Source organism: Streptomyces sp. NBC_00080 (assembly GCF_045041255.1).
Taxonomy (GTDB): domain Bacteria; phylum Actinomycetota; class Actinomycetes; order Streptomycetales; family Streptomycetaceae; genus Streptomyces; species Streptomyces coriariae.
Genome location: NZ_CP108235.1, coordinates 6806330 through 6864000, shown reverse-complemented (window position 1 = coordinate 6864000; position 57671 = coordinate 6806330). Strand labels below are relative to the sequence as shown.

Here is a 57671-nt window from a genome sequence, read left to right as displayed (position 1 = left end):
GGGGGCGCAGGCGTCCAGGCCGAGGTCCTGGGCGGTGAGGCGACGGCCCAGACGCCGGGTGAAGACCTCGGCGATGAGCGCGGGAGTGGTCCCCCGAGGCTGCTGCCCACGCAGCCACCGGGTGACGGACGTCTTGTCGTATCTGAGATCCAGCCCGTGTTCGAGGCCGAGCTGATCGACGCGACGGGCCAGTCCCGCGTTGGAGAAGCCCGCTTCTGCGATGAGCGCGGCGAGCTGGCGGTTGGGAGTGCGCTGCGCGGGTCGTTCCGTCATCTGCGGTGCGGTCTCCTGCCTGCCGGGCCTTTGACGTGCCCGGATGAAGTGCTCTGCTGCTGTGAGCAGCCCTTTTGGCCTCGCGAACGGCGCGAATGTAGCGGAGCGTAAGCAGCCGGTCGCACATATCGACGTTCATTCATCCGATCGTGTGAGGATTGACCCCGGGGCTGACGCGGAACGCGCGGACGTACAGTGGCTTGGGCGCGTTACGTGCCTGACGACTTTCCAGGGAGGCGCTTGCCGTGAGCGAGCTGCGGTTCGTCCGGATGGGGTTCGGCGGCGACGCCGTCGTGTACCAGGAGGCGTGGGACGAGCAACGCCGCGTGCACGCGGCGCGGTTCACCGACGAGGTCCCGGACACCGTGCTGCTCCTGGAGCACCCGCCGGTGTACACCGCGGGCCGGCGCACCGCCGACGACGAGCGCCCCCTGGACGGCACCCCGGTGGTGGACGTGGACCGCGGCGGCAAGATCACCTGGCACGGGCCGGGGCAGCTGGTGGGCTACCCGATCCTCAAGCTGCCACGGCCGGTCGACGTCGTCGCCCACGTGCGGCGCCTGGAGGAGGCCCTGATCCGGGTGTGCGCGGAGTTCGGCCTCGAGACCTCCCGGGTCGAGGGCCGCAGCGGGGTGTGGGTGCTCGGCGACCCGGTGGAGCGGCGCCCCTCGCTCGGCGGGCTGTCGCTGGACTTCGACCCCCGGCTCACCGACGAGGAGTTCGATCCGCGGCTGAACGGCCCGGAGTACGCCCCGTCGAACGCGGGCCAGCGGCGCGAGGACCGCAAGATCGCGGCGATCGGGATCCGGGTCGCCAAGGGCGTCACGATGCACGGTTTCGCGCTCAACGTGAACCCGGACAACAAGTGGTTCGACCGGATCATCCCGTGCGGGATCCGGGACGCGGGGGTCGCCTCGCTGGCGAACGAGCTGGGCCGGGACGTCACGATCGACGAGGTGCTGCCGGTGGTGGAGCGACACCTGAAGGATGTGCTCGAGACCGCGGAACCGAAGCCGCGGGAGATCGAGAAGGCGACCGCCTGACCGGGAATGGCCCCCTCGTCCCTGAGGTTGGCCTCACAGCAGGACCCGGTAAACACGGGCGTACCCTGGTGTACGCCGAAGAATCGAAAGTCTACGCAGACAGGCAGGGAGCCGACGTGTCCGCAGTCGCACCCGACGGACGCAAGATGCTGCGCCTGGAGGTCCGCAACAGCCAGACCCCCATCGAGCGCAAGCCCGAGTGGATCAAGACCCGGGCGAAAATGGGTCCCGAGTACACCAAGATGCAGAACCTCGTGAAGAGCGAGGGCCTGCACACCGTGTGCCAGGAAGCCGGCTGTCCCAACATCTACGAGTGCTGGGAAGACCGTGAGGCCACCTTCCTGATCGGCGGCGACCAGTGCACCCGGCGCTGTGACTTCTGCCAGATCGACACCGGCAAGCCCGAGGCGCTGGACCGTGACGAGCCGCGGCGCGTCGGCGAGTCCGTCGTCACGATGGACCTGAACTACGCCACCATCACCGGCGTCGCCCGCGACGACCTGGAGGACGGCGGGGCCTGGCTGTACGCCGAGACGGTCCGGCAGATCCATGCGCAGACCGCCGAGCGCGAGTCCGGTCGCACGAAGGTGGAGCTGCTCGCCCCCGACTTCAACGCCGTGCCGGAGCAGCTGGCCGAGGTCTTCTCCTCGCGGCCCGAGGTCTTCGCGCACAACGTCGAGACCGTCCCGCGGATCTTCAAGCGGATCCGCCCCGGCTTCCGTTACGAGCGTTCGCTGAACGTCATCACGGCGGCCCGCGACTACGGGCTCGTCACCAAGTCGAACCTGATCCTCGGGATGGGCGAGACCCGTGAGGAGGTCGGCGAGGCGCTTCGGCAGCTGCACGACGCCGGCTGCGAGCTGGTCACCATCACGCAGTACCTGCGGCCCTCCGTGCGCCACCACCCGGTGGAGCGCTGGGTCAAGCCGCACGAGTTCGTGGAGCTGAAGGAGGAGGCCGAGCAGATCGGCTTCTCCGGCGTGATGTCGGGCCCGCTGGTACGGTCCTCCTACCGTGCCGGGCGCCTGTACCGGATGGCCATCGAGAAGCGCGGCGCGTTCATCGCCTCACAGGCCGTCTGACGCTACGTCAGCTCTCTTGCACCGTACGGTCGCAGGCCGACTGTGTGAATTCGCGCACAAGATACTACCGACCAGTAGTGACCGATATGACGCGGCCCCGGCCGTCCTCGCAGATGAGGGCGTACGCCGGGGTCGCGTCAGCGTTTCGGCCCTGCGCATCAAGGTTTCATTCGTGTTTGACCGGTCGGTCACGCCCTGGTAACACCAATCAGTGACGCTGGTATCACATCAGGTGCACCAGCCAGCCCCGTACCCGAAGCCGTCCGAGGGGGACACCCACCATGCAGGCCGCGCCCGTTCGCGCCACCGCGATCCCGACCTTCAGCACCGCACTGCGCGCCGTCGAGTCGCTGCTCATGAGCAGCGGCCAGCGCACCGCCCGTCGCAACGCCTGGACCTCCGTGCTGGAGGACCGCCGTCGCGCCAAGGACCGGGTCGAGGCGCAGCGCGTCCTCGAAGCGGTCACCACCGCCCGCCCCTGACCCACCCCCTCCCCACACCTCCCCACACCTCCCCTCCTGCCGTCGTAGGCGCTTCCGGGGCCACGTAGACTTCGTGGCATGGCGAGAAGTGACAGTGCGGCGGACGCCGCTAACCCCGGGCGACTGAAGCAGATCGCCCTGACGTTCAAGATGACCCACAAGGCCGACAAGACGATCGGTTTTGTCCTTGCGGGTGTCTTCCTCATCACCTTCGGCGTCTTTCTCGCGATCGGATTCCTGATCGGCCACCCGGTCTACCTGGGAATCCTGGGCTTCCTGCTCGCCTTCCTCGCGACGGCGATCGTGTTCGGACGCCGGGCCGAGCGGGCCGCCTTCGGTCAGATGGAGGGCCAGCCGGGCGCTGCCGCGGCCGTCCTCGACAACATCGGCCGCGGCTGGACGACGACCCCCGCGGTGGCGATGAACCGCAGCCAGGACGTGGTGCACCGGGCCGTCGGCAAGGCCGGCATCGTCCTGGTCGCCGAGGGCAACCCGAACCGGGTGAAGAGCCTGCTGGCCGCCGAGAAGAAGAAGATGAACCGCATCGTCGCGGACGTGCCGGTGCACGATGTGATCGTCGGTACGGGCGAGGGCCAGGTCGAGCTGAAGAAGCTGCGCACCACCCTGCTGAAGTACCCGCGGGTCCTGGCCGGTCCGCAGGTGACCGCGACCAACGACCGGCTGCGCGCCATGGGCGACCTGATGAGCAACATGCCGCTGCCGAAGGGTCCGATGCCGAAGGGCATGCGCCTGCCGAAGGGCGGCGGCAAGGCCCGCTGAGTCACCTTCCCCACGTCACGAAGGGGGCGCCCGGATCACTCCGGGCGCCCCCTTCGTCGTACCGGAACCCGCCGGCCGGACCGGGAACTCAGATCCGGACCTCCACGGTGCGGGCCAGGCGGTCGTGCAGGCCACGGCCGTCGCGGTCCCAGATCAGGGCCGGGACGGCCAGGCAGAGCAGGATCGTGCGCGCCACGGCGCGCACGGGGCTGACCGCGCCGGTGTCGACGGACACCACACGCAGGCCGAACAGGCGCTTGCCCGGGGTGCAGCCGACGGTGCCGACCGTCAGGACGCTCAGCACGAAGAAGACGAGCAAGGCCCAGTTGCTTGTCGCCGGGCGGTAGCCGTCCGTGATCAAGCTGTATGCGATCAAGACGCCGAAACCCCAGTCCACGGCCAGCGCACCGAGCCGCCGGCCGGGGCGGGCGATCGAGCCCGGCCCGTCCTCCGGCAGACCGAGCTGCTCACCCCTGTATCCGAAGTCGACACCGGCTTCCTCGGCGGCCGCGCGGGGGCCCGAGAGCCACGAGCCGATTGCATCCCTGTTGTCCACCCGACCACGGTACTGCGCCCGTTTCGCGATACGGACAGGTGGGGTACACCGGGCGGGCTCCGGTTAACTTGTGCGAAACAAATGGGTCACGCCCGAGAAATCACCCGTCCCTAGGGTCGATGACAGCGTGTGCCACCGCACTGGCCGCACGAACGAACTACCACCCCGGCTCGACGGCCGGGAGTAGGAGGAGCTGGATGTTCCAGAACGCCGACGAGGCCAAGAAGTTCATCGCGGACGAGGACGTCAAGTTCGTCGACGTCCGCTTCTGCGACCTGCCGGGCGTCATGCAGCACTTCACGCTGCCGGTCGAGGCGTTCGACCCGGACGAGGAGCTGGCCTTCGACGGCTCGTCGATCCGGGGCTTCCAGGCCATCCACGAGTCCGACATGGCGCTGCGCGCCGACCTGTCGACCTCGCGCGTGGACCCCTTCCGCCGCGACAAGACGCTGAACATCAACTTCTTCATCCACGACCCGATCACGGGCGAGCAGTACTCCCGTGACCCGCGCAACGTGGCGAAGAAGGCCGAGGCGTACCTGGCGTCGACCGGTATCGCCGACACCGCGTACTTCGGCCCCGAGGCCGAGTTCTACGTCTTCGACAGCGTGCGTTTCCAGACCTCGGCGAACGAGTCCTTCTACCACATCGACTCCGAGGCCGGCGCCTGGAACACCGGTGCGCTCGAGAACAACCGCGGCTACAAGGTCCGCTACAAGGGCGGCTACTTCCCGACCCCGCCGGTCGACCACTTCGCCGACCTGCGTGCGGAGATCTCCCTGGAGCTGGCCGCGTCCGGCCTCCAGGTCGAGCGCCAGCACCACGAGGTGGGCACCGCCGGCCAGGCCGAGATCAACTACAAGTTCAACACGCTGCTCGCCGCGGCCGACGACCTCCAGCTCTTCAAGTACATCGTGAAGAACGTCGCCTGGCGCAACGGCAAGACCGCGACCTTCATGCCGAAGCCGATCTTCGGCGACAACGGCTCGGGCATGCACGTCCACCAGTCGCTCTGGACCGGCGGCTCCCCGCTGTTCTACGACGAGGCCGGCTACGCGGGCCTGTCGGACATGGCCCGCTACTACATCGGCGGCATCCTCAAGCACGCCCCGTCGCTGCTGGCCTTCACCAACCCGACGGTGAACTCCTACCACCGTCTGGTCCCGGGCTTCGAGGCGCCGGTCAACCTGGTGTACTCGCAGCGCAACCGCTCCGCGGCCATGCGTATCCCGATCACGGGCTCCAACCCGAAGGCCAAGCGCGTCGAGTTCCGCGCGCCCGACTCCTCCGGCAACCCGTACCTGGCGTTCTCCGCCCTGCTGCTCGCGGGCCTGGACGGCATCAAGAACAAGATCGAGCCGGCCGAGCCGATCGACAAGGACCTCTACGAGCTGGCTCCCGAGGAGCACGCGGGCGTCGCGCAGGTCCCGACCTCGCTCCCGGCCGTCCTCGACCGCCTCGAGGCGGACCACGAGTTCCTGCTCGCCGGTGACGTCTTCACGTCCGACCTGATCGAGACGTGGATCGACTACAAGCGCACCAACGAGATCGCCCCGCTCCAGCTGCGCCCGCACCCGCACGAGTTCGAGCTGTACTACGACGTGTGATCGACCCCGGGCCGTCAGGTCCGTGAGCCTTCGGGTCCGCCCCCGTTCCTGTTTCTCAGGGACGGGGGCGTCGTCGTATGGTTTCTGGCACTGCTGTTCGACTGGAAGGCCTCGACAGAGGTGACGGGGGAGAGACGGGAATGCCCGAACAGGATGATGTGGAGCGGGAGTTCGACCTCAGGTGGGCGGACGACGCGGCGCACAAGGAACCCTCGGCGCGGGCCAGGATGCTGGCCGCCCGCTGGAAGGAGAACCCACCCGAGCCGGTCCCGTTCCGCTGCGACCCGGACCGGGTGGCATCGCCCCGCTCGTCCTGGCTGTCGACGGCGCTCGTCCTGGGCTGCGTGGCCGCGGTGATCCTCCTGCTGGGGTACACGCGGTTCCGGGCGCAGTACTGAGGTGCGGGAAGTACGGGAGGACATCAGGGGCGGGTCGGCGGCAGCGGTGCGGCTCGCCGGGGGCATGCCCCTGGCGAACGCGCTCGTCGTCGCGGATCCACGGGCCTGGATCGCGTGGGACGAGGCGGCGCGGGTGGTGCTCCCGTACCACCTCGAAGGTCTGCCGCAGTGGGAGCAAGCCGCCCAGCTGCCGGCCGATCCGTCGCTGCTCGACGAGCCCCGGCTGGCACTCGCCCTCTGCCATCGTGACGGTTGGACGCGTGAGGCGGCGCTGGGGCCGGCGGCTCGGTACCCCGACCTGCTGCCGCTGGTCGTCCTGCGGTGCGCCGACTGGGTGGCACCGGTGCGCGAGCGCGCCCGAAAGGTGCTCCGCGAGGTTCTCGACCCCGGTGCCGCCGTCACGCTCGCGCCGCTGATCCTGCTCCTCGGGCGCCGGCGCCAGGGCGCCTTCGCGACGGAGTTGCTCGCCGAGGTGTTCCGCGGGGCGCCCCGTGAACGGCTCGCGTGTCTGTATGCGCACCCCGATCGCGCCGTACGCCGCTTCGCGTACCGGCTCGCGGTCGCGCAACGGCTCCTCTCCCCCGGCGGGCTCGCCCGGGTCGCCGCCGGCGACGACGACACCGTCGTCCAGAACCTGTGCGCGGACGCCGCCCTGGCCGCCATGGTGGACGAGGACCCCGACGACGTACTCCAGCCGTTGCTCGCCGCGCGCAACCCGCGGGTCCGTTCCGCCGGGGTGACCGCGCTGCGGCGGGCGGGGCGGGCGGAGCAGGCCGTGGGGTTCCTGGCCGACCGGGCGGAGCTCGTGCGGGCCTGCGCGCGGTATGTCGTACGGCAGCACGGGGGCGATCCGTTGTCCTGGTACCGGGAGCGGTGCGCGGAGCCGGGCGATCCCGCCCTGCCGCCGGGTGCCGCCGCCGGGCTCGCGGAGTGCGGGGAGCGAAGCGACGCCGAGGTGCTGTGGTCGCTCGTCCGGCATCCGGTCCCGGGCGTGCGGGCGCGGGCCGTGGCGGGACTGCGCGTGCTGGACGCGGCCGACGCGCGGCGGCTGTTGCCGATGCTCGACGACCCGGCGCCCGGAGTGGTGCGGGAGGTGACCGCGGCGGTGCTGCCCTCGGCAGCGCTGTTGCCGCAGGAGTGGCTCGTCGAACGGCTCGGCACCGGGTGGCCACGGGCGGTGCGGATCGCCGCGTTCCGGCTGCTTGCGGAGCGGGGTGGGGCCGCGGGGCAGCGGGCCCTGACCGCGCTGCGGGCCGATCCCGACGAGGAGCTGCGGCTGCGGGCGACACGGGCCGCACGACGCTGAGACCGGAGCGGAACGGGAGTCGGCTCGGGGGTGGATCCGCGCCGGTGGTGGTGGCAGGCGGGCGGGCTCGGGGAGTCTTTGCTCCGCCTGGGTTCGTTCGGGGACCGTTCATGGGGGTGAGGCGGTGCACACTGGCAGTGGGGCGAGTGCCTGACTGCGGGGTGATGCAGATGCAGAGCCGTTTCCGGAGCGACCGACAGCTGACCGTGCGGATGACGGTCACGTTGTTCCTGCTCGGACTGTTGTACGTGGCGTTCGTCGCCGCGTTGATCGTGTTGCTGAAGTCGTGGGTGCTGGTCGCGGTCGTCGCGGTGGCGATGCTGGGCGCGCAGTACTGGTTCTCCGACCGGGTCGCGCTGTTCGCGATGCGTGGGCGGGTCGTGGAGCGCGAGGAGTATCCCGAGCTGCATGCCGTGATCGACCGGCTGTGCGCGATCGCGGACATGCCCAAGCCGGTGGTCGCCGTCTCGCAGATGGGCATGCCGAACGCGTTCGCCACGGGGCGCAATCCGGACCACGCGGTGGTCTGCGTGACGACCGGGCTGCTGGCCCGGCTGGAGCCGGCCGAGCTGGAGGGCGTGCTCGCGCACGAGCTGTCGCATGTGGCGCACAAGGACGTGGCGGTGATCACGGTCGCGTCGTTCCTGGGCGTGATCGCGGGGCTGATCGTGCGCTTCGCGTTCTACTCGCAGGTGTTCGGCGGCGCGCGCAGGGACCAGAACGCCGCGGTCGTCTTCGCCGCCGTGATGGGTGTCTCGGCGGCCGTGTACGCGATCAGTTTCCTGCTCATCCGGGCCCTGTCCCGCTACCGGGAGCTGGCGGCGGACCGGGCGGCGGCGCAGCTGACCGGCCGCCCCTCGGCGCTGGCCTCCGCGCTGACGAAGGTCTCCGGCGACCTGGCCCGCATCCCCACGAAGGACCTGCGGACGGTCCAGGCCTTCAACGCCTTCTACTTCACCCCGGCGCTGGGTTCCGAGCCCGGCCTGGCGGGGCTGTTCTCGACCCACCCGAGCCTGGAGCAGCGGCTCGAACAGCTGGGGCGGATCTCCACCGAGCTGGGTGAGGCGGCCGCGCCGGGGAAGGCGGGCTGATCATGGGGCTGCTGGACATCCTGCTCGGCCGGACCAAGCCGGTCGTGCCCGACCTGGACCAGCTGTTCGCGCTGCCTTCGGCGGCCGTCACGCTGGAGGCGGCGGCCGGGTTCACCCCGACCGGACAGGGTGCCGTGTGCTTCGCGACCGTGGAGGGGTCGGCCTTCGAGCAGACGCATCGCGAGGTACAGGCGCTGCTGGACGCGGACACCGAGCGCACCGGTCCCCCGGTGCGGCTCGTGCGGGACGACTTCGGCTACTCCTGGCTGCTCTCGCAGCGCACCCCCGACCAGCTGCCGCTGCTGGTCAACGACCTGCACGCGGTGAACAGCGCGATGGAGGTCAACGGTTTCGGGCCGCAGTTGCTGTGCTCCCTCGCCGGGTTCGAGGACCGTCGGGACGGGCCGGAGGAGGCGGGCGGCCGTCGGCTGGCGCTCGTGTACCTGTACAAGCGGGGTTCCTTCTACCCGTTCGCGCCGCTGCCCGGTCCGGGGCAGCGGCGCGACGGCGCACTGGAGCTGCAGGTGCAGGCCGCCCTCACAGGCGACCTGCGGATCGAGCAGGACCTGGCCCGCTGGTTCCCGGTGTGGGGAGCCCCCGGCCTGTAGACGGACCGGGCGGGCCCTACTTGCTGCGCTCGCGCTCCTGACGGCGGGACTCCAGGGGGCGCTCGCGACGGTAGCGGCGCTCCCACTTGGCCTGCTTGTCACGGCGGTCGCGGTACGCCTTGTACGACGTCGGCGCGGTTCCCGCGCTCGGCGCGGAGCCGGGCGCGGACGGTGCGGACGAGTCGAGCCCGTACCGCACGTACAGGAACAGCACGCCGGCCGCGGCGAGCCAGTAGAGCGGGTTTCCGAATCCCAGGACCACCAGGACGACGGCCCCGGAGAGAACGACGGTGCCCATGGTGTACCTCCTTCCTGGGCAGGGACGGTGACTGAGCGTGGCGAGGGGGGTGGGGTGGTGCCTTCAGCGTAGGGAGTCCGTCACTCAACGTGCATCTGCTTTTCCGCGGGCCTGGAGTCGGGCGAAATGGACTCGACAGGCAGTCAACCGCCATAAGGGGTGCCCGGGCGGAACCCGCCCATGAGTGAATGGAGCCCATGAGCGAACTGTCTCCCTTCACGCACGCGTACGACGGTGAGCGGCTCAGCGGGGTGCACGGCGGTGGTCCGGGAACGGTCACCGCCGTTCTGCTGCACGGCGCCGGCAACGGCAGCAAGGAGCGACTCCTGCCGCTGGCCCACGAGTTCACCGGCCGCGGCTGCCGCGCTCTCGCCCTCGACTTCTCCGGACACGGGGAAAGCAGCGGCGAACTGAGGGAGTCGAGCCTGCGCCGACGCTTCGAGCAGGCGGTCTCCGTGATCGACGCGTACGTCCCGGCGGACGGGAGGCTGGTGCTCGTCGGGTTCAGCATGAGCGGGCAGACGGTGGCCGACCTGGCCGCGTTCTACCGGGACCGGGTCACGGCGCTCGGCCTGTGCGCGCCCGCGGTGTACGCGGCCCGGGCATGGGACGTTCCCTTCGGCGAGGGGAACGGGGAGTTCAGCGCGATCATCCGCAGACCCGGAAGCTGGCGCGAGGCGCCCGCGCTCGATGTGCTGCGCGCGTACGAGGGCCGGGCGGTGCTCGCCGTGCCGGGCACCGACACGGTGATCCCGCCGCAGGTGACCGAGGCGGTCCAGGTCGCGCTCGCCACCCGCGCCCGGTACACGAGGTTCGAACTGCCCGCCGCGGGACACCGGCTGGGCCTGTGGTTCCAGGACCACGCGGACGACCGGCGCGCGTTCGTGACCGCCGTGCTGACCGGCCCGGACGAGGGCGGGGGGACGGCGACGCGTTCCTGACCGGCCGGGCGCCTTGCGGTGCTCAGACGCCCGGCGCCGCGCTCACCACCCCCGCCACGACCGCCGCGCCCAGGATCGCGTGGTCGGCGGCGGTCCGGTCGGCGTAGGTCAGGGCGAAGTCGGCGACGGCGCGTTCGAAGGTGTCGGCACCGCCGAGGTAACCGGCGATGGCGACGCGGTCGCCGGACCGGGCGTGGGCGCGGGCCAGGGCGGTGCCGCACAGCCGGGCGTACTCCGCGAGGTCGGCCGGGGACATCCCGGCGACGCCCCCGGGGTTCTTCAGATCGCGCAGCTGACGCCAGTAGAAGGCGCGGCTCTGCGGCCCGGTCATCCAGCCCAGGAAGACGTCACCGGCGGCCTGGAGCAGCCGCTGCCCGGCGACGACCCGGTGGCCGGGATGGACGTACGGGCCGCTGGGCAGGTGCTCCTCCAGGACGGACGCGCGGGCCTCCTTGATCTGGAGGAACAGCGGGTCGTCGGTGTCGCGCCCGGCGAGCAGCACGATGAAGCAGCGGGTGCCGACGCTGCCGACGCCGACGACCTTGCGGGCGGCGTCGACGAAGCGGTAGCGGTCCAGCAGCAGACGGCGCTCCTCGGTGAGGGTGGAGCGGTAGTCGCTGAAGATCTTGCGCAGGGCGGCGCTGTCGGAGGCGCCGGCGGGCTCGATGAGCGGTGGGTCGTGGATGATGCGGCGGCGGCCGTCGACGACCTCGGTGAGTTTGCCGAGGGCCTGAAGGCTGGTGCGGCGGCGGGCGCGGGTGAGGCTGCCCCCGGCCCGTCCGCGGCGCCGGGCGGCGCGCAGCAGGGGCAGCAGCCGTTCGGCGTCGATGCGCTCGTACCAGACGGCGAGCTCGTCGAGCCGGGACAGCCTGCGTATGGCGGTGCGGTAGGCGGCCGCGGCCTCCAGGGCGGCGCGGTGCACCCTGGGCTCGGGGTGGCCGTTCTCGCGGGCGGCCACCGCGACCGAGGCGGCGAGCCGTTTGACGTCCCACTCGAAGGGCCCGGGGAACGTCTCGTCGAAGTCGTTGAGGTCGAAGAGCAGCCCTCGCTCCGGGGAGGCGTACAAACCGAAGTTGAGCAGATGGGCGTTGCCGCACAGCTGCACCGTCAGCCCGGTGTGCGGCTGCGACGCCAGGTCGGCGGCCATGAGGGCGGCGGAGCCGCGCAGGAAGGCGGACGGCGAGACGGCCATCCGCCCGTACCGGATCGGCAGCAGCTCGGGCAGCCTGTCCCGGCCCTGCCGCTCCAGCACGGCGACGGGGTCGGGCCGGTCGACGGACGGGACCCAGAGGGCGTGGGCGGAACGCGAGACGCGCTTGCGGGCGTCCCGGCCGCGTCGGGCACGGTCGGTGGGGGTGGTCATCCGCGTCGCCTTCGCACCACATCCGCCTCCCGGTTCACCACATTTCCCGGCCTCCTGTTCGCAGTGAAGGCCGGGAGGGGAGCGCCCGCATGTCGGGTACGTCGAACGGGTGACAGCCGGCGCGCCCGGCAGCCCCGGCCGCCTCGGCGGTCCTGGAGCGCCCCGGGGGCTCGGGTGCCGTCGGCGTCACGGGCGCCGGGACCCGATTGTCAGTGGTGTCGGGAAGGATGGCGGGCAGGGACGAGTGCCGGACGGCGACGGGGCGACGAGGGGTGGAGGCCGGTAATGGGTGACGGGCTGCGGTACATCGGTGTGGCCGAGCGGCGGGCGCGGCTGGCCCTGCGGCACAGGTTGGCCCCGCAGGCGCGGGTCGCGACACCCGAGGCGGTGGCCGACGCGCTCCTCGCCCTGCACGGCTCGGACCCGGCGACGGTGTACCTGGCGGTCGGCGCCCGCCTCGCCGACCCGGCGGTGACGGTGGCGGAGACCGACCGGGCGCTGTACGAGGACCGGAGCCTCGTCCGGATGCACGGCATGCGGCACACCGTCTTCGTCTTCCCGGCGGCGTCGACGGCGGTCGTGCACGCCTCGACCGGCCTCGCGGTCGCCGCGCGGGAGCGGTCCGCCCTGGTGAAGGACATGGCGAAGGCCGGCGCACCGGACTCGGCCTGGCTGAAGGAGGTCGAGGAGTCGGCGCTGGCCGCCCTGGCCCGGCTCGGCCAGGCGACCGCGGCCGAGCTGGCCCGCGAGGAGCCGCGTCTGCGGGAGCAGTTCGTGTACGCGGCGGGGAAGCCCTACGAGGGCGTCCACACCGTCGTGACGCGGCTGCTGAGGGTGCTGGGGGTGGAGGGCAAGGTGGTCAGGGGGCGCCCCCTGGGCTCGTGGACGTCGAGCCAGTTCCGCTGGGCTCTGGCCCCCGAGCACGCCGAACTGCCGCTGGCGCAGGCCCAGTCGGATCTGCTGCGGCACTGGCTGACGGCGTGCGGCCCGGCCACGGAGGCCGACCTGAAGTGGTGGACGGGCTGGAAGGTGACGGATGTCCGCCGTGCGCTGACGGCGATCGGGGCGCGTGCGGTGACGCTGGACGAGGGGACGGGGTACGTCGTCGAGGACGACGTGGATGCCGTGCCCACCCCCGGCGAACCGTGGGCGGCCCTGCTGCCCGGCCTCGACCCGACGGCCATGGGCTGGCAGGCCAGGGACTGGTATCTGGCCCCGGGGCTGCGCCCCGCCCTGTTCGACTACAGCGGGAACGTGGGCCCGACGGTGTGGTGGAACGGCCGGGTGGTGGGGAGTTGGGCGCAACGGGCCGACGGCGAGATCGTGTGGCGGATCCTGGCCGGCGAGGACAAGGGCGGCGGCGAGGGCGTGGGTGCCGAGGCGAAGGCGGCGATCGAGGCGGAGGCGGCACGGTTGGAGTCGTGGCTGGGGGCGACCCGGGTGACACCGAGGTTCCGCACCCCGGTGGAGAAGGACCTGGTGAGGTGACCCCGGTCCCCGCGTCCGTCCCCGGAGTCGCTGCCCTCGTCCCCGCCCCTGGACGCCGACGCCGGGTGCCGTCACCGGGAACGGCACCCGGCGCCCGGTTCAGCGTGAGTACCGCAGCAGCGCCCGCACCATGTGGCACGTCGTGTCCGACGGCGAATGAACGCCGATCAGCTCCGCCGTGCTGCGGATCTTCTCGTTACGGGCCTGGTTCGGCATATACACGCCCAGGTCGAGCAGGGCGATGGCGAGGCGCATCGCCTTCAGGCGACGGTTGTGCGTGACGTACCACTCGCGCGGTCGCCCGGGCGGCAACGGCCGCTTCTCGACGGGCACATAGGGCAGGTCGAGCTGGACGGAACGCTTCGCGGTGGACTGGGTCGGCAACGGCTTCGGCTTCAGTGCGGCAGCGGGCACAGGCATCCTCCTGTCGCGGTCAGGGCCCGGTCCGGAACCTCCGGCGAACCCTCGAACACTGCTTCTATTCTACTGCCCACCACTGACAATCGCCCCTGATCACAAGGGCTTTCGGGGCTTCGGACCGCTACCGTGTGCCGCATGGAGATCTGGATCAACCCCGCCTGTTCCAAGTGCCGCAGCGCCCTCACCGTCCTCGACGCCGAGGGCGCCGACTACACCGTCCGGCGCTATCTGGAGGACGTGCCGAGCGAGGACGAGATCGCGGCCGTACTCGACCGCCTCGGCCTGGAACCCTGGGACATCACGCGCACCCAGGAGACCGTGGCCGCGGAGCTCGGCCTGAAGGACTGGGCGCGGGACGCGAGTACGCGCGGACGCTGGATCACCGCGCTCGCCGCGCACCCCCGGCTCATCCAGCGCCCCATCATCACGGCGGACGACGGCACCGCGCTGGTGGCCCGCACCGACGAAGCCGTACGGGACGCGTTGTCCCGTTAGCGGCGCGCCGGCCGGACGGACGACGATCCGCCCGGCGGCGGGAGTCGGCGCGCCGCGCACTGCTACCCTCCGCCGCCATGACCTTCGGTGATCAAGGGCTCGGGTTCCCTCCCGAGCAGGGGCGAATACGACGGCGCCGGCGGACCGGGCGTTCGGCGGCCGTCGGATCCTGCGTGGCCCTCGTCGCCGCCGCGGCCGTCGGCACCCTGCTGATCGCGGACGAGGACGACGGTGACCGGACCACGTCCGCTCCCCCGGCGACCACGACCGCCTCGGGTCTCGCGGCCGTACCGTCCGGCGACGCGGGCCTCCCGTCCGGCGCTCCGAGCGCGCTCCCCTCCCTGCTCGCCCGCCCGATCGTCCGGCCTGAGCAGGCGTTCCCCTCGACGAGCGTCCGGCTGCCGGACGGTTCCCGGTACGCCCGCGTCGACCTGTCCACCACCGTCGACTGCGCTCGGGGCGCATCGCCCGCGCTCGCCCGGCTGGTCGAACAGGGCGAGGGGTGCTCCCGGTCGACGGCGGCCCTGTTCACGGACACCGAACGGCGCTCGCAGGTGACGGTCACCGTGCTGAGCTTCGAGCGGGTGGAGGACGCCTCGCGCGTGTTCACGATGGCCTCGGCGGACCCGGTGAGGTATCGGGTGGACCCGCTGGATCCGCCGCCGCAGGCCGGCCTGCCGACGGTCCCGCCGGGCTCGGCCACGGTCTCCGGACGCGCGATGACCGTCCGGTCGGTGGTGTTCGCGAACGGGCGGTGGGGCGGCGGCACGAAGACCGGGGAGGCCGAACTCGCCTCCCGTACCGAGGGGTTGCTCCGGCGGGCCGACGACACGGTGACGGCGTACGAGGAGGGGAGGAACTGACTTCGGTCCCCCACCCCAACTCGGGTGTGACGCACACCACTTCGGTTGACTCCTGTAACCGCTGAGTAACCTCGTTCGGTATCTCGTACATAGCGGCGTACGCTCCCCTACCCCTCAGGAGGCGCGCATGTCGCGCAGGAGAAGTCTCGGCACGAAGAAGAAGATCGCGCTGCTCGTCAGCGCCGCGGCGGTGGCGGGCGCCGGCGCCTTCGCCATGGCGTCCACCTCGAACGCCTCACAGAGCGGGCAGGACGCCAGGACGCTGTCCGCCGGGGACTCGACCGTCTGCGCGGGACTCGCCACGGCCCTCGGCAACAACGAGAAGTTCATCGAGGGCCAGAGGACGAACCCGGACGCGCAGTCCGAGGCCCGGATCGCCAACCGCGAGGCGGTCATCGCGCAGATCAAGGTCCAGCAGCAGGCGTCCGGCTGCGTCGTTGGGGAGTCGGCTCAGGACTCCCAGGCGACACAGCCTTCGCAGGCCGCTTCCGCTCCGGCGGCCTCCGCCCCGGCGGCCTCCGCCCCGGCCGGAAACACGGGTAGCGCCGGTAACGCGGGAAACGGCGGCGGTGCCGCCTCCGGCCAGCAGGTCTGCAACGGTTCCACGGTGACGCTCTCCGGCGAGGGCGGTGCCCCGGCCGCGTCGAGTAACCAGTTCCCGGCGGGAACCAAGCTGAAGGTCACCAACCTGGACAACAACAAGTCCACGACCGTCGAGGTGACCTCGGTCTCCGGCAGCTGTGCGCTGCTCAACAACGCGGCCTTCGAACTGGTCCGTGAGCCCGGCAAGTTCCTGATCCGCCGGGCCCTGATCGAGAAGGTGGGGTGACGTCCGGCCACCGGGCACCTCGGTGCACCGGGGGCACCCTCCGGAACACCCCTTGAGGGTGTACGTGTCATCGGTCCTGCTGCTCGCGGCCACGGGCAGCAGGACCGGCGCGTTCGGCGAACCCACCGATCCACCGCTCACACCGTGAGCCGCACCACAGAACCACCAGGTAACACGGGGTTCACATTCGAGCAACGACCGGGAAATCGCCTGTTGACAGTCTGCCCGGCAGACAAGGCGGCGCCCCAGTGCCGCAGCGCCGCAGCACCCGCACGTGCGTCAGACACACCCCGAAGGAAGTGGCCCGTGACCTTCAAGGCTGAGTACATCTGGATCGACGGCACCCAGCCGACGGCGAAGCTCCGTTCCAAGACGAAGATCATCGCGGGTGAGCCCGCCGGTCTCGACGCGCTGGGAATCTGGGGCTTCGACGGGTCCTCCACGAACCAGGCCGAGGGCCACTCCTCGGACCGTGTCCTCAAGCCGGTCTTCACCTGCCCCGACCCGATCCGCGGCGGCGACGACATCCTCGTCCTGTGCGAGGTCCTCAACATCGACATGACGCCGCACGAGTCCAACACCCGTGCCGCGCTCACCGAGGTCGCCGACAAGTTCGCCGCGCAGGAGCCGATCTTCGGCATCGAGCAGGAGTACACGTTCTTCCAGGACGGCTACCCGCTCGGCTTCCCCAAGGGCGGCTTCCCGGCCCCGCAGGGCGGCTACTACTGCGGCGTCGGCGCGGACGAGATCTTCGGCCGTGAGGTCGTCGAGGCGCACCTGGAGAACTGCCTGGCCGCCGGTCTCGCCATCTCCGGCATCAACGCCGAGGTCATGCCCGGCCAGTGGGAGTTCCAGGTCGGCCCGGTCTCCCCGCTCGAGGTATCCGACCACCTGTGGGTGGCCCGCTGGCTGCTCTACCGCACGGCCGAGGACTTCGGCATCGCCGCCACCCTCGACCCGAAGCCGGTCAAGGGCGACTGGAACGGCGCCGGCGCGCACACCAACTTCTCCACGAAGGCGATGCGCGAGGGCTACGACGCGATCATCACCGCGTGCGAGTCCCTGGGTGAGGGCTCGAAGCCGCTCGACCACGTCAAGCACTACGGCGCCGGCATCGACGACCGTCTGACGGGCCTGCACGAGACCGCCCCGTGGAACGAGTACTCCTACGGTGTCTCCAACCGTGGCGCCTCGGTCCGTATCCCGTGGCAGGTCGAGCAGGACGGCAAGGGCTACATCGAGGACCGCCGTCCGAACGCGAACGTCGACCCGTACCTGGTGACGCGTCTGATCGTCGACACCTGCTGCTCGGCGCTGGAGAAGGCCGGCCAGGTCTGATCCGCTCCGCGGCTCTCGCGAAGGGGCGCCCGCCGACTCGGCGGGCGCCCCTTGCGCATATCCTGCGCTCCCATGGGGACGGAGAGAGACCGGGCGAGTCTCGAACGCGCCTACGGCTCGACGGGTGACGTACCCGCGCTGCTGCGGGCGCTGGAGTCCACGGACCGGGCCGTGCGCGAGCGGGCGATGGACCGGCTGCATTCCTCCCTGTGCTTCCGGGAGGAGATCCCCACGGCACCCGCGGTGCCGCAGCTGATCCGGCTCGCCCTGCACGGCGCCGGCCCCCGGGCCGAACTGCTCGGTCTGCTGGCCGACCTCGCGAACTGGGCCGGGCACCGGGACGAACGGCAGCGGGCCCGGCGGGCCGTGGCGGAGGCGATGCCGTCCCTGATCCCCTTCGCACACGACGCCGACCCGGCCGTACGCGAGTCGATGGTGCTGCTGATCGCCGCGTGCGGCCGGGAGTCCGGCCCGGCGACGGCGCCCCTGCTGCGGGAGCGGCTCGCCGAGGAGAGCGACCCGCGGGTGCGTGCCCGGGTCGTGACGGCGCTCGGACTGCTGGAGCCGGGCGACGGCGCCTGGCGACACCGTCTGTTGGCCGACCCCGAGCCCCGGGTCGCGCTCGCCGCCGCGGAGGACCTGCTGCGCACCACCGAACCGCCCCTGCCGCACCCGCTGGTGGACGCCTGCGCGCGGGCGTACACCGCCGCCGCGGAGCAGCCCGAGGAACCGGAGACCTCGCTGTGGCCGGGGCACCACCAGCCGTTCACCGAGCGGCTGCTGGAGGACCCCGAGGCCGCACTGCGGGCCCTCGGCCGAGGGATGCCACTCGCCTTCGGGATCACCGAGCGCTGGCGGGACCGGGAGGCCGACGTGCTCCCGTGGGCGCTGCGCGAGACGGAGGGCGAGGCCTGGCAGCTGTACCGGCTGGCGCAGCTGACCTGCGCGCTGCCGCCGGAACTGCACGCGCGCGTGCGGGAGCGGGTGCTGCCGTACCTCGCCGACGACAGCCCGGCGGTGCGGGCCGGGGCGGTCACCGCGCTGGCCCGCGCGCGCGTGCCGGTGGCGCTTGCGGTCGAGCAGGCGCTGCGGCTGATCGGGGAGGCGCCCGGGGCGTACGACACCGTCCGCGCCGTCAAGGCGGTGACCGACGAGTTCGGGACCGCGGCGGCGCCCGTGGCGCGGGCGGTGGCCCGGCAGTCGGGGGACGGTCACTCGGAGCTGGTCAAGGTGCTGACGCGGTACCCCGAGGTGGCGGCGGACGCCGTCGAGGAGCTCGCCGGACTGCTGACCCGCCACGGCACCGGCTACCCGTCCGCCGCGGTCGCCGTGCTCACCGCGCTGGGGCGCGCCGCGGGCGACGTGGGCGAACGGGCCCTGCGGATCTGCGCGAGGGAGGGTGTCCACTCCTCGGTCTCGGCGGAGGCCGCGGTGGCGCTCTGGCCGGTCGCCTCGGACCCCGAGCCGGCGCTGTCGTTCCTCCGCCGGGAACTGACCGCCTCGACCTCCTCCTGGGCGACTAACCTCGCGGGCCGGCTCGGTGCCGCCGCCGCACCGCTGCTGCCGTTCATCGAGCCGCTTCTCACGGCCCGTACCCCGTCCGGCACCCGGGCCGCGGCCGCACTGGCCGTCTGGCGCATCACCGGCAGGACCGAGGACACCGTGGAGCCCCTGGCCCGGGAGGCGCTCGAGTGGCGGAGGCGCCACCCGGACCCGCCCCACCCGGTGGTGACGCTCACGGAGATGGGGCTCCTCCCCCGCTTCGCCGTGGAACCGCTGCGGCGTGGGGCCGAGGCACCACGGCGGTTCGTGAAGGACCTCATGTACGGCGACGCTACGCATCCGGACTACGTGCTGCGGGCCGCCGTCCGGGGGCTCATCGGGACGGCGCGCGTGGTCGGCTGACGCCGACTTCGCGCCAGGAATCGTCCAAGCTGCGAGCGGAGGCTCCTGTTACGGGCGGGTGTCTGCTTCAATGGGCCCATGGCCAGCTTCCAGAAGTGCACCGCGACGGGTCGTCACGACCTCGAGCCCTTCTGGCCTTCCCGCCAGCACCATGACTTCGACCGGGTGTGTTGCCGCGCGGTGAACGCGCCGGCCCTCTAAAGCCGTACACCCCGGCCTTCGGCCAGCGCGCACGACGTACGTCCTCGACGAGCCCGACCACGAATCGCGGCCGTCGTCCTCCCCGACGAACTTCTCGCGCGAAAGAGCTGACCTCTCATGGCGAACACTCGCTCTCTCTCCTCCGCTCCCAGCCTCACCGCCGCCACCCCGAACGGCACCGCCCGCCATCGACTGCGGGCCGTCGACCGGGACGAGGTGGTCGACGTCACCGACTTCCTGCCGCCGGGCGCGACCTGGCTGCCCGCTCCCCCGCACACCCTGCCCGCCCTGCCGGGTCAGCCGCCGATGGTCGGCTACCTGGTGCTCGTCCCGGCCGACCAGCAGCCGCCGTTCCTGCCGGTGGCGGTTCCGGACCGGCCGGCGGCCGAGGAGGCCGCCGAGCCCGAGGGCGTCGGGCGTCCGCTCGTACGGATCGACCCCGTACAGCGCACGGCCGCCGTCGACGGTCAGGAACTCGACCTCACCTACCTGGAGTTCGAGCTGCTCGCGCACCTGGTCGCGCACCCGAACCGGGTACACACCCGCGACCAGCTCGTCACCACGGTGTGGGGCTACGGGCACGTGGGCGACGGTCGTACGGTCGACGTGCACATCGCCCGGCTGCGCCGCAAGCTGGGCGCACAGCACCGCCAGTCGATCCAGACGGTGCGCCGGGTCGGCTACAAGTACACCCCGCCGACCGGCAACTGACCCACTCGGTCTGCCGACGGCAGAGCACGGTTCCCCGCCGCGTCCGGACCGGGCACAGTCACCGGTATGAGACTTCTGGTGCTGGGTGGTACGGAGTTCGTGGGACGGGCCGTCGTCGAGGCGGCCCTCGGGCGCGGCTGGGACGTGACGGTCTTCAACCGGGGGCGGTTCGCATCCACTCCCGGTGCCCGGTCGCTGACCGGTGACCGCACCTCGCCCGGCGGCCTCGACGCGCTGGCCGAGGGCGACTGGGACGCCGTCGTCGACACCTGGTCGGCGGCGCCCCGCGCGGTGCACGAGGCGGCGCGGCTGCTGCGGGGTCGCGCCCGCCGGTATGTGTACGTGTCGAGCTGCTCGGTGTACACCTGGGCCCCGCCCGCCGGGTACGCCGAGGACGCGCCCGTCGTCGAGGGGGCCGAACCCGACGCCGGACAGAGCGACTACGCACGGGACAAGCGCGGCGGCGAGCTGGCCGTCGTCGACGCCTTCGGCGCGCAGTCCTCCGTTCTCGTACGGGCCGGGCTGATCCTCGGCCCGTACGAGAACGTCGGACGGCTGCCCTGGTGGCTGACCCGGATAGCCGCCGGTGGTCCGGTCCTCGCGCCCGGCCCACGCGAGCTGCCCCTGCAGTACGTGGACGTCCGCGATCTCGCCGAGTGGATCCTCGGCGCGGTCGAGCGGGAGCTGAGCGGGCCGTACAACCTGATGAGCCCGCAGGGCCACGCGACGATGAGCGGGCTGCTGGAGGCGTGCGTGCGGGCGACCGGCTCGGACGCCGAACTGCGGTGGACGGCGCCGGAGATCATCCTCGACGCGGGCATCGAGCCGTGGACCGAACTGCCCGTGTGGGTACCGCCGGGCAGCGACATGCACGACGCCCTGCACGCGGCCGACGTCTCCCGGGCGGTGGAGGCGGGGCTGGCCTGCCGTCCCGTCGAGGAGACCGTCGCCGACACCTGGGCGTGGCTGAGGTCGATCGGCGGTGAGGCACCCCAGCGTCCGGACCGCACCCGCAAGGGCCTCGACCCGGAGGTGGAGGCGAAGGTCCTCGCCGCGGGCACCGGCGGACCGGGCCCCGAAGGTGTACCTGGCACCACCCTCTGACCGGGGCGTCGGGCCAGTGACCGTCCGTCCGCGGCTCGGCCAGACTTGAGGGCATGAACACCAACACGAAGAGCGGCGAGGGCGGTTCGAGGGCGCGCGGGATGCTGCTCACCGCCGGACGGGGGCTCGCGCTGGCCGTCGGGTCACTGCCGCTGAGCATCCTGGGCCTCTGCCTCTCCCTCGTGTCGATGGCGCTGATACCGATCGGGGTCGGAGCCCTCACCACGCCCTATGTGGTGAAGGGGGTGCGCGCCTACGCCGAGCGTCGGCGGGCGCTCGCCGAGCGGTGGGGCGGGGTGCGCGTCCCGTCGGCGTACCGGCCGGCTCCCGCCACCGCCAACCCGTTCCGGCGCACCTACGCGCTGCTGCGCGACCCGGCGACCTGGCGGGACCTGCGGTGGCTCCTGGTGGACATGACGGCCGGGTACCTGACCGCGCTGCTGCCGGCCGTCCTGGTCCTCTATCCGCTGGAGGGGCTGGCGCTGGCGGCCGGGCTGTGGCGGGTCGTGGGTGACGGCGACGGCGGCGCCTACTGGTACGCCTTCGTGCCCGTGGACAGCCAGGCCACCGCGCTGGGCGCCGGCGCCCTGGCCGCCGCCCTGCTCTTCGTCGCCCACCGGTACACGGTGAGCGTGTTCCAGGTCCACTTCCGTCTCACGGAGGCCATGCTCACCCCGAGCCAGGCCGAACTGGCCGAGCGAGTAAGGGTGTTGACGGAGACCCGGCGGGACGCCGTGGACACCTCGGCCGCCGAACTGCGCCGCATCGAGCGGGATCTGCACGACGGCGCCCAGGCCCGGCTGGTCGCGATGGGCATGGACCTCGGCACCGTCGAGATGCTCGTCGACAAGGACCCGGAGAAGGCCAAGGCGCTGCTCGCGCAGGCCCGCCGGTCGTCGGCCGAGGCGCTCTCCGAGCTGCGCGACCTGGTGCGCGGCATCCACCCGCCGGTACTGGCCGAGCGTGGACTCGGCGACGCCGTAAGGGCGTTGGCACTGCAGCTGCCGGTCGCCACCGAGGTGAGCGTCGACCTCGAAGGCGGCCGGGTGGACGCGCCCGTGGAGTCGGCGGCCTACTTCGCGGTGAGCGAGCTGCTCACCAACGCGGTCAAGCACTCCGGCGCCGGCCGGATCTGGGTCGACCTCCATCACGGTGCGGGCCGGCTGCGGATCTCGGTCACCGACGACGGCGCGGGCGGTGCGGCGATCGGGGCCGGCTCGGGTCTCGCCGGTGTCGAACGGCGACTGGGTACATTCGACGGCGTCCTGGCCGTCAGCTCTCCTGCCGGCGGTCCCACCATGGTGACCATGGAGATCCCTTGCGTGTTGTCCTAGCCGAGGACCTCTTCCTGCTGCGGGACGGTCTCGTCCGGCTGCTGGAGGCCTACGACTTCGAGATCGCCGCCGCTGTCGAGACCGGGCCCGAACTGGAGCGGGCGCTCGCCGAACTGGAGCCGGACGTCGCCGTGGTCGACGTCCGGCTCCCGCCCACGCACACGGACGAGGGCCTCCAGTGCGCGCTCCGGGCCCGCCGCAGAAGGCCCGGACTGCCGGTGCTCGTCCTCTCCCAGCACGTCGAGCAGCTGTACGCGCGCGAGCTGCTCGCCGACGGCACCGGCGGGATCGGCTATCTGCTGAAGGACCGGGTGTTCGACGCGGAACAGTTCGTGGACGCCGTACGGCGGGTCGCGGCCGGGGGTACGGCGATGGACCCGCAGGTGATCCAGCAGCTGCTGGCCCGGCGTTCGGGTGACGGACAGGGGCCGGTGGACCGGCTCACGCCGCGCGAGCGGGAGGTGATGGAGCTGATGGCGCAGGGCCGGTCGAACGCGGCGATCGCGGGCAAACTGGTCGTCACCGAGCGGGCGGTCGCCAAGCACACCGCGAACATTTTCGTGAAGCTGGGTTTGGAGGTCTCGGACGACGACAACCGCAGGGTGCTGGCGGTGCTGGCCTATCTGGACCGGGATCGCTGACCTCACCAACTGCTGCGTTGTGTGAGGGTTTTGGGGTTGTTTTGTCGTACGGAGCTCTCATCAATTTCTGAGCGGGCTGAACACCTCCGGGGCCACGCGCGTAAGTGAGGGGGCAGCTTCAGCTTCACTCCTGTCGGGCGCCTCGATGCTGCCCCGCAAGGAAGTCAGAGGAGTTCCATGGGACGCAACATACGTAAACGCCGTTCGTCGATGGCCACGAAGGCCGTGGCAGCATCGGCGGCCCTAGCGCTCGGCGGGGGCGGGCTGATCTGGGCGAACTTCTACGCTTCGGCGCACGAGTCGAACTCGGGCCAGAACTCGACCAAGGCCGCCAACGCGGCCGCACAGGTCGCCACCATCTCCTGCCCGGATGTGGGGCAGAAGCTGACCAACGTGCCCAACGGCGCGAAACAGGGTGTCGCGACCGAGCTGGCCAACCTCGACAAGCAGATCACCGAGGCCTACGCCCGGCTCGCTTCCACGCGTCAGGCCCAGACCAACGACGCCAGCTTCGTGCAGAACGCGATCACCGGTCCCCTCAAGGAGAAGCGCGCGGCCACGATCGACCGGATCCGCATCAACATCCAGCGATCCGGCGGCCAGTTCAACAGCTCGCTGAGCCAGTTGGCGGCCTGCACCACGCAGGCGGCGAACACCAACGCCGGCCAGGCGGGCGGCGGCCAGCAGAACAACGGCGGCCAGCAGAACGGTGGCCAGCAGAACAACGGTGGCCAGCAGAACGGCGGCCAGCAGAACGGTGGCAACGCCGGCCAGGCGCAGAACGGCCAGGGCGGCAACGGCCCGGTCGCCGCGGACTTCGTGGACATCACGAAGGTCCAGGCCAACGCGCAACTGGGCGTGGGCGCGAACGGCGCCAAGGCCAACGGCAACGGCGGTTCCCGGGGCACCTTCACCTCGAGCTGCGGCACCAACGGGAACGACAACCACAACACGGACAACGTGATCGTCGCCCCCGGTGTCACCAACGGCGCGCACCACCTGCACGACTACGTCGGCAACCAGAACAACGACGCGTTCGCCAGCGACCAGGAGCTGGCGGGAGCCGGCACCAGCTGCCAGAACCAGGGCGACAAGTCCTCGTACTTCTGGCCGGTGCTGCGTGTCCAGGACGGCTCGCAGGACTTCGACCAGAACAACGACGGCGGTGGCAAGGAAGGCAACGTCGGCAAGATCCTGCAGCCCGCCCAGGCGCAGATCAAGTTCGTCGGCAACAAGAGGGGCAAGGTCGTCGCGATGCCGACGGCCCTGCGCATCATCACCGGTGACGCGAAGGCCTTCGTCAACGGCAACGCCAACGCGAACGTGAACTGGAGCTGCACCGGCTTCGAGAACAAGGTGCAGCTGGAGACCCAGTACCCGATCTGCCCGCAGGGCAGCCAGGTGGTGCGGACGACCAACTTCCAGAGCTGCTGGGACGGTCAGAACATCGACAGCGCCAACCACCGCACGCACGTGGCCTTCGCCCAGGCCGACGGCACCTGCGCCAACGGCTTCAAGGCGATCCCCCAGCTCCAGGTCCGGCTCGTCTACAACGTCCCGGCCCCGAAGCTCCAGAACGGGACCGTCGTGCAGCCGTACGCGGTGGACAGCTTCCCGGAGAACCTGCACAAGCCGATCACCGACCACAACGACTTCATCAACTTCTTCTCGACGAACCTGATGAACAAGATGGTCAACTGCATCAACACCGGCAAGAAGTGCAAGTGACCCGCTGAGCGGGCCGCCCGGTAGAGCCTGCCGGTAGAACCGAACGGCAGGGCCGACCGAGAAGGCCGGCGGTGAGGATTCCTCACCGCCGGCCTTCCGGTGTGCGCCGGGTGCGCGGGGCGCGGCGCGGACGCGGGGTCCGGTCAGTGACCGGAGTGCGAGGCGCCTTCGGAGGGTTCGCCCGACACGTGCGCGGAGTGGTCCGTGCCCTCCTCGATGTCACCGCCGAGGGTCTTGCGCAGCGCCGTCACGGTGCTGGTCTCCTCACCCACGGCGATCCACTTGCGGCCGACCAGGTAGTGGCCGCCGTAGTCCTTGGCCCCGTTGATCCACTCGCGCTGACCGCGGTCGGTGGCGAAGGTCAGCAGGATGAACTTGCCGTCGCCGTTCTTGCAGAGGGCCTGCCGGAGTTCGTCGGCGTCGGTCTGCATGTCGGGCGTGCACTTCACCTCGGCGGCCAGGTGCTCCAGGCTGCCGGTCGCCGTCACCGGGACGGTCTCCTCGGCCCCGCCGGAACCGCAGCCCGTCAGCACCAGCGCCGCCGCGGCGGCGGCCACCGCGAGCATCGGTCGGGTCATCTTCATCCGTTCCTCCCTGCAAGAGCCTCGCACTGGATACGGCTCTCACGCGCGGTGCGCTCAAAATACCCCTGCCCGGTGGGGACACCCGTGCGAGAGTGTGCCGGTGAACCAAGACTGGGAAGATCGCGTGACCGCCGCCTGGGCCGGCTTCGACGAGTATCCGGAAGAGCGCGCGGCCGAGTTCCGGGCCGTGATCGACAAGCTGGTCGCCGAACTCCCCGAGGGCAGTCCGCTGGGCCCGTTCGAGCAGGCCTGCGCCTGGGACTCGACCGGCCACTCGGACCGGGCCGCCCCGCTGTACCGGGACGCGCTCGCGCGCGGGCTGAGCGAGGTGAGCGGCTACAAGGGCCGGCGAGCCAAGATCCAACTCTCCAGCTCCCTGCGCAACATCGGGCAGGCGGACGAGGGCGTCAAGCTGCTGACCCCCGAACTGGACGCTCCATCGGACGAGTTGGACGACGCCGTACGCGCCTGTCTGGCCCTGTGCCTGTCGAGCCTCGGCCGCGACCGCGAGGGCCTGTCCCTGGTGCTCGGCGCCCTGGCCCCCCATCTGCCGCGCTACCAGCGGTCGATGGCCAACTACGCGAAGGCGCTGCGGGAGGACTGACCCGCCCGGGGTGACCATCCTCCGTTTCGCTCGTTCTGCTGGACGTGCAGTCACAGGATGTCGCCCCGCGCCCCGCACCCGGATCCTCCGCCGACCGGACCGTCGACGTCGAGCAGGCCGAGGCCGCGCTCGTCGAGCACTACCCGCGGCTCGTCCGGCTCGCCTATCTGGTGCTGCCCTCCGGCCTCGGCCGCGGTCGGCGCGTCCTGACCGCCCACGCCCTCGCCCAGCGCGCCCTGCCCCGCGGCAGCGCCTCGACCCCCGTCATCCCGGCCCAGAACGGGGGCGCGGGGGACGGCCGTGACGGCGACCCCGGGTACGCCTACATCCGCCTCCAGGTCGTGCGTGCGGCGCTGGAGGCGGGACTGCCGCTGCGGCTCCGGGCCCGGCGCAGGCGCGCGCAGCTCCCGCCGCTGCTCCCCCGGGTGTGGGGTCTGCGGCTCTTCCCCCGCTCCGGCGGCGCCGACGAGCTCGCCCTGGACCAGCGCCTGGCCACCCTGTCGGGCCCGGCCCGGGCCGCCTATGTGCTGCGCGGTCTGGAGCGGCTCCCCGACGGCGACGTCCGCGAGGTGCTGACCGGGTCCGGCGTCCCGGGCGCCGAGGTGACGGCGGCCCTGCGCGAGGCGGGCCAGGTCCCCGCCGACCGGTACACCCTGCTCGACTCCCCCGAGTTCGACGCCTGCTCGCTCCAGGTCCGGCCCACCGATCTGATGCGCCGCCGCCGGCACACCAGGGCCGCGCTGGCCGCCGCGGCCGCGCTCGCCGTGTGCGGCGCCCTGGTCGCGCTGCCCGGCGGCGGCTGGGGACCCGACGGCGCCGCCGCCCCGCTGTACGCGCAGAACCCGGCCGCCGAGGCCGCACTCGACCCCGGGCGGCTGGTGAAGGTGTCCCCCGCCGCCTGGAAGACCTCCGCGCGCACGGACTTCTCGGTCTGGCCCGCGCGTGGGCCCCTCACCCGCGACAGCGCGCTGCTGCGCCGCGCCCTCGCCGTCTGGGCCCGCCCCGGGAAGGCCGTGCACGTCTCCGCCACCCCGGAGACACCGTTGGGCGGCCCCGCCGGACCGCCCCAGCTCCTCTACGCGGGCGAGGTCGACAACGCGCGCGTGGTGGTCCTTCACGACGGTCTGCGCATCGCCCGCTACGCCGAGCCGAAGGACGGCACCGCCGGGGCGGCCCTCGACTTCGCGCGGGTCGACGGCGCGACCGGCCCCGAGGCGGGCGCGCTGGTGCTGGGCCGGGCGGACGGCAACGTGCGCTATCTGACGGCGCCCTGGGTGACGAAGGCCGGCGAGCGGGACCTGTCGAAGCCGGGTGCCGGGGTGATGGACCTGACGCTGACCGACGGGATCACCTCGCCGCTGTCCAGCCCGGCCACCCACACCGGCACGTGCACGACCTGGAACGTGCTCCAGCTGACGGACGCCTCCGGCACCCATCTGCTCAGCGATCTCGGCGAGCTCGTCCCCGCCCGCCTCACCGCGGGGCGCCCGGCCGCGCCCAAGGAGGCGAGCGGCGCGGCGGCGCTGCGGACCTGGGCGCCGTTCGCCTGCTCACTGGCCGACGCCCGCGGACAGGGCGTACGGACGGTCAACGCCTGGGGCTACACCCGGCAGCAGCTGCCCGACGCGAACGGAGCGGCGACCTGGGTGTGCACCCGGGCCGAGACCTGGCGGGGCGACGGAAGCAGGGTGCTGGCCCAGTTCCACACGCCGGGCGGGCTGTTCGGAGCGGCCGTGGCGAAGGCCGGGGACGTACCGGCGTGCGGGCCGCGCGATCCGCATGTGCTGGCCGGGGTGCTGTGGAAGTCGAAGGGCGGCGACTGGTACCTCCTCGCCGCCGGCGACAAGGCGACGGCGTCCGTCCGGGCGACCGGCGGGGTGACCGGGTCCGGTCAGGGCAACCTGCTGGCGGTACCGACGAAGCAGGGCGCGCAGGCCGGCCTGGAGGGCCGGCTGAAGGACGGTCGGTCGATCAGCGGACTGCGCTGACCCCGTCCGCGGGCACCTCGGTGGGACGAGCCGGGTGAGCAAGTGGTGCGGGCGAGTTGTCGCACAGGGGTTCACCCCCGCCCTACCCGTCAGTACATTGACATCATGTCCAACAAGCCCGAGAGACGGCCGGACGAGCGTGTCACGCTCAAGGCACGCAAGGTGTCCTTCTCCTGGGAGGGCACCCCGCTGCACTGGGTGCCGGGGGACCCGTTCGCCACGCACACCATCAACGTGCTGCATCTGCTGCTGCCGGCCGGCGAGCGCTGGTTCGTGCACGTCTACCGGCAGGTGCTCCCGTACATACGCGACGAGCGGCTGCGCGAGGACGTCATCGGGTTCATCGGGCAGGAGGCGATGCACTCCCAGGCCCACGACGAGGTGCTGCCGCATCTGCGGGAGCAGGGGCTCGACCCGACGCCGTACACCGCGCAGGTCGACTGGTTCTTCGAGAAGCTCCTCGGTGACCGGACCCTGCCGCCGGGCCGGGCCCGGCGCTGGTGGCTGATGGAGCGGGTGGCGCTGATCGCGGCCATCGAGCACTACACCGCGTTCCTCGGCGACTGGGTGCTGAACGCCGAGGAGCTCGACCGGCGGGGCGCCGACCCGACCATGCTGGACCTGCTGCGCTGGCACGGGGCCGAGGAGGTCGAGCACCGGTCCGTCGCCTTCGACCTCTTCACCCACCTCGACGGCGGCTACCGGCGACGGGTGCGGACCTGGGCCACGGCGTTCGCGGCGCTGGTGTTCCTGTGGCAGCGCGGGACCCGCTTCTTCATGGAGAACGACCCGACCCTGACCGACGGCCGCGCCTCCTTCAAGGACTTCTACGTCCGCGGCAGACGGGGCACGCTGCCCGCGACCGGCGATCTGCTGAGGTCGGTCCCGCGCTATCTGAGCCGCGCGTACCACCCCTCGCAGGAGGGCTCCACCGAGCAGGCGGTCGCCTATCTCGCCTCCTCCCCCGCCGCGCTGGCCGCGCTCGCCGCCGAAGAGGGGGCGTCGTGATGGCGAAGCCGCTGACCGCCGTGGCCGTCGCGGGCGCGGCACTGCTCGTCCGGCGGGCGCTGCGCCGCCGGATCCGGGTCTCGCCGCTGTGGCCGATGCCCGCGCTGGCCGAACCGGTCTCCGGCCGGCCCCGGTCGCGGGCACTGCGGCTGCTGGTCACCGCGCGGCACGAGATCGCCGAGGGTGTCGTCCGACTGCGGCTGGAGGGAAGCGACTTGCCGCGCTGGGAGCCGGGGGCACATCTCGACCTGGTGCTGCCTTCGGGCCTGGTACGGCAGTACTCGCTGTGCGGGGACCCGCAGGACACCTCCTCCTACACCGTCGCCACGCGGCTCGTCACGGACGGGCGGGGCGGCTCGCGCGAGGTGCACGAGCAGGTGCGGGAGGGGATGGCGGTCGAGGTGCGGGGGCCCCGCAACCGCTTCCCGCTCGTCGAGGCACCCTCGTACGTCTTCGTCGCCGGGGGCATCGGCATCACGCCGATCCTGCCCATGCTGCGGGCCCTCCCCGAAGGCGCCGAGTGGCGGCTGCTCTACGCCGGTCGGACCCGGGCCTCGATGCCGTTCCTGGAGGAGGTCGAGAAGCTCGGCGGGGAGAACCGCGGCCGGGTGACGGTGGTGGACGGGCGGCCCGGTCTCGACGCGCTGCTCATGGACCTGCCCGAGGGGGCGGCCGTCTACTGCTGTGGCCCGGAAGGGCTGATGGCGGCGGTGGAGGAGCGGGTGCCGCACGTCCGGGTCGAGCGGTTCGCGGCGCGTACCGTCCGGGACGGCGACCCTTTCGAGGTCGAACTCAGGCGCACCGGGCGAGTGGTGACCGTCGCGGCCGACTCGACCGTGCTGGCCGCCGTCCGAGCCGAACTGCCGAACACCCTCTACTCGTGCGAGCAGGGCTTTTGCGGGACCTGCCAACAGCGGGTACTGGCGGGTGAGGTGGAACACCGGGACGAACTGCTCACCGACGCGGAGCGCGACGACTCGATGCTGATCTGTGTCTCCCGGGCGCGCAGCGAGCGCCTGGTGCTGGACATGTGACCCGGCACGCGGCCCCGCGCTCCGCTCGCCCGCACGGAACGACGGTGACGCGAAGGACGGGGCGAAAAATGACTGACATGTGACCGGACAAGCAGTCGGTTAAGTGACGGATGGGGTGAACGTCTGCACCGGTCCGGTCCGTTCTGGGCCGGAACCGATCGGTAAGGTGTTCGCATGACTACCGGGGTTCGTCGCAGAATGGGAGTCGAGGAGCGTCGGCAGCAGTTGATCGGCGTCGCCCTCGAACTGTTCGCCCAGCGCTCGCCGGACGAGGTCTCCATCGACGAGATAGCCGCGGCCGCGGGCATCTCGCGTCCCCTCGTCTACCACTACTTCCCCGGCAAACTCAGCCTGTACGAGGCCGCGTTGAAGCGGGCGTCAGAAGATCTCGCGGGCCGGTTCGCCGAGCCGCGCGAAGGACCGCTCGGCTCCCGGCTGCTCCGCGTGATGCGCCGCTACTTCGACTTCGTCGACGCGCACGGCCCGGGTTTCTCCGCCCTCATGCGCGGCGGCCCGGCGGTCGGCTCCTCGACCACGAACGCCCTCATCGACGCCGTCCGCCAGAACGCCTACGAACAGATCCTGTCGCACCTGGGAATCACCGACGCTCCCCCGCGCCTGGAGCTGATCGTCCGCTCCTGGATATCGCTCGCCGAGTCGACCGCGCTGATCTGGCTGGACGGGCGGCGCATCCCGCGCGAGGAACTGGAGGTCCAGCTCGTGCAGGACTTCGCCGCGCTGACGGCCGTCGGCGCGGCCCACGACGACGAGCTGCGCACACTGCTGCGCCCCGTGCTCGGCGACGAGCCGGCCGACGGGCCGTTCGGCGACCTGGTCACCCGGCTCATCGCCCTGGCCTCCTGAAGCGGGACTCCGCGGAGACGGCCTAGCTCTCGTACTTGCGGTACGACGGGTCGAGGTCGCGCACCTCGGCGGAGGCGTGCAGCACGAAACCGTCCTGCGTCACGTGCTTGCGCAGCAGCTCCAGTACGGCCTCGGTCAGCTTCGTCTTCGTCTCGTCGGTACGTCCGGCCAGCAGCCCCAGCGTGACGTGGACGACCGCGTGCCCCCGCTCCTCGGGATCGTCGTAGCCGAACGCGGTGAACTCGGCGGGACGGAACAGGGTCTTGCAGGCTTCCGGCTTGGCGGCCGCGATCTCGACGACCGAGGTGTGCAGGGCCCGAGCGAATCCGTTCCGGTCGAAGGCGGACGCCATCGTGGTCGAGTAGTCGACGGTGATCTGCGGCATGGGCGCACTCCTGTTCCAGGGAAACAAGGATCAGCCTAAGTCGTCAGCCGCAGGGCCAGCATCGCGATGTCGTCCTCCCGGTCGTGGCCGAAGCTGGTGAGGAGGGTGTCGCACAGCGCGTCCAGGCCCGGCATGGCGCCGATGGCCGCCGCGCGCAGCTGCTCCATCGAGACCGCGAGGTCGGTGCCCCGGGTCTCGATCAGACCGTCGGTGACCATGAGGAGCCGGTCGGTGGGTTCGAGGAACAGTTCGGTGGGCGGCGGGTGGGGCACGCCCGGGCCGAGCAGCGGGCCGGCCGCCTTGGCGTACTCGGCGCCGCCGGTGTCCCGGACGATCAGCGGCGGGATGTGCCCCGCGTTTGCGATCCGGACACGCCCGGTTCCGGGGTCGATCAGCACCAGACAGACGGTCGCCGTGACCCCGGGGTGGTAGAGCCGGAGCATCCGGTCGAGGCGCTCGGCGAGCACGGCCGGGTCGCTCTCGTCGACGCAGTAGGCGCGCAGCGCGTGCCGGATCTCGACCATGACGGTGGCTGCCTCGAGCGAGTGCCCGACGACGTCGCCGACCGCGGCCAGCACCCCTTCCCCGGTGCGCAGGGCTGCGTAGAAGTCACCGCCGATCTCCGCCTCCCGGGACGCGGGCACATAGCGGACGGCGACGTCGACGCCCGGCAGCTCGGGCAGCCGCTGCGGCCGGGGAAGGAAGCTGTGCTGAAGGGTGAGCGCCACGTGCCGCTCGGCCTGGTACCTCAGCAGCGGCTCGGCGGCGAGCGCGGTGGCCTGGGCGAGCCGGGCCAGCCGGGACTCGGTCTCGGGGTCCACCCGGCGGACCCCTCGGGTGGGGGTGGCCAGACACACCGAGGACCGGCCGTCCTGGGTGGGGATCAGCACCAGCCGGGCGTCGTGCGGCACCCCGGGCCGGAAGAACCCGGCGGGCCACAGCGGCGCGGCCACCGTGGTGATCCGCACCCCCGCCTGGCCGTGGGTGAGCCGCCGCAGCAGTGCCACGACGGTCTGGTGGGCTTCCTGGTCCGGCAGCGCGAGCGAGGTGCGGTTCCTGGAGGTGCCGCGGTGCAGCACGTCGTCCGGGCCGAGGACGAAGACGGCGGCGGGCGAGCCGGTGATCCGCGCGGTGCCCTCGGCGGCGGCGTCGGCCAGTTCCTGCGGGGAGCGCGCCGCCTGGATGCCGACGATCGCCTCCGACAGCAGCGACAGCCGCCGGGCCGCCGCCTGGTCGTCGGCCCGAAGTCGCGCGGCCCGCACGGCAGCCCGGACCACCGCGTCGATCTCCTCGGGCTCGGCGGGCATCGCCAGGTGGGCCTCGCCGCCCGCGTCCAGCCCCTGCCCGCGGTCGCCAGGGGCCACTTCACCGGCCGAGAAGTGCACGACGGGCAGCCCGGCCATGTGCGGCCGGGCCTTGAGCCGGCGGCACAGCTCGAAGCCGCTCATGTCCGGCAGCTCGACGTCGACGAGGGCCACGTCCGGCAGGGCGCCCTTGCGCCGCCGTACGTCCAGTTCGACGAGGGCCTCGTGGCCGGTGCCGACCGCGACGACCTGGTGACCGGCGCGGCGCAGCACCACCCCGAGGGCGAACCGGCCGGCCGCCGTACGGTCCACGACCAGCACGGTCGTGTCGGTCCGTCTGTCGCTGACGTCGGCGTTCATCTGGTGTCGGCCCTCGGACTCACCGGTGGAGCAGGCCGGATGCAAGGCCTGCTCCACCAAGGTAATGCCCCTGTCTAGGGGGTCGTCCGGGAGAACACCGCGACGGTCCGGCCCGGCACGGCGAACGTGCCGGACTCCGTCACGTAGGACGCGGCCTTGACGGTGGGGTCCGACCCCGCCGCCTGCACCGGGTGCAGCCGGTATCCGGTCCCGGCGAGCGTGTCGACGGTCTGCTTCCGCTCGGTCGGCGTCGCGTTGAACACGACGACGAGGTCACCGAGTTCCATGGTGATCACCCCGGGCGTCTCGTCCTTCCCGGACAGCGGGAACGAGAGCGCCGACTGCACCTGCGCGGCCGACCCGAGGGAGAACACCTTCTCGGTGGTGCGGACCCTCAGCAGATCCTGGTAGGCGGCGGAGGCGGCGGTGATCTGCGGGCAGCCGACCCCGACGGTGGTCAACAGGGGCTTCGCGTAGGGCCACTTGGAGGCGTTGTCGACGGCCGGCGGCAGTCCCCGGCCGAAGCCGTTGCCGGCGGCGCAGTTCCAGTGGATCGCGTTGAACCAGTCCCCGCTGTCGTAGGAGTTGCGGTCCAGGGACTTGGAGCGCAGCAGGTCGGTGCCGGCCTGGGACAGGGCCGGGCCCTGGGAGAGCGCGGCGGTGGCCATGGCGAGGACCTGCATACGGGAGCGGTCGGCCGCCGAGGTGTCCCCCGGCAGCTTGTACGCCAGCGCGTCGAACAGCGACTCGTTGTCGTGCGCGTCGACATAGGCGAGGGCGTCGCCGGGCGCGTCCGCGTAGCCGGCCGGGGCGCCGTTGTAGTCGACCTCGGCGCCGGTGACCTCCTTGCCGTCGGTGTCCGTGAAGCCGTACGAGGCGAGGTTGCCGCTCAGCCCGACCTTGATCAGGTCCTGGTAGTGCAGCAGCCGGGCCTTCTGCTCGGCCGAAGTGCCGTTGTTCGTCGACGAGTTGGGGTCGGTGTAGAGCCCGGACGCGAAGCCCTGGACGCCCGGGTCCTCGTCGAAGGGACCGCCGCCGCGCACGGCGTCGCGTGCCCGGTCGGAGAAGGTCGCGATGCCCGTGCCCGCCATGTTCTTCTGCGTGGCCTGGACGAACCGGGCGTCGTCGGCGACCTCGCCGAAGTTCCAGCCCTCGCCGTAGAGGATGATCTTCTTGCCGTCGACACCGTCCTTGGCGAGGGTGAGCGCGTCCAGCGCCTTGCGCACCGCCAGGATGTTGGCCTTGGGGTGGTGTCCCATGAGGTCGAAGCGGAAGCCGTCGACCTTGTACTCCTTGGCCCAGGTGACGATCGAGTCGACGACCAGCTTGCCCATCATCGCGTTCTCGGTCGCGGTGTTCGCGCAGCAGGTGCTGTTCGCCACCGAGCCGTCGGCGAGCAGCCGCTGGTAGTAGCCGGGGACGATCCGGTCGAGGACGCTGGTCGCCGCCTGGCCGCTCGCCGCCGTGTGGTTGTAGACGACGTCCATGACGACCCTGAGGCCCTCCTGGTTCAGCGACTTCACCATCCGGCGGAACTCGACGGTACGGGCGGTCCCGTCCGGGTCGCCGGCGTAGGAACCCTCGGGGACCGTGTAGTGGTACGGGTCGTACCCCCAGTTGTAGGCGTCCTTCGCGGCGGTCGCGGCCACGCACTCCTGCTGCTTCTCGGAGTCGGCCGGGTAGGAGGCCAGGTCGCAGCCGGGGGTCGACTGCGCGGCCTTGTCCTCGGCGATGGTCGCAATGTCGAAGACGGGCAGCAGATGGACGTACGACGTGCCCGCCGCCGCCAGCTCCCGCAGATGCTTCGATCCGTCGCTGTCCCGGTCCGTGAAGGCCAGGTAGGTGCCCCGGTCCTGGGCGGGGACGGTGGTGTCCGCGACGGAGAAGTCCCGGACGTGCAGTTCCTGGATCTGGGCGTCCTTCAGCGGGACGGCCTTCGGCTTGGTGAGCGTGGACCAGCCGCCGGGGGCGAGGGTCCTGTCGTCGAGGTCGACGACGAGACTGCGCCCGGAGTCGGTGGTGAGGGCGACCGAGTAGGGGTCGGTGACCTTGTTGGTGACGACCTTGCCGACACTGGGCGCCCACACCGTCACGGCGTACCGGTAGGGCTTGTTCTTCCAGGACCTGGGGCCGGTGACGGACCAGACGCCGGTGGTGTCGTCGCGCTTCATCTTCACGGTGGAGCCGTCGAGCTCCAGGGAGACCTGCTGTGCCGTCGGGGCCCAGACGGCCAGGGTGGGCCGGCCGTCGCGGAAGGTCGGACCGAGCCGCGCCTTGGTCGCACCGCTGTACAGGTCGTCGAGCACGCCCGCGATCTGTACACCGGTCGCCGCCGGCACCGCGCCGTTCGCGGCCCGTTGGGAGGCGACGACCTGACCGCTCAGCGCCTCACGCACCCGGTCCCGGTCGCGCGGGTCGACGGACCAGGCGGTGTAGGCCTTGAGGTGCGGGTAGGCGGCTTTCTGGGCGTCGGTGAGGGTGGTCTTCGTCAGCCGCAGCCACTTGGCGGCCCCGGTCAGGGTGCCGTTCTTGACCGCGATCTCGCCCTTGCCGCTGTACAGCAGCTGGGTCGAGGCGGCGGCCTCGGAGCCGTTCCAGGCGACGGTGTTCCGGTCGATCCAGACCGCCTTGGACGTGGTCAGGTCGAGGGCCGCCGCGGAGCCGGTCGGCTGCGGGAGCAGGTACTTCTCCTGCCCGCTCAGCAGCCACACCTCGTGCCCGTTGCTCGTCAGGTCCAGCGACTGATCGGTCGGGAGGTCCTTCTCGTCGCCCTTGTGCAGGATGTAGCTGAGGCTGGTGGCGCCGGCGGTGAGCGGCACCTCGAAGACCGCGCCGTACGCGTCGGTCGTGGTCGGCTTCAGCGGGTTCGACCACTCGGTGGGGTCGGCGGCGCCGGTCCAGGTGTGCAGACCCCAGCCGGTGTAGTCGCCGTCGGCGCGGTGGTAGTGCAGGACGGCCTTGCCGGTGTCCTGGGCCGGGTACTCGGGCTTCTCCGTGAGGAGGCCCTCCTTGCCCTGCTCGATCCAGACCTCGCCGGTCTTCGTGACGTCGATCGTGCGGTCGGCGGAGACGTCCTTGTCGCCCTGCTTGTCGATGACCAGGAACCCGACGGACGAGGCGCCCGGCTTCAGCTTGACGTAGGCGAAGGCCCCGTAAGCGTCCCGGCCGACGAAGGGGTGGCTGTCCGGCCAGGTGGTCGACTCGCCGTCGGCGAGGTCGCCCCAGGCGTACAGGCCCCAGTCGGCGTAGTCGCCGTCGGTGCGCTTGTAGTGGACGATCGCGTAGTCCCGGGAGGAGGCGGTGGGGGTCTGCTCGGCGGGCGGGGTGCCGGTGACGGAGGCCGCGGTGGCGCTGGCCGTGCGTCCGGCCGAGTCGACGACGACCGCCTTGTAGCGCAGGGCGGTTCCCGCGGGTACGTCCGCGTCGACGGTCTGCGTCACCCGGTAGGGGGCGTGGTCGGCGGAGCCGAGGGTCTGCCACCTGCCGTTGCCGGTCTGGGCGGCGAAGACGACGCGGTTGAGCTGACCGCCGTCCACGTCGGCGCTCAGCTCGACGGTGCCGGTGGCGCCGGCTGCGGGGGCGTGCAGGGCGACGGTCGGCCCGGCGGCCGGGGCGGGCAGTGCGCGGGTGGCCTTGAGGACGACGGCCGAGCCCGCGGGAACGGTCACGGTGATCTTCTTGTCGGCGCCGGCGGCAACCGTCTTGTCGGTGCCGTGGATCCCGCGGAACGCGGTGTTCGCGGAACCGGTCGCGAAGGTCGCCTCCTGCGCCGTGCCGGCGTTGTTGAAGGCGACGACGTACTCGGTCGTGTCCTTGCCGGTGCCGTTGCGGGAGAAGGCGTAGACGCCGGCGCCGTCGGCCGCGTAGCGCTCGGTCTGGACGCCGTCGGTGAGGGCGGGGTTCGCCTTGCGGAGCTTCGCGAGCGCCGCGATCTGCCGGTACAGCGGGGCGCCGGTGTCGTAGGCGTCGCTCGCGTGGGTGCGGTCGGTGCCGATCTCGTCGTCGTCGAGGTAGTCGGCCGTCTTCGACGCGAACATCGTCTGACGGGCGTCCTTGTCGCCGCCGGAGCCGGTGAAGCCCTGCTCGTCGCCGTAGTAGACGACCGGGTTGCCGCGGCTGAGGAACATCAGCTCGTTGGCGAGCTTGTCCTTGGCGAGGAGTTCGGCGTCGGTGGCCTTGGGGTTGTCCTGGTTCAGGAAGTACCCGAAGCGGCCCATGTCGTGGTTGCCGAGGAAGGTGACCTGCTCGTAGGCGTTGGCCTTGTCGGTCGTGTACTTGTAGTCGTCGGCGAAGACCGAGGCGAGCTTCCGCGCGCTGCCGCCCTGGGAGGCGTACTGGCGGGCCGCCTCCTGGAAGGGGAAGTCGAGCGTGGCGTCGAGGCGGCCCTGGGTGACGTACGGGGACGTGATCGAGGTGTCGGCGGAGTAGACCTCGCCGAACATGAAGAAGTCGTCCCGGCCCTGCTTGGCGGCGTAGGCGTCGAGGGCCGTGGCCCACTGGGTCCAGAACTCCATGTTCACGTGCTTCACGGTGTCGATCCGGAAGCCGTCGATGTCGAAGTCCCGCACCCAGCGCTGGTAGATCTTCTCCATTCCGCTGACGACCTCGGGGCGCTCGGTCCACAGGTCGTCGAGCCCGGAGAAGTCTCCGTACGTGGTCGACTCGCCGGCGTAGGTCGAGTCGCCGCGGTTGTGGTACATCGTCGGGTCGTTGAGCCAGGACGGGACCTTCGCGTTCCGCTGCGCGGCGGTGACCGTCGGGGTGCGCGGGAAGGAGCCGGCGTCGACGGCCGGGAACTTCGTGCCGCCGTCCGCGTAGTCGGCGTCGTCGAAGGGCTCGCCGTCCTTCGTCAGGTACGGGAACGCGCCCTTGGACAGGTAGTCGTAGGACTTCTCCTCGTAGTCGACGACGTCGGCCGTGTGGTTGGTGATGACGTCGAAGAAGACCTTCATGCCCTTGGCGTGCGCCTTGGAGATGAGGGTCTCCAGGTCCTTGTTGGTGCCGAAGTGCGGGTCGACCTGGGTGAAGTCGGTGATCCAGTAGCCGTGGTAGCCGGCCGAGACGTTGCTGCCGGTCCCCTGCACGGGCCGGTTCCTGAAGATCGGCGCCATCCAGATGGAGGTGGTGCCGAGGCCCTTGATGTAGTCGAGCCGCTGGGTCAGGCCCTTGAGGTCACCACCCTGGTAGAAGCCCTTGTCGGTGGGGTCGTAACCGGTGGTGAGGCGTGAGCCGGTCAGTCCGCCCTTGTCGTTGGCGGTGCTGCCGTTGGCGAAGCGGTCCGGCATGACGAAGTAGAACTGCTCACGGGTGTCCTCGTGGCGGGCCGGGGCGGCGGCCAGCTTCGCGTCGGACGGCGGTGGGGGCGGGCTGTCCGCGTGCGCCGCGAGGGGCTGCACGAGGGCGGCGGCCAGCGCGGCCACGGCGACGGCCGCGATCCGTCGGGCGGGTGGCGCGGTGCGGCGCGTCGGGGGCGCCGGCCATCTCGGTATCACAGGCGGGAACTCCTTGCGATTACGGCTCTCTCGGGTCCGACCCCGACGCCGCGGGACGGCTTCGTCGCCGGGCGCCCGCGTGACCGTATCGCTCACGAAAGGCTTACAGCAAGAGGCTTGCAACCGGCGGAAAGAACTTTCACCAGTTCCTTGAGGCGCCTTTCTCAACCACCCCACGCGCACGCCTTGTTGCCTCCCGTACCAACGCGTCCACGTGCAGGGACGCGCCCGGCTCGGTGGGCTGCGGCGCGGCGCGGGCCGCGCCGCCCGCCGAGTCCTGAGGCAGAGCGAGAGCGGCCGGCCGCCGCGGGAGCGTGTCGCACGCGCCCGTGACGGCCGGGGAGGGAACTCAGCAGCTCGACTTGCCCGCGTAGACCGCCAGCGCCGTGTTGGCGGCGAGGGTCGCCGTGAGCTGGCCCGAGCCGTTCACGGTCACGGTCGTGTTGTTCTGCACGTTGCAGTAGGTGCCGGCGGCGAGGGACGTCTGGTACGTCCGGCTGAGGGAAGCGCTCTCGTGGTTGATCGCGACATACCCCTTGCTGCCCCGCCCGAAGGCGATCGCGTCGCCCCCGTTGTCCCACCAGTCGGTCATCGCCGCGCCCCGCGTGGCGTTGCGGAAGGCCACCATGCGCAGGATCTCCGGCCAGGCGTGCTGGCACTTCCAGCCGTCCTGCCAACAGGCGCTCACGGCTCCGCCATTGGGCGGCCCGGCGTCCGCGTCCGACCACTCGTACCCGGAGTCGATGTCCGGGGACCCGTAGGGATACGCGAGCATGAAGACGTTGGCGAGCGTGTAGTTCGCGCCGTCCTTGTAGTTGAGGGTCGATCCGTTGCGCTCGGTGTCGTGGTTGTCGACGAACACACCGGCGGCGGAGCTGCTCAGGTATCCCCAGCCCTCGCCGTAGTTCTTCAGGTAGGCGAGGTTCTCGCTGTTGAAGACCCGCTTGAGGTCGTAGGCGTAGCGGAACTCCTGGACGTCCCCGTTACCGGTGTACTCGGTCGGCTGGACGGCCTCTCCGCTGCCGTAGATGACCTCCTGCTTCCAGTACACGCCCGGGTTCGTCAGCCGCGACTTGATGTTGGCGAGGTCGGCGGTGTCGATGTGCTTGGCCGCGTCGATGCGGAAGCCGTCGACCCCGAGGGTGAGCAGGTCGTTCATGTACCCGGCGACGGTCTTGCGGACGTACTCCTCGCCGGTGTCCAGGTCGGCGAGCCCGACCAGCTCGCAGTGCTGGACGTTCCAGCGGTCGGCGTAGTTGCTGATCTGGGAGGTGCAGTCGTCGAAGTCGGACGAGGAGTACAGGCCCGGGTAGTCGTACTTCGTGTACGACGAGCCGCCGGTGCCGGTGCCGCTGCCCGCCGACATGTGGTTGACGACCGTGTCGACGACGACCTTCACGCCGGCCGTGTGGCAGGTGTTCACCATGCTCCGGAAGGCCGCCCGGTCGCCCAGCCGGCCCGCGATCTTGTAGCTGACGGGCTGGTACGACGTCCACCACTGCGAGCCCTGTATGTGCTCGGCGGGCGGGGAGACCTGGACGTATCCGTAACCGGCCGGGCCGAGGGTGTTGGTGCACTCCTTGGCGACCGAGGCGAAGTTCCACTCGAAGAGGACGGCGGTGACGTCCTTGGTGCCGGGCGGGGCGGCGGACACGGCGGTGGGAGCCATGACGACGGCTGCGGCGGCCAGGGCGAGGGCGCCCGAAAGGGGTCTGCTGCTTGCCATGTGGGGGTTCCTTCTCCGTTGAAGGCTCTTGCTGCAATCTTTCAGCAACCTTGCAGTGGCGCGATGTTAATGGTTCGTCGGCTGAAAGAACAGGGAGTCGGAGAAGGCATTGTGAAACACGAAAGGTCCGCCGCTCCCCCAAGAGCGGCGGACCTCGAAGTGGGGTGTCAGGCCGTCGTGAACCACACCGTCGTGTCCGCCGGAAGCTTGGCCTCGCCGGCGTCCGTCTCGGTCACCTCGTCGCTCGCGAGCAGCACCCGCCCGTACGCCGGGGTCGTCACCGACTCCCCCGTGGTGTTCGCCACGCACACGAACTCCCCGCGCCGGAAGGCCAGTACGCCCGCCGGGGCCTTCAGCCACTCCACCGAGTCGCCCGCGCCCAGGTCGGGCCGCGAACGCCGGATACCGAGGGCCGAGCGGTACAGCTCCAGCGTCGAACCGGGCACCCCCTGCTGCGCCTCCACGCTCAGCTCGCCCCAGCCGGACGGCTGGGGCAGCCAGCTGCCGCCGTCGCCGAAGCCGTACGACGAGCCCTCACGCGTCCACGGGATCGGGACCCGGCAGCCGTCACGGAAGCCGTCCTGGCCGGCGCCGCGGAAGTACGCCGGGTCCTGGCGCACTTCGTCGGGCAGGTCGACGACGTCCGGCAGGCCGAGCTCCTCGCCCTGGTAGACGTACGCCGAACCGGGCAGCGCCAGCATCAGCAGCGTGGCCGCCCGCGCCCGCCGCAGACCGGCCTCGCGGTCGCCCGCCGTGCGGATCTGGGTGCCGAGGCCGGGCGGGTTGGCGAAGCGGGTGGCGTGCCGCGTCACGTCGTGGTTGGACAGCACCCAGGTGGCGGGGGCGCCGACCGGGCGCATCGCCTCCAGGGTGCGGTCGACGACCTCGCGCAGCTGCTCCGCGTCCCACTCGGTGGACAGATACTGGAAGTTGAAGGCCTGGTGGAGCTCGTCGGGGCGGACGTAGTTCGCGGTGCGCTCGACGGTCGGCGTCCAGGCCTCGGCGACGAAGATGCGCTCGCCCGAGTACTCGTCGAGGATGAGCCGCCACTGGCGGTAGATCTCGTGGACGCCGTCCTGGTCGAAGAACGGCATGACATCGTTGCCCAGCAGCTTGAGTTGGTCGTGGGCCCCGAGGTCCGGCAGACCCGCCGCCTTGACCAGGCCGTGGGCCACGTCGATACGGAAGCCGTCGACGCCCATGTCCAGCCAGAAGCGCAGGACGGAACGGAACTCGTCGCCGACCGCCGGGTGTTCCCAGTTGAAGTCGGGCTGCTCGGGGGCGAAGAGGTGCAGGTACCACTCGCCGGGGGTGCCGTCCGGCTCCGTGACCCGGGTCCAGGCGGGGCCGCCGAAGATGGACTCCCAGTCGTTGGGCGGGAGTTCGCCGTTCGCGCCCTTGCCGGTCCGGAAGTGGTAGCGGTCCCGGAGGGAGGAGCCGGGGCCTTCCCGCAACGCCCGCTTGAACCACTCGTGCTGGTCGGAGGAGTGGTTCGGGACCAGGTCGACGATGATCCTCAGGCCCAGTTCACGGGCGTCCCGGATCAGCGCGTCGGCGTCGAGGAGGTTGCCGAACATGGGGTCGACCGCGCGGTAGTCGGCGACGTCGTAACCGGCGTCGGCCTGCGGGGAGGCGTAGAAGGGGCTGAGCCACACGGCGTCCACACCGAGGTCGCGCAGGTACGGGAGACGGGAGCGTACGCCTTCCAGGTCGCCCATGCCGTCGCCGTTGCTGTCGGCGAAGCTGCGCGGGTACACCTGGTAGATCACCGCGTCCCGCCACCAGTCACGGCGCTTGGCGACGGTGGCGACAGCCGAGGTGGAGGTGGGGGCCGGGGCTGCGGGCTGCTGGCTCATGGCGTCCTTGGGGCGATGGGGGTCCCCCCGCTCGAGCGCGTTCGAGCGGGGGGAGGGGCTGTTGACATGGGGTGTTGGTGCTCGCTTCGGTTGCGAGGGCGAGTGGACTCGAGGCGAGTCGACGAGACGGGTGGATGAGGCGGCCGCGGTGCCGGCGGGGTCGGATGGACACCGCGGCCGCCACCCGCGCGTCTTTCGGCGCGCGGGAGTCTCGTAGGGGCTCAGCCCTTCGTACCGCCCGCCGTCAGGCCGGTCACCAGGTTCTTCTGCACGAGGTAGAAGAACACGGCGGCGGGTATCGCGATCAGCACCGCCGTGGCGGCCATGAGGTTGCGCTGGGCGTCGTGCTCACTGACGAAGGACTGCAGACCGACGGCAAGGGTGTACTTGTCGTCGCTCAGCATGAACGTCGACGCGAAGGCGACCTCGCTGAAGGCGGTGAGGAAGTTGTAGAAGGCGGCCACCGCGAGACCGGGCTTGGCGAGCGGCAGGATCAGCCGGAAGAAGGTGCCGAACGGGGTGAGCCCGTCCACGCGTCCCGCCTCGTCGATCTCGAAGGGGATGGTGTCGAAGTACCCCTTGAGCAGCCAGGCGCTGTACGGGATGACCGTCGTGCAGTAGACGAGGATCAGGCCGAAGTAGTTGTCGATGAGCTGCAGGTCCGAGAGGATCTGGTACATCGGCACCATCAGCACGGCCACCGGGAACATCTGGGTGACCAGCAGCACCCACATGAACTTCTTGTAGCCGGGGAAGCGCATGCGGGAGACGGCGTAGCCCGTGGTGGCGGCGATGAGCACGCCGATGGCCGTGGTGCCGAGCGTGACGATGAGCGAGCTCTTCAGCCAGTCGAAGAACTGGGTGTGCTGGAGGACGAACGTGTAGTTGTCGAACGTCATCTTGTCCCAGATGCCGCCCGGGTGCAGGTAGTCGTCCGTGTCCGGGCCGAGGGACAGATAGACCAGCCAGGCGATCGGGAAGAGCGCGATGACGCTCGCGACGATCAGGACGCCGTGCGAGGCGAGGGAGCCGGCGAGGGTGTTCTCGCCGCGGCGCCGGGCGCGCGGGGTCTTGGGACGCTGCTCGCTCACGGGGGCGGAGGTCTCGGCGGTGGTGCTACTCATGGGAACTCCTGCCTCAGATCGCGAGCTGCTGCTCGTTGCGGTTCAGCCAGCGGCGGTAGAACGAGGTGAAGACGATCAGGATGGCCAGCAGCAGGATGCCGTAGGCGGCGGACTGGGCGAAGTCACGCGGCTGCTGTCCGAATCCGAGGTAGTACGCCCAGGTGACGAGGATCTGCGCGTCGGGGGCGGTGTTGCCGAACAGCAGGAAGATCACGGCGAACTGGTTGAAGGTCCAGATGATGCCCAGCAGGACGACGGTGGAGCTGACGGACCGCAGGCCCGGCAGGGTGACGTACCGGAAGCGCTGCCAGGCGCTGGCGCCGTCCATCTCGGCGGCCTCGTAGAGGGAGGCGTCGATGGCCTGGAGGCCGCCGAGCAGCGAGATCATCATGAACGGCACACCGCACCAGGTGTTGACCATGATCGCGGCGAACCGCTGCCAGAAGGTGTCCTCCAGCCACAGTGGCGAGGGCAGATGCAGGGCGCCGAGCGCGGAGTTGATGATGCCGCCGTCGGCGAGCATGAACCGCCAGCCGAAGACGGTGACGAAGGTGGGCACCGCCCACGGCAGCACCAGGATCAGCCGGTACAGGGTCCGCCCGCGCAGCTTCTGGTTGAGCAGGAGCGCGAGGCCCAGTCCGATGCCGTAGTGCAGGGCCACACAGGCCGCCGTCCAGACGATCGTCCAGATGAAGTGCGACCAGAAGCGGTCGTAGGCCGTCGGGCCCCAGAGGATGTCGGCGTAGTTGTCGAGGCCGATGAACTTGTAGGTGGCGTCGATGTGGTTGACGCCGATCGTGCGCGCGGTGTTCAGGCTGTTGGCGTCGGTCAGCGTCAGGTACAGGCCGTACACCAGGGGGTACAGCACGAGCACGCCGAGGACGGCCGCCACCGGGGCGATCATCACGTACGCGTACCAGTGCTTCTGGTAGCCGCGCCTCAGGCGCCCGGCCGGCCCGGGCTTCGGCTCACGGTCACCGCGGCGCTTGCCTGTCGCGCGGTCGATGGCGACTGTCATGGTTCGACACCTTCTGGATCTTCACGCTGGATCTTCGACGGGGTGGTACTGCTCACAGGCAGGTGGCCGCCGGATCTCTCCCCCCATGTGTGGGAGATCCGGCGGCCACACCGGCTCACTTGCTGAAGTCCGGCACCAGCTTGGCGATGGCGGTCTCAGCGGTGCTCAGGCCCTTGTCGAGGGTCTCCTTGCCGCCCGCGATCTTGGGCAGTTCGGTGTCGAGCGGGCCCCAGAGGGAGCTGTACTCCGGCAGCGCCGGGCGCGGCTGGGCGGCGGACAGCACCGTCTGGTAGCCGGCGATGCCCGGGTCGGCCTTGACGGCGGCGGTGTAGGCGTCGTCACGCGTCGGCAGCGTGGAGTTCTTCTGGGCGATGGTCGCCTGGCTCGCCGCCGAGGTCATGAAGTTGACGAACTTCAGCGCGGCGGCCTGGTGGGCCTTGTCCGAGCCGGCGTAGACCGAGAGGTTGTGGCCGCCGGTCGGGGCGCCCGCCTTGCCGGCGGAGCCGGCCGGGACGGTGGCGATGCCGAGGTTGTTCTTGTCCGTGAAGGCGCTGCCCTTGTAGAAGTTCGTGATCTCCCACGGGCCCTGGACGATCGCGGCGACCTTGCCGTTGACGAACGCGTCCTGGATGTGGGCGTACGCGTCAGCGGTGGTGTCCGCCTTGTGCAGGCCCTTGCCGTCGAAGAGGCCCAGCCAGGTTCCGTACGCCTTCTGCGCGGCGGCGGAGTTGACGGTGATCTTCTTGGCGTCGGCGTCGACGGTGTCGGTGCCCTCGCCGTAGAGGAAGGACTGGGCGTAGTAGGCCTGGGTGGAGCCCCAGTAGCCGTCGACGCCGGTCTTCGCCTTGATGGTGGCGGCGGCGGTCTTCAGGTCGTCCCAGGTCTTGGGCGCCTCGATGCCGGCCTTCGCGAAGAGCGCCTTGTTGTAGACCAGCGCGAGCGTGTCGGTGACGATCGGCACGCCGTACGTCTTGCCCTCGTACTTGGCCTGCTCGATCAGGTTCGACTTGAACTTGGACTGGTCCTTGAGGGCCTCCGTGCCGTCCAGCGGCAGGAAGAAGCCCTTCTTGGCGAAGGCGGGGGTCCAGCCGACCTCGGAGCGCAGCACGTCCGGGGCGCCGGAGGCACCGGCGGCCGTGTCGAACTTGTTCTGCGCCTGGTCGAAGGGCACGTTGACGTACTTGACCTTGACGTCCTTGTTGGCGGCCTCGAACTGCTTGACCAGGGCCTGGTACGTCGGCGCCTCATTGGTGGCGTTGGACGTGTCCCACCAGGTGATGGTGACCGGCCCGGACGAGTTGTCGCTGCCGCTGTCGTCCCCGCCGCAGGCCGTCGCCGCGAGGGCGAAGGACGCCACCAGCGCGGTGGCCGCTATGCCACGCCGCATGAGTTTCTCCTTGAGGGTGAGAGCCCGTTTAGCTACAGGAAGCGGTCCCGTCCGCTGTCCTGCCGACTCCGACCGCGCCGTTGCTGCCGTCGGGCGACGTGAACGTAACAGCGATGTAAGCGGCACGAAAGACCTTGCAGAAAAAAAGTGCAAGACATCACCGAAGTTATCCGCGCGTGATCCGTGCGTGACCTCCCCTCGACCGCCGTGAGACCGTAGTTGTCGCGGTTGAGGGGCCTCGCAGCGGGGCACGGGGCCGCTGTGCAAGACTCTGCAAGCCCTTGCCATCACTTTCATGAGGGAGCGCGATGACGCAGCAGCCCGCGGGCCGTTCAACAGGTCGCCCACGGCGTCCGCTCGGTGTGCAAGTCAGCAACCGACCGGTACAGTCCACCCCTGTGACCACACGGCTTGCCGACATCGCTGCGCAGGCGGGGGTGAGCGAAGCGACCGTCAGCCGCGTTCTCAACGGCAAACCCGGTGTCGCCGCCACCACCCGCCAGTCCGTGCTCGCCGCTCTGGACGTCCTGGGCTACGAGCGCCCGGTCCGGCTGCGCCAGCGCAGCGCGGGGCTGGTCGGCCTGATCACGCCCGAGCTGGAGAACCCGATATTCCCGGCCCTGGCCCAGGTCATCGGCCAGGCACTGACCCGCCAGGGCTACACCCCGGTCCTCGCCACCCAGACACCGGGCGGCTCCACGGAGGACGAACTGACCGAGATGCTGGTCGACCGCGGGGTCGCCGGCATCATCTACGTCTCGGGCCTGCACGCGGACACCACGGCCGACATGCAGCGCTACGAGCAGTTGCGGGCGCAGGGCGTCCCCTTCGTGCTGGTGGACGGCTTCTCCCCGAAGGTCCAGGCACCGTTCATCTCCCCCGACGACCGGGCGGCGATGACCCTGGCGGTCACCCACCTCGTCTCGCTCGGTCACACCCGGGTGGGACTGGCGCTCGGCCCCAAGCGGTTCGTGCCGGTCCAGCGCAAGATCGAGGGCTTCGTCAGGGCGGTCCAGGAACAGCTGGGCCTCAACCCAGAGACGATCGAGACCGACCTGGTCCAGCACTCCCTCTACACCCTCGAAGGCGGCCAGGCGGCGACCACGGCCCTGATCGACCGGGGCTGTACCGCGATCGTCTGTGCCAGCGACATGATGGCGCTGGGCGCGATACGCGCGGCCAGGCAGCGCGGTCTGGCGGTGCCCCAGGACATCTCGGTGGTCGGCTTCGACGACTCCCCGCTGATCGCCTTCACCGACCCGCCCCTCACGACCGTCCGCAAGCCGGTCCCCGCGATGGGCCAGGCCGCCGTCCGCACGCTCCTCGAGGAGATCGGCGGGACACCGGCGCCGCACAGCGAGTTCGTGTTCATGCCGGAGCTGGTGGTGCGCGGTTCGACCGCTTCGGCGCCCGGGGACCGCAATCGTCCGTAGGTCGGAGACGTCCGACTTCTCCCCGGTACGCCGGCAGTAGGCGCAGCGGTCCGGCCGTCGTAGAAAGTGCGGGCCGAACCCGACCGAGGGATGATCGGGCCAAGAGGTCTTTTCTGGCAGACTTTGTGTCCATGGGTGAACCGACTGTGACGCCATTGGAAGGCCGTGACCAGGCCCTTCCAGAACCGGTCACGACCGCGCCCCGGCAGCGCCGCCTGCACCGGCTGCGCAGCCCCCGCCGTCCCCGCCTCTGGTTCGAGATCCTCCTCATCGGCGTGAGCTACTGGACGTACTCGCTGGTGCGCAACGCGGTCCCGGAACAACGCTCCGAGGCACTGCGCAACACGGACTGGATCTGGCGCGTGGAGCAGAGCCTCGGACTCGCCGTGGAGGAGTCGGTCAACCACACGGTGAACTCGGTGACCTGGCTCATCGTGGGCATGAACTACTACTACGCGACCCTGCACTTCATCGTCACGCTGACCGTCCTGGTCTGGCTCTACCGCAGCCACCCGGGACGCTACGCGGCGACGCGCCTGGTGCTCTTCGCCACCACCGCCGTGGCCCTGGTCGGCTACTACCTGTATCCGCTGGCGCCCCCGCGGCTGATGCCGGGCGCCGACTTCGTCGACACGGTGATGGTCCACCAGACCTGGGGTTCGATGGCCTCCGGCGACCTCAAGCACATGTCGAACCAGTACGCGGCGATGCCGTCCATGCACATCGGGTGGTCCCTGTGGTGCGGTCTGACCGTGTTCGCGCTGGCCAAGCTCCCCTGGGTGCGCATCCTCGGCCTGCTGTACCCGACGGCGACCCTGGTGGTGATCGTCGCGACGGCCAACCACTTCTGGCTGGACGCCGTGGGCGGCGTCCTCTGCCTGGCCTTCGGCTTCGCGGTGGCCCGCGTCTGGTACGGGACCCTGCCGTACGCCCTGCCGAGAAGGGTGCCGCCGAAGGGGCAGGGCAGGCCCCTGCTCCCCACGAAGGCCTGACGGCGGTGGCGTACGGCCGGGCGGGGTCGAGGGTACGGATCCCGGCAGGATGGGGGCGCGCGGACGGATGGGGGCCGGGCGGCCCGATCGACGCCGCCGTGCCCGGCCGGCGTCGCACGGACCCTCACGGCGCTCCCGCGGCCCCCTTCAGCGCGTCGATGAACGCGTCCAGCGCGGGCTGCGCCGGCGCCGTCTCACGGACCACCGCCTGGATGGCCCGTACCGGCACCGGGTCACGCACCTCCCGCACGACGACCCCCGGATGCCGGCTGCCGAGCCCCAGCCGGGGCACCAGGCTCACGCCCAGACCGGCGGCGACGAACCCCTGAGCGGTCACGTAGTCCTCGCTCTGCACCATGAACCGGGGCCGGAACCCGACCATCGCACACGCGTCCAGCTGGGCGTCGAGACAGGGCCCCGGCCACTCGCTGCCCACGAACGCCTCCTCGGCCAGCTCCGCCAGCCGCACACTCCGCCGCCCGGCGTGCCGGTGCCCGCGCGGCAGGACGGCGAGATAGGGATCGTCGAGGAGATGCAGCAGCCGTACGCCACTGTCCTGCCGCCCCTCCCCGCTCACCAGCAACGCCAGATCGGCCCGCCCTTCGCGCACCGCCGCCACCGGGTCCTCGGGATCGACCGTCAGCTTGAGCTCGATCCGGACGCCGGGATGCGCCTCCCGCAGCCGCGCCACGGCCGGCGCCACCAGCCCGGCCCCCGCGGTGGCGAAGTACCGCACCCCCAACCGCCCGGTCCGCCCGGCGAGCAGGTCGGCGAGCGCCGCCTCGGCCTCGGCGACCTGCCGCCCGATGGCCTCCGCGTGCTCGGTGAGCAGCAGTCCGGCAGCCGTGGGCCGTACGCCCCGCCCGACCCGCTCCAGCAACGCGGCCCCCGCCTCCTTCTCCAGGGCGGCGATCTGCTGGCTGACGGCGGACGGCGTGTACCCCAGCACCGCCGCGGCCCCCGTCACGGACCCGTTTCCGACGACCGCCCGCAACACCTGCATCCGCCGCACATCAAGCATGCAGTACAGCTTAACGAACCATCCAGAACATTTCACTTGTCCTCACAGATCAGGCGGACCACCGTAGGGACATGCCCCTCGCCTCCACGCTCCGCATGGCCGCGCTCGCCCTCTTCTGGGGCTCCGGCTTCCTCTGGATCAAGCTGGCCCTGACCCACGGACTGACCCCCGCCCAGATCACCGTCGCCCGGTGCGTCCTGGGCACGGCCGTCCTGCTGTTCCTGGCCCGCCGGGCAGGCCAGCGCCTCCCCCGGTCCCGGACCGTCTGGGGTCATCTCGCCGTGGCCGCCCTGTTCTGCAACGCGCTGCCCTTCGCGCTCTTCGCCCTGGGCGAGCAGCACCTCGACTCGGGCATCGCGGGCGTCCTCAACGCCACGACCCCCCTCTGGTCGCTCCTCATCGGGATCGGCCTGGGCACGGACCGGGCGCTGCGTCCCGTACGGCTGGCCGGTCTCGTCCTGGGCTTCGCCGGTACCGTCCTGATCTTCGCCCCCTGGCACCACGAGGGCCTGCTCAGCCTGCCCGCCCTGTACCTGCTGGCCGCGGCGGCGAGCTACGCGGTGGCCTTCGCCTACATGGCCCGGCACCTGACGGCCTCGAAGAACCCGATGGCCATGTCGGCGGCCCAGCTCCTCACCGCCACGGCCTGGAGCACCCTGGCCCTCCCCGCGGCCGGCCCCTTCCGTCCCGACGCCACCGCCCTGCTCGCCGTCACCGCGCTGGGCGTCCTCGGCACGGGCGTGACCTTCTACCTCAACTACCGCCTGATCGCGGACGAGGGCCCCACCACGGCGGCGACGGTCGGCTACCTGCTCCCGGTCGTGTCGGTCGCGCTCGGCGCCGCGGTCCTGGACGAGCAGACAGGCGTACGCGTTCTCGCGGGCATGGCGGTGGTGCTGGTGGGCGTGGGGCTGACCCGGCGGAACACGGCGTCGCGTACGCCCGGACCGGCGGACACGCGGCGCGACGGCGCGACCCGGCCCGTCGTCCAGCGGCCATAGGGCGCTTCTGTTGGATCAGCCCGGGGCCGAAAGAAGCGCCCTAGCCGCCGTAGAACAGCTCGTCCACCACGCCCCGGGCCCGCCGCGCGGTGCGCCGGTAGTCGTCGAGCATGTCGCCCACCCGCCCGGGCCCGTACCCCAGGTACCGCCCCACCGCGACCAGTTCCCGGGGGTCGGACGGGAAGGTGTCCCCCGCCCGTCCGCGCACCAGCATCACCGCGTTGCGCACCCGGGTCGCCAGTACCCACGCCTCGTCCAGCGTCGCCGCGTCCTCGCCCGGGAGGATGCCTGCGTCGCGCGCGGCGGCGAGGGCCTCACGGGTGCGGGTGGTCCGCAGTCCCGGATGCGTCGCGCCGTGCCGCATCTGGGCCAACTGCACGGTCCACTCGACGTCGGACAGGCCGCCGGGGCCCAGCTTGGTGTGCAGCTTCGGATCGGCGCCCCGGGGCATCCGCTCCGACTCCATACGGGCCTTCAGCCGCCGGATCTCCCGGACGGCCTCCTCGCCGAGCCCGTCCGCCGGGTACCGCAGGGGGTCGATCAGCTCGATGAACCTTCGCCCCAACTCCTCGTCCCCGGCGACGACTTCGGCGCGCAGCAGGGCCTGCGACTCCCAACCCAGTGACCAGCGACGGTAGTAGGCCTCGTACGACTTCAATGTACGGACGAGCGGACCGGACTTGCCCTCCGGACGCAGGTCGGCGTCGATGAGCAGCGGCGGGTCGGCACTGGAGATCTGCAGCAGCCGGCGCATCTCGGAGACGACCTTGTTCGCGGCCTCCGCGGCCTCGCGCTCGTCGACGCCGTCCCGGGGCTCGTGCACGAACAGGACGTCGGCGTCGGAGCCGTAGCCCAGTTCATGACCGCCGAAGCGGCCCATGCCGATGACGGTGAAGGACGTCGGAAGCGTGTCGCCCCACCCGTCCCGCACCACCGCGCGCAGAGTGCCGGCCAGCGTGGCGGCCGTGATGTCCGACACGGCCCCGCCCACCAGGTCCACGAGGGCGCCCTGATCCGCCTCGACCGGCTGCGCCTCCGTGCCGTAGGAGGCGACGATGTCGGCGGCGGACGTGCGGAACAGCTCACGCCGGCGGACCCCACGCGCCGCGGTGACCGCCTGCACCACACCGTCCGCCCGTCGCACCGCGGCGAGTATCTCCTGCTCCAACTGCGCCCGCCCGCGCGGCTCGAGCCCGCCGCCGTCGCCGTCGCCTAGCAGCGCCACCGCCTCCGGTGCCCGCATCAGCAGATCGGGGGCGAGCCGCCCGGCGGACAGCACCCGGGCGAGGTTCTCCGCAGCGGCGCCCTCGTCCCGCAGCAGCCGCAGGTACCAGGGCGTCTTGCCGAGCGCGTCCGACACCTTGCGGAAGTTGAGCAGGCCCGCGTCCGGGTCGGCGGAGTCCGCGAACCAGCCGAGCAGAACCGGCAGCAGGGTGCGCTGGATGGCCGCCTTGCGCGTGACGCCGGAGGCCAGCGCCTCCAGGTGGCGCAGCGCTGACGCGGGGTCGGCGTACCCGAGCGCGACCAGCCGCTCGCGGGCCGCCTTCGGGCTCAACCGGGTCTCACCGGGCGCGAGTTGGGCGACGGCGTCGAGCAGCGGCCGGTAGAACAGCTTCTCGTGCAGCCGACGCACCACGGCGGCGTGCCGCTTCCACTCCTGGCCGAGCTCGGTGACCGGGTCGGTGCGCAGTCCGAGTGAGCGGCCCAGCCGCCGCAGGTCGGTCTCGGCCTCGGGGACCAGATGGGTCCGCCGCAGCCGGTAGAGCTGGATCCGATGCTCCATGGAGCGCAGGAAGCGGTACGCGACGTCCAGCTGCTCGGCGTCGGCACGCCCGACGTAACCGCCCGCGGCGAGGGCCTGGAGGGCGTCGAGCGTGGTCCCGCTCCGCAAGGACGCGTCGGCCCGCCCGTGCACCAGCTGCAACAGCTGTACGGCGAACTCGACGTCCCGCAGCCCTCCGGGCCCCAGCTTCAGTTCACGCTCGACCTCCGCGACCGGGATGTTCTCGACGACCCTCCGCCGCATCTTCTGCACGTCGACGACGAAGTTCTCCCGCTCGGCGGCCTGCCACACCAGGGGCCCCACGGCGGCGACGTACTCGGCCCCGAGGGCCAGGTCGCCGGCCACCGGCCGCGCCTTCAGCAGGGCCTGGAACTCCCAGGTCTTGGCCCACCGCTGGTAGTAGGCGAGATGGCTGGACAGCGTCCGCACCAGCGGCCCGTTGCGTCCCTCGGGCCGCAGGTTGGCGTCGACGGGCCAGATGGACCCCTCGACGGTGGTCTCGGAACAGATCCGCATCAGGTGCGCGGCCAGTTTGGCGGCGGCCCGCAGCGCCTTGCCCTCGTCGGCACCGTCGACGGCCTCCCCCACGAAGATCACGTCGACGTCCGACACGTAGTTGAGCTCGTGCCCGCCACACTTGCCCATCGCGATGACGGCGAGCCGGCACAACGCGGCGTCGTCGGGCGCGGCCGCCTGCGCGAGTCCCAGGGCGGCGCGCAGCGTGGCGGTGGCGAGATCGGCGAGCTCGGCGGCGGTCTCGGCGAGATCGGTCGTCCCGCAGACGTCACGCGCCGCGATGGAGAGCAGGCAGCGCCGGTAGGCGACGCGCAGCGACACGGGGTCCGTGGCCTCGGCCAGGCCCCGCTCGAACTCCTCCACCCCGGGATGCAGGTCCCGCGGCTCGTACGTGACCAGTGCCTCCCAGTCCCGCGGATGCCGGGCGAGGTGGTCGGCGAGGGCGGCGGACGCTCCCAGCACGCCCAGCAGCCGGTCGCGCAGCGGCTTGGCCGCTATCAGCGTGTCGAGCAGCTCGCGACGGGCGGTGGGCCCGGGCTGGGCCTCCAGCAGCCGGACGAGACCGTGCAGGGCGAGATCGGGATCGGCGGTGGCGCCGAGCGCCTCCAGCAGAAAGGGGTCGTCGCGCACCGGCGACAGCTCGGGCCCGTCCAGGAGCCGCTCGGCGGCGGACGGGTCGGTGAAGCCGTGCCGCAGCAGCCGTGTGAAGGTGCTGCTCCTGCGCCCCGGCGCCATCATCCCCGGCCCTCCCTCGGATCAAGGTCGTACGCACCTGAGCGTAACCCGGGCCTTTCGGTGGCGCCCCGGCGCGGTTTCCGGTTCTGTGGTACTTCGGGTTCCGCGGGCCTTCGGCGCCGCGGGACCTCGGTTCTGTACAGACAGAGCGACGGCCGCGACAAGGGAGTCAAGCCATGGACATGACCCTAGAGGTGATCCTGCTGCCGGTGTCCGACGTGGACCGGGCCAAGGAGTTCTACCGCGACAAGGTCGGCTTCCACGTCGACCTCGACGGCGAGGTCATGGAGGGCGTACGCATCGTCCAGCTCACCCCACCCGGCTCCGGCTGTTCGATCGCCCTGGTCGACGGCCTCCAGGTGCCGACGGGAACCCCGCAGCCGGGCACCTACCACGGCATGCAGCTCTGCGTGACGGACGCGAAGGCGGCGTACGAGGAACTGACCGGCCGCGGCCTGGAGGTCAGCGAACCCCAGCAGTTCGCACCGCAGGACGGAGCGACCTTCATGTACTTCAAGGACCCCGACGGCAACGGCTGGGCGATCCAGGAGTACCGCCGCCGGGAGACGGAACCGCTCCACCAGGTCCTGGCGAAACTGTCGGCCCGGTAGGGCCCCGGCGGGGCCCCCGGACGGCCCGGAACCGGTGAGACACCGAGGGGCCGGCGGTCCATGACCGCCGGCCCCTCGTGTCGTCACAGCGGTAGAACCGCCCCGACCTGCGGTTACAGCACCGGCAGGTTCTTCCGCAGCTCGAAGGCGGTGACCTCGGAGCGGTACTCCTCCCACTCCGCCTTCTTGTTGCGCAGGAAGAAGTCGAAGACGTGCTCGCCGAGGGTCTCGGCGACGAGGTCGCTGCGCTCCATCAGGCTCAGGGCCTCGCCGAGGTTCTGCGGGAGGGGCTCGATGCCCATCGCGCGGCGCTCGGCGTCGGACAGGGCCCAGACGTCGTCCTCGGCGCCCGGCGGAAGCTCGTAGCCCTCCTCGACGCCCTTGAGGCCGGCCGCGAGGAGCATGGCGTAGGCCAGGTACGGGTTGGTGCCGGAGTCGAGGGAGCGGACCTCGATGCGCGCGGAGCCCGTCTTGCCGGGCTTGTACATCGGCACGCGGACCAGCGCGGAGCGGTTGTTGTGGCCCCAGCAGATGTACGACGGCGCCTCGCCGCCCGCGCCGGCCGTGCGCTCGGAGCCGCCCCAGATGCGCTTGTAGGAGTTGACCCACTGGTTGGTGACGGCGGCGATCTCGGCGGCGTGCTTCAGCAGACCGGCGATGAAGGACCGGCCGACCTTGGAGAGCTGGTACTCCGCGCCCGACTCGTAGAACGCGTTGCGGTCACCCTCGAAGAGGGAGAGGTGCGTGTGCATGCCGCTGCCGGGGTGCTCGGAGAACGGCTTCGGCATGAAGGTCGCCTGGACCCCCTGCTCCAGCGCGACCTGCTTCATGACCAGGCGGAACGTCATGATGTTGTCGGCCGTGGAGAGCGCGTCGGCGTAGCGCAGGTCGATCTCCTGCTGGCCGGGGGCGCCCTCGTGGTGGGAGAACTCGACCGAGATGCCCATCGACTCGAGCATGGTGATCGCCTGGCGGCGGAAGTCCATGCCCACGTTCTGCGGGGTGTGGTCGAAGTAGCCGGAGTTGTCGGCCGGGGTCGGGCGGGAGCCGTCGGTCGGCTTGTTCTTCAGCAGGAAGAACTCGATCTCCGGGTGGGTGTAGAAGGTGAAGCCCAGGTCGGAGGCGCGCGCCAGGGCGCGCTTCAGCACGTACCTCGGGTCCGCGAAGGACGGCGAGCCGTCCGGCATGAGGATGTCGCAGAACATCCGGGCGGTACCGGGGGCCTCCGCGCGCCAGGGCAACACCTGGAAGGTGGACGGATCCGGCTTGGCGATCATGTCGGACTCGTAGACCCGGGCGAAGCCCTCGATCGCGGAGCCGTCGAAGCCGATGCCCTCGTCGAAGGCCTGTTCGAGCTCGGCCGGGGCCACGGCGACGGACTTGAGGAAGCCCAGCACGTCCGTGAACCACAGCCGTACGAACCGGATGTCGCGCTCCTCCAACGTCCGGAGCACGAACTCCTGCTGCTTGTCCATCTTGCGCTTCCCCATCCTTGCTGGTCAGGCCGCCTGTTTCCCGTCCCACGGAGAGGCGGTCGGGCACCCGAGCATCACACCACAACACCATTTCATGCGCGTTGCCGACCATGATCGCCTCGGCGACCCGGGCCTGAACGCCGCACGTCCGGCAGATGCACTGCCTCGCGTCCGGCGGGCGTACTGCTCTGCCCCATCTTGCCTGCTCGCACCGACATCCGTAATGCCCCACCCCCTCCGTCCCGTCACACCCATTTAATTTGCATCTTAGATGCAAGTTTTACTAGCGTGCCGGACAGCAGAACACCGAGTGAGCTTTGAGGAGCCCCGATGCTGTCCGAACAGTCCGCTGCCACCGTCCGCGCCACCCTCCCCGCCGTGGGCGCGGCCATCGGTGAGATCACCGAGCGCTTCTACGCCGGCCTCTTCGCGGCGCATCCGGACCTCCTCCGGAACCTGTTCAACCGCGGCAACCAGGCGGCGGGCACCCAGCGCCAGGCTCTGGCCGGGTCCATAGCCGCCTTCGCCACGCGTCTCGTCCAGCCCGCGCAGGACCGCCCGCAGGACCGCCCCGACGCGATGCTCACCCGTATCGCCCACAAGCACGCCTCCCTCGGCATCGCGCCCGAGCAGTACGAGGTCGTCCACGAGCACCTGTTCGCCGCCATCGCCGACGTCCTGGGCGAGGCGGTCACCCCCGAGGTCGCCGCGGCCTGGAACGAGGTCTACTGGCTGATGGCGAACGCGCTGATCGCGATCGAGCGCCGCCTGTACGAGGAGAGCGGGGGCGACGCCTGGCGCGAGTGGGAGGTCGTGGAACGCGTCCGGGAGACCGAGGACGTCGTCACCTTCGGCCTGCGCCCGGTCGACGGCGCACCCGTACGGGACTTCCGTGCCGGCCAGTACGTGTCCGTCCGCACGCAACTGTCCGACGGAGCACGCCAGATACGGCAGTACAGCCTCTCCGGCGCACCGGGGGCCGACGTGCGCCGGATCAGCGTCAAGCGGGTGCCCGGCGGGGCGACGACACCGGAGGGCGAGGTCTCGAACCACCTCCACGCGCGCGTGCGTGAGGGCAGCGTGCTGGAGCTCTCCGAGCCGTACGGTGATCTCGTCCTCGCCGACGCCGTGGGCACCCCCCTGCTCCTCGCCTCGGCCGGTATCGGCGTCACCCCGATCGTGGCGATGCTGGCCCACCTCGCCGCCACCGGCCACGACGCGCCGGTCACGGTCGTCCACGCCGACCGCTCCCCCGCGGACCACGCCCTGCGCACGGACCACGAGGCGTACGCGGCGAAGCTGCCGGAGGCGTCCGTGCACCTCTGGTACGAGCGGGAGGCGCCGGCCCATGCCCGGACCGGTCTGGCCGACCTCACGGACGTCCCCGTCGCGCCGGGCACGCGCGCGTACCTGTGCGGTCCGCTGCCTTTCATGCGGGCGGTGCGGGCGCAGCTGATCGAGAAGGGGGTCGCCCCGGCGGACGTGCACTACGAGGTGTTCGGCCCGGACCTGTGGCTGGCACGGGCCTGAGAAAGGGCACGCACGACGCCCGGACCCGCCCTCGCCGCACCCTCCCGGCTCAGCCGCGGTTCATGTCGTGGCGGTAGTAGGCGTCGAGGGTGACGAGCGGGTCCGGGCCCGGTCGCAGGCTCCGGGCCACCGTTCGGAGCCATTCGTCGACGAACCGCACGTCCGCGACCGTGAGTTCGACGAAGACGTCCGCGAGCGTGTGCGGCCGCAGTCGCGTCGACGCCCGCCGCAGCGGCGCCGCCCTGCCGATCCGCCGGGCCCGGTCGAGGGCACCGGACAGCTCGGACAGCGGTGCGGAGGCGGTACCGGCGGCACAGGAGCGGCCGAGAGCGTGGGCGAAGTCCTGCAAGAGGTCCGGGACGAGGTCCGGGGCGGGATCCCGGGCGAGGTCCGGGACGGGGTCCGGGGCGAGTTCGGGCGCGACGTCGGGCGGGACGGCGCGGGCGGCCCGGCTCAGTACGGCCGCGGTATCTCGTGCTCGTCCAACGCGGCACCGTAGCGCTCCAGCAGGGCGTCGAGGCCGGCCAGGAGAAGCCCGGCGGCGTCGCGGGCGTCGCCCAGGTCACCGCGGTCGCACGCCTCCACCAGCTCCGCCATGTCGGTGCGGAGGATGTGCAGGGAGTCGCCCTGCACCAGAACCCCGGGGAAGCGTCGGCCGGGCAGGCGGACTACGGCGTTGTTGCCGCCGGCGGTGAAGAGCTCTGCTTCGATGCGTTCCATCGGGCCATCCAATCCGGCCGGGCGATGTGGCGACAACCGCATTGGCAGGGGGGAAGCGTGAAGGATGGGGCGGACGGGACCCGGAAACCACGGCTGACGTGGGGCGCGAACACGGATCCGCCTGCGGTCACGCGGCTGCGCCGCGGTCCTGGGCCCACCGGCCTCTACGACGGCGATCCACGGCGACGTGCGCGTCGCCCGTCCTCGTCGCCGCACGGCGCCGGCCCGCGCGACG

48 protein-coding genes and 2 pseudogenes (1 of these 50 cut by a window edge) are annotated in these 57671 nt (G+C 71.3%); 31 read left to right on the top strand and 19 right to left on the bottom strand.

The window, feature by feature from the left end; translation table 11 throughout:
• Window positions 1-273, bottom strand: the beginning of a protein-coding gene (locus tag OHU34_RS30505; protein ID WP_142263858.1) for a regulator. It extends 1248 nt beyond the left edge of the window; 273 of the gene's 1521 nt are visible here — the first part of the coding sequence; its start codon is at window positions 271-273; the stop codon falls past the left edge of the window.
• A 245-nt stretch (window positions 274-518) separates the two neighbouring features.
• Between OHU34_RS30505 and lipB the strand changes: the two genes are divergently transcribed.
• The 4 genes from lipB to OHU34_RS30485 all read left to right on the top strand — a co-directional run bounded on the left by lipB (window position 519) and on the right by OHU34_RS30485 (window position 3660).
• Entirely contained in the window at window positions 519-1316 is a 798-nt protein-coding gene (lipB, locus tag OHU34_RS30500) for a lipoyl(octanoyl) transferase LipB (RefSeq protein WP_230196161.1), read from the top strand.
• A gap of 116 nt (window positions 1317-1432) precedes the next feature.
• Entirely contained in the window at window positions 1433-2398 is a 966-nt protein-coding gene (gene lipA, locus OHU34_RS30495) for a lipoyl synthase (protein ID WP_405769350.1), read from the top strand.
• Between the two features lie 281 nt (window positions 2399-2679).
• Window positions 2680-2880 (top strand): hypothetical protein, encoded by a 201-nt coding sequence (locus tag OHU34_RS30490; protein ID WP_020126708.1) that lies wholly within the window; start codon window positions 2680-2682, stop codon window positions 2878-2880.
• Window positions 2881-2958: 78 nt separating this feature from the next.
• The gene (locus OHU34_RS30485; RefSeq protein WP_028806309.1) at window positions 2959-3660 is read left to right on the top strand and encodes a DUF4191 domain-containing protein; all 702 of its coding nucleotides are present in this window, start codon (window positions 2959-2961) and stop codon (window positions 3658-3660) included.
• A gap of 88 nt (window positions 3661-3748) precedes the next feature.
• Here OHU34_RS30485 and OHU34_RS30480 read toward each other — a convergent pair whose 3' ends face one another.
• Window positions 3749-4216, bottom strand: coding sequence for an RDD family protein (locus OHU34_RS30480; RefSeq protein ID WP_142263861.1), 468 nt, complete (start codon window positions 4214-4216; stop codon window positions 3749-3751).
• A gap of 197 nt (window positions 4217-4413) precedes the next feature.
• Between OHU34_RS30480 and glnA the strand changes: the two genes are divergently transcribed.
• From glnA to OHU34_RS30455, 5 genes are all read left to right on the top strand, one after another.
• Window positions 4414-5823 carry a type I glutamate--ammonia ligase gene (gene glnA, locus OHU34_RS30475; RefSeq protein WP_020126711.1) on the top strand — a complete coding sequence of 470 codons (1410 nt, stop codon included), beginning with the start codon at window positions 4414-4416 and terminating at the stop codon, window positions 5821-5823.
• A 140-nt stretch (window positions 5824-5963) separates the two neighbouring features.
• Window positions 5964-6221 carry a hypothetical protein gene (locus OHU34_RS30470; RefSeq protein ID WP_142263862.1) on the top strand — a complete coding sequence of 86 codons (258 nt, stop codon included), beginning with the start codon at window positions 5964-5966 and terminating at the stop codon, window positions 6219-6221.
• 64 nt (window positions 6222-6285) lie between these two features.
• On the top strand, window positions 6286-7527 hold the full coding sequence (locus OHU34_RS30465) for a hypothetical protein (protein ID WP_405772427.1): 1242 nt from the start codon (window positions 6286-6288) through the stop codon (window positions 7525-7527).
• 170 nt (window positions 7528-7697) lie between these two features.
• The gene (gene htpX / locus OHU34_RS30460; protein WP_142263864.1) at window positions 7698-8618 is read left to right on the top strand and encodes a zinc metalloprotease HtpX; all 921 of its coding nucleotides are present in this window, start codon (window positions 7698-7700) and stop codon (window positions 8616-8618) included.
• A 2-nt stretch (window positions 8619-8620) separates the two neighbouring features.
• Complete coding sequence (locus OHU34_RS30455) at window positions 8621-9226, top strand: PspA-associated protein PspAB (RefSeq protein ID WP_142263865.1); 606 nt, start codon at window positions 8621-8623, stop codon at window positions 9224-9226.
• A 16-nt stretch (window positions 9227-9242) separates the two neighbouring features.
• On the opposite strand, the gene OHU34_RS30450 is transcribed toward OHU34_RS30455, so the two are convergent.
• Entirely contained in the window at window positions 9243-9524 is a 282-nt protein-coding gene (locus OHU34_RS30450) for a hypothetical protein (RefSeq protein WP_405769345.1), read from the bottom strand.
• A gap of 197 nt (window positions 9525-9721) precedes the next feature.
• Between OHU34_RS30450 and OHU34_RS30445 the strand changes: the two are divergent.
• Window positions 9722-10462: pseudogene (locus tag OHU34_RS30445) on the top strand (alpha/beta hydrolase); the annotation flags it as partial.
• A gap of 25 nt (window positions 10463-10487) precedes the next feature.
• Here OHU34_RS30445 and OHU34_RS30440 read toward each other — a convergent pair.
• Complete coding sequence (locus tag OHU34_RS30440; RefSeq protein ID WP_142263868.1) at window positions 10488-11828, bottom strand: DUF2252 domain-containing protein; 1341 nt, start codon at window positions 11826-11828, stop codon at window positions 10488-10490.
• Between the two features lie 285 nt (window positions 11829-12113).
• Between OHU34_RS30440 and OHU34_RS30435 the strand changes: the two genes are divergently transcribed.
• Window positions 12114-13316 (top strand): winged helix DNA-binding domain-containing protein, encoded by a 1203-nt coding sequence (locus tag OHU34_RS30435; RefSeq protein WP_142263869.1) that lies wholly within the window; start codon window positions 12114-12116, stop codon window positions 13314-13316.
• A gap of 99 nt (window positions 13317-13415) precedes the next feature.
• On the opposite strand, the gene OHU34_RS30430 is transcribed toward OHU34_RS30435, so the two are convergent.
• Entirely contained in the window at window positions 13416-13730 is a 315-nt protein-coding gene (locus OHU34_RS30430) for a hypothetical protein (RefSeq protein WP_142263870.1), read from the bottom strand.
• Between the two features lie 141 nt (window positions 13731-13871).
• Here OHU34_RS30430 and OHU34_RS30425 point away from each other — a divergent pair, with 141 nt between their 5' ends.
• The 10 genes from OHU34_RS30425 (at window position 13872) to OHU34_RS30380 (ending at window position 24885) form a co-directional block, all read left to right on the top strand.
• Complete coding sequence (locus OHU34_RS30425) at window positions 13872-14231, top strand: arsenate reductase family protein (protein ID WP_142263871.1); 360 nt, start codon at window positions 13872-13874, stop codon at window positions 14229-14231.
• 77 nt (window positions 14232-14308) lie between these two features.
• Window positions 14309-15094, top strand: a complete 786-nt coding sequence (locus OHU34_RS30420; RefSeq protein WP_405769340.1) for a hypothetical protein — start codon at window positions 14309-14311, stop codon at window positions 15092-15094.
• Window positions 15095-15221: 127 nt separating this feature from the next.
• Window positions 15222-15923 (top strand): hypothetical protein, encoded by a 702-nt coding sequence (locus tag OHU34_RS30415; protein WP_142263872.1) that lies wholly within the window; start codon window positions 15222-15224, stop codon window positions 15921-15923.
• Between the two features lie 306 nt (window positions 15924-16229).
• Complete coding sequence (gene glnII / locus OHU34_RS30410; RefSeq protein ID WP_142263873.1) at window positions 16230-17261, top strand: glutamine synthetase; 1032 nt, start codon at window positions 16230-16232, stop codon at window positions 17259-17261.
• A 72-nt stretch (window positions 17262-17333) separates the two neighbouring features.
• On the top strand, window positions 17334-19166 hold the full coding sequence (locus OHU34_RS30405) for a HEAT repeat domain-containing protein (protein WP_405769335.1): 1833 nt from the start codon (window positions 17334-17336) through the stop codon (window positions 19164-19166).
• Window positions 19167-19484: 318 nt separating this feature from the next.
• Window positions 19485-20078 carry a winged helix-turn-helix domain-containing protein gene (locus tag OHU34_RS30400; protein ID WP_230196155.1) on the top strand — a complete coding sequence of 198 codons (594 nt, stop codon included), beginning with the start codon at window positions 19485-19487 and terminating at the stop codon, window positions 20076-20078.
• Between the two features lie 66 nt (window positions 20079-20144).
• A complete protein-coding gene (locus OHU34_RS30395; RefSeq protein ID WP_405769331.1) occupies window positions 20145-21182 on the top strand; it encodes an NAD-dependent epimerase/dehydratase family protein in 1038 nt (345 codons plus the stop codon).
• A 53-nt stretch (window positions 21183-21235) separates the two neighbouring features.
• The gene (locus tag OHU34_RS30390; protein WP_405769329.1) at window positions 21236-22516 is read left to right on the top strand and encodes a sensor histidine kinase; all 1281 of its coding nucleotides are present in this window, start codon (window positions 21236-21238) and stop codon (window positions 22514-22516) included.
• Window positions 22501-23157, top strand: coding sequence for a response regulator transcription factor (locus OHU34_RS30385; RefSeq protein WP_081553803.1), 657 nt, complete (start codon window positions 22501-22503; stop codon window positions 23155-23157). Before OHU34_RS30390 ends, OHU34_RS30385 begins: the two co-directional genes overlap by 16 nt.
• A gap of 177 nt (window positions 23158-23334) precedes the next feature.
• A complete protein-coding gene (locus tag OHU34_RS30380; RefSeq protein WP_405769326.1) occupies window positions 23335-24885 on the top strand; it encodes a DUF1996 domain-containing protein in 1551 nt (516 codons plus the stop codon).
• Window positions 24886-25028: 143 nt separating this feature from the next.
• On the opposite strand, the gene OHU34_RS30375 is transcribed toward OHU34_RS30380, so the two are convergent.
• Window positions 25029-25469 carry a hypothetical protein gene (locus tag OHU34_RS30375; RefSeq protein WP_230196152.1) on the bottom strand — a complete coding sequence of 147 codons (441 nt, stop codon included), beginning with the start codon at window positions 25467-25469 and terminating at the stop codon, window positions 25029-25031.
• A 124-nt stretch (window positions 25470-25593) separates the two neighbouring features.
• Here OHU34_RS30375 and OHU34_RS30370 point away from each other — a divergent pair, with 124 nt between their 5' ends.
• The 5 genes from OHU34_RS30370 to OHU34_RS30350 all read left to right on the top strand — a co-directional run bounded on the left by OHU34_RS30370 (window position 25594) and on the right by OHU34_RS30350 (window position 30967).
• Window positions 25594-26073 (top strand): tetratricopeptide repeat protein, encoded by a 480-nt coding sequence (locus OHU34_RS30370; protein WP_405769322.1) that lies wholly within the window; start codon window positions 25594-25596, stop codon window positions 26071-26073.
• A 44-nt stretch (window positions 26074-26117) separates the two neighbouring features.
• Window positions 26118-28061: a hypothetical protein gene (locus OHU34_RS30365; RefSeq protein ID WP_142263881.1), complete on the top strand. Its 1944-nt coding sequence runs from the start codon at window positions 26118-26120 to the stop codon at window positions 28059-28061.
• A 105-nt stretch (window positions 28062-28166) separates the two neighbouring features.
• Window positions 28167-29069, top strand: a complete 903-nt coding sequence (locus tag OHU34_RS30360) for a metal-dependent hydrolase (protein WP_230196150.1) — start codon at window positions 28167-28169, stop codon at window positions 29067-29069.
• Window positions 29069-30103, top strand: coding sequence for a PDR/VanB family oxidoreductase (locus OHU34_RS30355; RefSeq protein ID WP_405769318.1), 1035 nt, complete (start codon window positions 29069-29071; stop codon window positions 30101-30103). Before OHU34_RS30360 ends, OHU34_RS30355 begins: the two co-directional genes overlap by 1 nt.
• Window positions 30104-30277: 174 nt before the next feature.
• Entirely contained in the window at window positions 30278-30967 is a 690-nt protein-coding gene (locus tag OHU34_RS30350; protein ID WP_108221622.1) for a TetR/AcrR family transcriptional regulator, read from the top strand.
• A gap of 22 nt (window positions 30968-30989) precedes the next feature.
• Here OHU34_RS30350 and OHU34_RS30345 read toward each other — a convergent pair whose 3' ends face one another.
• The 8 genes from OHU34_RS30345 to OHU34_RS30310 form a co-directional block, all read right to left on the bottom strand.
• Window positions 30990-31352 (bottom strand): 5-carboxymethyl-2-hydroxymuconate Delta-isomerase, encoded by a 363-nt coding sequence (locus tag OHU34_RS30345; protein ID WP_020126741.1) that lies wholly within the window; start codon window positions 31350-31352, stop codon window positions 30990-30992.
• A 35-nt stretch (window positions 31353-31387) separates the two neighbouring features.
• A complete protein-coding gene (locus OHU34_RS30340) occupies window positions 31388-33016 on the bottom strand; it encodes a SpoIIE family protein phosphatase (RefSeq protein ID WP_142267780.1) in 1629 nt (542 codons plus the stop codon).
• Between the two features lie 74 nt (window positions 33017-33090).
• Window positions 33091-38508, bottom strand: coding sequence for a pullulanase-type alpha-1,6-glucosidase (gene pulA / locus OHU34_RS30335; protein ID WP_405769315.1), 5418 nt, complete (start codon window positions 38506-38508; stop codon window positions 33091-33093).
• A gap of 349 nt (window positions 38509-38857) precedes the next feature.
• Window positions 38858-40234: an alpha-amylase family protein gene (locus OHU34_RS30330; protein WP_405769312.1), complete on the bottom strand. Its 1377-nt coding sequence runs from the start codon at window positions 40232-40234 to the stop codon at window positions 38858-38860.
• Between the two features lie 167 nt (window positions 40235-40401).
• The gene (locus tag OHU34_RS30325) at window positions 40402-42090 is read right to left on the bottom strand and encodes a glycoside hydrolase family 13 protein (RefSeq protein WP_054237988.1); all 1689 of its coding nucleotides are present in this window, start codon (window positions 42088-42090) and stop codon (window positions 40402-40404) included.
• Window positions 42091-42311: 221 nt separating this feature from the next.
• The gene (locus tag OHU34_RS30320; protein ID WP_142263886.1) at window positions 42312-43214 is read right to left on the bottom strand and encodes a sugar ABC transporter permease; all 903 of its coding nucleotides are present in this window, start codon (window positions 43212-43214) and stop codon (window positions 42312-42314) included.
• A gap of 13 nt (window positions 43215-43227) precedes the next feature.
• Window positions 43228-44232: a carbohydrate ABC transporter permease gene (locus OHU34_RS30315; RefSeq protein WP_405769308.1), complete on the bottom strand. Its 1005-nt coding sequence runs from the start codon at window positions 44230-44232 to the stop codon at window positions 43228-43230.
• A gap of 115 nt (window positions 44233-44347) precedes the next feature.
• Entirely contained in the window at window positions 44348-45619 is a 1272-nt protein-coding gene (locus OHU34_RS30310; protein ID WP_142263888.1) for an extracellular solute-binding protein, read from the bottom strand.
• 398 nt (window positions 45620-46017) lie between these two features.
• On the opposite strand from OHU34_RS30310, the gene OHU34_RS30305 reads away from it, so the two are divergent.
• Entirely contained in the window at window positions 46018-47052 is a 1035-nt protein-coding gene (locus OHU34_RS30305) for a LacI family DNA-binding transcriptional regulator (RefSeq protein ID WP_020126750.1), read from the top strand.
• 131 nt (window positions 47053-47183) lie between these two features.
• Window positions 47184-48044, top strand: a complete 861-nt coding sequence (locus OHU34_RS30300; protein ID WP_142263889.1) for a phosphatase PAP2 family protein — start codon at window positions 47184-47186, stop codon at window positions 48042-48044.
• Between the two features lie 124 nt (window positions 48045-48168).
• Here the strand turns inward: OHU34_RS30300 and OHU34_RS30295 are convergent, their stop codons facing one another.
• Window positions 48169-49047, bottom strand: coding sequence for a LysR family transcriptional regulator (locus tag OHU34_RS30295; RefSeq protein ID WP_405772423.1), 879 nt, complete (start codon window positions 49045-49047; stop codon window positions 48169-48171).
• An 89-nt stretch (window positions 49048-49136) separates the two neighbouring features.
• Between OHU34_RS30295 and OHU34_RS30290 the strand changes: the two genes are divergently transcribed.
• On the top strand, window positions 49137-50066 hold the full coding sequence (locus OHU34_RS30290) for a DMT family transporter (protein WP_142263890.1): 930 nt from the start codon (window positions 49137-49139) through the stop codon (window positions 50064-50066).
• A gap of 40 nt (window positions 50067-50106) precedes the next feature.
• On the opposite strand, the gene OHU34_RS30285 is transcribed toward OHU34_RS30290, so the two are convergent.
• On the bottom strand, window positions 50107-53103 hold the full coding sequence (locus tag OHU34_RS30285) for a bifunctional [glutamine synthetase] adenylyltransferase/[glutamine synthetase]-adenylyl-L-tyrosine phosphorylase (RefSeq protein WP_405769299.1): 2997 nt from the start codon (window positions 53101-53103) through the stop codon (window positions 50107-50109).
• Window positions 53104-53276: 173 nt separating this feature from the next.
• Between OHU34_RS30285 and OHU34_RS30280 the strand changes: the two genes are divergently transcribed.
• Window positions 53277-53711, top strand: coding sequence for a VOC family protein (locus OHU34_RS30280; RefSeq protein ID WP_142263892.1), 435 nt, complete (start codon window positions 53277-53279; stop codon window positions 53709-53711).
• 113 nt (window positions 53712-53824) lie between these two features.
• Here OHU34_RS30280 and OHU34_RS30275 read toward each other — a convergent pair whose 3' ends face one another.
• Window positions 53825-55186, bottom strand: coding sequence for a glutamine synthetase family protein (locus OHU34_RS30275; protein ID WP_142263893.1), 1362 nt, complete (start codon window positions 55184-55186; stop codon window positions 53825-53827).
• A gap of 330 nt (window positions 55187-55516) precedes the next feature.
• Between OHU34_RS30275 and OHU34_RS30270 the strand changes: the two genes are divergently transcribed.
• Window positions 55517-56716: a globin domain-containing protein gene (locus OHU34_RS30270; protein WP_405769295.1), complete on the top strand. Its 1200-nt coding sequence runs from the start codon at window positions 55517-55519 to the stop codon at window positions 56714-56716.
• A 52-nt stretch (window positions 56717-56768) separates the two neighbouring features.
• Here the strand turns inward: OHU34_RS30270 and OHU34_RS30265 are convergent.
• A pseudogene (locus OHU34_RS30265) lies at window positions 56769-57122 on the bottom strand (PucR family transcriptional regulator); the annotation flags it as partial.
• A gap of 47 nt (window positions 57123-57169) precedes the next feature.
• On the bottom strand, window positions 57170-57436 hold the full coding sequence (locus OHU34_RS30260; RefSeq protein ID WP_020126760.1) for a DUF6959 family protein: 267 nt from the start codon (window positions 57434-57436) through the stop codon (window positions 57170-57172).
• Window positions 57437-57671: the final 235 nt, after the last annotated feature.

Coding starts and splice junctions, on each gene's coding strand:
- OHU34_RS30490 (WP_020126708.1), top strand. CDS start 2,680: ATGCAGGCCGCGCCCGTTCGCGCCACCGCGATCCCGACCTTCAGCACC.
- OHU34_RS30485 (WP_028806309.1), top strand. CDS start 2,959: ATGGCGAGAAGTGACAGTGCGGCGGACGCCGCTAACCCCGGGCGACTG.
- glnA (WP_020126711.1), top strand. CDS start 4,414: ATGTTCCAGAACGCCGACGAGGCCAAGAAGTTCATCGCGGACGAGGAC.
- OHU34_RS30470 (WP_142263862.1), top strand. CDS start 5,964: ATGCCCGAACAGGATGATGTGGAGCGGGAGTTCGACCTCAGGTGGGCG.
- OHU34_RS30465 (WP_405772427.1), top strand. CDS start 6,286: ATGCCCCTGGCGAACGCGCTCGTCGTCGCGGATCCACGGGCCTGGATC.
- htpX (WP_142263864.1), top strand. CDS start 7,698: ATGCAGAGCCGTTTCCGGAGCGACCGACAGCTGACCGTGCGGATGACG.
- OHU34_RS30455 (WP_142263865.1), top strand. CDS start 8,621: ATGGGGCTGCTGGACATCCTGCTCGGCCGGACCAAGCCGGTCGTGCCC.
- OHU34_RS30450 (WP_405769345.1), bottom strand. CDS start 9,524: ATGGGCACCGTCGTTCTCTCCGGGGCCGTCGTCCTGGTGGTCCTGGGA.
- OHU34_RS30440 (WP_142263868.1), bottom strand. CDS start 11,828: ATGACCACCCCCACCGACCGTGCCCGACGCGGCCGGGACGCCCGCAAG.
- OHU34_RS30435 (WP_142263869.1), top strand. CDS start 12,114: ATGGGTGACGGGCTGCGGTACATCGGTGTGGCCGAGCGGCGGGCGCGG.
- OHU34_RS30425 (WP_142263871.1), top strand. CDS start 13,872: ATGGAGATCTGGATCAACCCCGCCTGTTCCAAGTGCCGCAGCGCCCTC.
- OHU34_RS30420 (WP_405769340.1), top strand. CDS start 14,309: ATGACCTTCGGTGATCAAGGGCTCGGGTTCCCTCCCGAGCAGGGGCGA.
- OHU34_RS30415 (WP_142263872.1), top strand. CDS start 15,222: ATGTCGCGCAGGAGAAGTCTCGGCACGAAGAAGAAGATCGCGCTGCTC.
- OHU34_RS30405 (WP_405769335.1), top strand. CDS start 17,334: ATGGGGACGGAGAGAGACCGGGCGAGTCTCGAACGCGCCTACGGCTCG.
- OHU34_RS30400 (WP_230196155.1), top strand. CDS start 19,485: ATGGCGAACACTCGCTCTCTCTCCTCCGCTCCCAGCCTCACCGCCGCC.
- OHU34_RS30395 (WP_405769331.1), top strand. CDS start 20,145: ATGAGACTTCTGGTGCTGGGTGGTACGGAGTTCGTGGGACGGGCCGTC.
- OHU34_RS30390 (WP_405769329.1), top strand. CDS start 21,236: ATGAACACCAACACGAAGAGCGGCGAGGGCGGTTCGAGGGCGCGCGGG.
- OHU34_RS30380 (WP_405769326.1), top strand. CDS start 23,335: ATGGGACGCAACATACGTAAACGCCGTTCGTCGATGGCCACGAAGGCC.
- OHU34_RS30375 (WP_230196152.1), bottom strand. CDS start 25,469: ATGAAGATGACCCGACCGATGCTCGCGGTGGCCGCCGCCGCGGCGGCG.
- OHU34_RS30360 (WP_230196150.1), top strand. CDS start 28,167: ATGTCCAACAAGCCCGAGAGACGGCCGGACGAGCGTGTCACGCTCAAG.
- OHU34_RS30355 (WP_405769318.1), top strand. CDS start 29,069: ATGGCGAAGCCGCTGACCGCCGTGGCCGTCGCGGGCGCGGCACTGCTC.
- OHU34_RS30350 (WP_108221622.1), top strand. CDS start 30,278: ATGACTACCGGGGTTCGTCGCAGAATGGGAGTCGAGGAGCGTCGGCAG.
- OHU34_RS30345 (WP_020126741.1), bottom strand. CDS start 31,352: ATGCCGCAGATCACCGTCGACTACTCGACCACGATGGCGTCCGCCTTC.
- OHU34_RS30340 (WP_142267780.1), bottom strand. CDS start 33,016: ATGAACGCCGACGTCAGCGACAGACGGACCGACACGACCGTGCTGGTC.
- OHU34_RS30330 (WP_405769312.1), bottom strand. CDS start 40,234: ATGGCAAGCAGCAGACCCCTTTCGGGCGCCCTCGCCCTGGCCGCCGCA.
- OHU34_RS30325 (WP_054237988.1), bottom strand. CDS start 42,090: ATGAGCCAGCAGCCCGCAGCCCCGGCCCCCACCTCCACCTCGGCTGTC.
- OHU34_RS30320 (WP_142263886.1), bottom strand. CDS start 43,214: ATGAGTAGCACCACCGCCGAGACCTCCGCCCCCGTGAGCGAGCAGCGT.
- OHU34_RS30315 (WP_405769308.1), bottom strand. CDS start 44,232: ATGACAGTCGCCATCGACCGCGCGACAGGCAAGCGCCGCGGTGACCGT.
- OHU34_RS30310 (WP_142263888.1), bottom strand. CDS start 45,619: ATGCGGCGTGGCATAGCGGCCACCGCGCTGGTGGCGTCCTTCGCCCTC.
- OHU34_RS30300 (WP_142263889.1), top strand. CDS start 47,184: ATGGGTGAACCGACTGTGACGCCATTGGAAGGCCGTGACCAGGCCCTT.
- OHU34_RS30295 (WP_405772423.1), bottom strand. CDS start 49,047: ATGCAGGTGTTGCGGGCGGTCGTCGGAAACGGGTCCGTGACGGGGGCC.
- OHU34_RS30290 (WP_142263890.1), top strand. CDS start 49,137: ATGCCCCTCGCCTCCACGCTCCGCATGGCCGCGCTCGCCCTCTTCTGG.
- OHU34_RS30285 (WP_405769299.1), bottom strand. CDS start 53,103: ATGATGGCGCCGGGGCGCAGGAGCAGCACCTTCACACGGCTGCTGCGG.
- OHU34_RS30280 (WP_142263892.1), top strand. CDS start 53,277: ATGGACATGACCCTAGAGGTGATCCTGCTGCCGGTGTCCGACGTGGAC.
- OHU34_RS30275 (WP_142263893.1), bottom strand. CDS start 55,186: ATGGACAAGCAGCAGGAGTTCGTGCTCCGGACGTTGGAGGAGCGCGAC.
- OHU34_RS30270 (WP_405769295.1), top strand. CDS start 55,517: ATGCTGTCCGAACAGTCCGCTGCCACCGTCCGCGCCACCCTCCCCGCC.
- OHU34_RS30260 (WP_020126760.1), bottom strand. CDS start 57,436: ATGGAACGCATCGAAGCAGAGCTCTTCACCGCCGGCGGCAACAACGCC.